42 protein-coding genes and 1 pseudogene are annotated in these 45,816 nt (G+C 56.6%); 26 read left to right on the top strand and 17 right to left on the bottom strand.

The window, feature by feature from the left end; all coding sequences use genetic code 11:
• A partial coding sequence (locus ACM62R_RS09625) for an integrase core domain-containing protein (protein WP_415183838.1) occupies nt 1–223 on the top strand: 223 nt, incomplete at its 5' end.
• Nucleotides 224–285: 62 nt separating this feature from the next.
• On the opposite strand, the pseudogene ACM62R_RS09620 reads toward ACM62R_RS09625, so the two are convergent.
• From ACM62R_RS09620 to ACM62R_RS09575, 10 genes and pseudogenes are all read right to left on the bottom strand, one after another.
• Nucleotides 286–558 (bottom strand): annotated as a pseudogene (locus tag ACM62R_RS09620) (transposase); the annotation flags it as partial.
• 89 nt (nt 559–647) lie between these two features.
• Nucleotides 648–1,007 carry a hypothetical protein gene (locus tag ACM62R_RS09615; RefSeq protein ID WP_415183837.1) on the bottom strand — a complete coding sequence of 120 codons (360 nt, stop codon included), beginning with the start codon at nt 1,005–1,007 and terminating at the stop codon, nt 648–650.
• Entirely contained in the window at nt 1,004–2,083 is a 1,080-nt protein-coding gene (locus tag ACM62R_RS09610) for a flagellar biosynthesis protein FlhB (RefSeq protein WP_415183836.1), read from the bottom strand. The genes ACM62R_RS09615 and ACM62R_RS09610 overlap by 4 nt, the downstream gene beginning before the upstream one ends.
• Complete coding sequence (locus ACM62R_RS09605; RefSeq protein ID WP_415183835.1) at nt 2,080–2,859, bottom strand: flagellar biosynthetic protein FliR; 780 nt, start codon at nt 2,857–2,859, stop codon at nt 2,080–2,082. The genes ACM62R_RS09610 and ACM62R_RS09605 overlap by 4 nt, the downstream gene beginning before the upstream one ends.
• A complete protein-coding gene (gene flhA / locus ACM62R_RS09600; protein ID WP_415183841.1) occupies nt 2,856–4,940 on the bottom strand; it encodes a flagellar biosynthesis protein FlhA in 2,085 nt (694 codons plus the stop codon). The genes ACM62R_RS09605 and flhA overlap by 4 nt, the downstream gene beginning before the upstream one ends.
• Entirely contained in the window at nt 4,940–5,737 is a 798-nt protein-coding gene (locus ACM62R_RS09595) for a transglycosylase SLT domain-containing protein (RefSeq protein ID WP_415183834.1), read from the bottom strand. The genes flhA and ACM62R_RS09595 overlap by 1 nt, the downstream gene beginning before the upstream one ends.
• Before the next feature lie 116 nt (nt 5,738–5,853).
• Complete coding sequence (locus ACM62R_RS09590; protein WP_415183833.1) at nt 5,854–6,021, bottom strand: hypothetical protein; 168 nt, start codon at nt 6,019–6,021, stop codon at nt 5,854–5,856.
• Nucleotides 6,022–6,110: 89 nt separating this feature from the next.
• Nucleotides 6,111–7,271 carry an acetylornithine deacetylase gene (argE, locus tag ACM62R_RS09585; protein WP_415183832.1) on the bottom strand — a complete coding sequence of 387 codons (1,161 nt, stop codon included), beginning with the start codon at nt 7,269–7,271 and terminating at the stop codon, nt 6,111–6,113.
• 15 nt (nt 7,272–7,286) lie between these two features.
• Complete coding sequence (locus ACM62R_RS09580) at nt 7,287–9,356, bottom strand: FAD-dependent oxidoreductase (RefSeq protein ID WP_415183840.1); 2,070 nt, start codon at nt 9,354–9,356, stop codon at nt 7,287–7,289.
• 87 nt (nt 9,357–9,443) lie between these two features.
• Entirely contained in the window at nt 9,444–10,385 is a 942-nt protein-coding gene (locus tag ACM62R_RS09575; RefSeq protein ID WP_415183831.1) for a LysR family transcriptional regulator, read from the bottom strand.
• Nucleotides 10,386–10,907: 522 nt separating this feature from the next.
• Between ACM62R_RS09575 and ACM62R_RS09570 the strand changes: the two genes are divergently transcribed.
• The 6 genes from ACM62R_RS09570 (at nt 10,908) to ACM62R_RS09545 (ending at nt 18,067) form a co-directional block, all read left to right on the top strand.
• Nucleotides 10,908–11,981 (top strand): ABC transporter ATP-binding protein, encoded by a 1,074-nt coding sequence (locus ACM62R_RS09570; RefSeq protein WP_415183830.1) that lies wholly within the window; start codon nt 10,908–10,910, stop codon nt 11,979–11,981.
• Nucleotides 11,982–12,106: 125 nt separating this feature from the next.
• On the top strand, nt 12,107–12,913 hold the full coding sequence (locus ACM62R_RS09565) for an ABC transporter permease (protein ID WP_415183829.1): 807 nt from the start codon (nt 12,107–12,109) through the stop codon (nt 12,911–12,913).
• Nucleotides 12,910–13,713, top strand: a complete 804-nt coding sequence (locus ACM62R_RS09560) for an ABC transporter permease (protein ID WP_415183828.1) — start codon at nt 12,910–12,912, stop codon at nt 13,711–13,713. The genes ACM62R_RS09565 and ACM62R_RS09560 overlap by 4 nt, the downstream gene beginning before the upstream one ends.
• Nucleotides 13,714–13,744: 31 nt before the next feature.
• A complete protein-coding gene (locus ACM62R_RS09555; protein WP_415183827.1) occupies nt 13,745–14,761 on the top strand; it encodes an extracellular solute-binding protein in 1,017 nt (338 codons plus the stop codon).
• 61 nt (nt 14,762–14,822) lie between these two features.
• On the top strand, nt 14,823–16,475 hold the full coding sequence (locus tag ACM62R_RS09550; RefSeq protein WP_415183826.1) for an amidohydrolase: 1,653 nt from the start codon (nt 14,823–14,825) through the stop codon (nt 16,473–16,475).
• Nucleotides 16,472–18,067, top strand: coding sequence for a GMC family oxidoreductase (locus ACM62R_RS09545; RefSeq protein WP_415183825.1), 1,596 nt, complete (start codon nt 16,472–16,474; stop codon nt 18,065–18,067). The genes ACM62R_RS09550 and ACM62R_RS09545 overlap by 4 nt, the downstream gene beginning before the upstream one ends.
• A 63-nt stretch (nt 18,068–18,130) precedes the next feature.
• On the opposite strand, the gene ACM62R_RS09540 is transcribed toward ACM62R_RS09545, so the two are convergent.
• The 4 genes from ACM62R_RS09540 to ACM62R_RS09525 all read right to left on the bottom strand — a co-directional run bounded on the left by ACM62R_RS09540 (nt 18,131) and on the right by ACM62R_RS09525 (nt 22,076).
• Nucleotides 18,131–19,627 carry an aldehyde dehydrogenase gene (locus tag ACM62R_RS09540; protein WP_415183824.1) on the bottom strand — a complete coding sequence of 499 codons (1,497 nt, stop codon included), beginning with the start codon at nt 19,625–19,627 and terminating at the stop codon, nt 18,131–18,133.
• A gap of 17 nt (nt 19,628–19,644) precedes the next feature.
• Nucleotides 19,645–20,319 (bottom strand): DUF1028 domain-containing protein, encoded by a 675-nt coding sequence (locus ACM62R_RS09535; protein WP_415183823.1) that lies wholly within the window; start codon nt 20,317–20,319, stop codon nt 19,645–19,647.
• A gap of 4 nt (nt 20,320–20,323) precedes the next feature.
• Nucleotides 20,324–20,740 (bottom strand): RidA family protein, encoded by a 417-nt coding sequence (locus ACM62R_RS09530; protein ID WP_415183822.1) that lies wholly within the window; start codon nt 20,738–20,740, stop codon nt 20,324–20,326.
• A 61-nt stretch (nt 20,741–20,801) separates the two neighbouring features.
• On the bottom strand, nt 20,802–22,076 hold the full coding sequence (locus ACM62R_RS09525) for a flavin-containing monooxygenase (RefSeq protein WP_415183821.1): 1,275 nt from the start codon (nt 22,074–22,076) through the stop codon (nt 20,802–20,804).
• A 455-nt stretch (nt 22,077–22,531) separates the two neighbouring features.
• Here ACM62R_RS09525 and ACM62R_RS09520 point away from each other — a divergent pair, with 455 nt between their 5' ends.
• From ACM62R_RS09520 to ACM62R_RS09485, 8 genes are all read left to right on the top strand, one after another.
• Nucleotides 22,532–23,341 carry an IclR family transcriptional regulator gene (locus tag ACM62R_RS09520; RefSeq protein ID WP_415183820.1) on the top strand — a complete coding sequence of 270 codons (810 nt, stop codon included), beginning with the start codon at nt 22,532–22,534 and terminating at the stop codon, nt 23,339–23,341.
• 531 nt (nt 23,342–23,872) lie between these two features.
• Nucleotides 23,873–25,879: a hydantoinase/oxoprolinase family protein gene (locus tag ACM62R_RS09515; protein ID WP_415183819.1), complete on the top strand. Its 2,007-nt coding sequence runs from the start codon at nt 23,873–23,875 to the stop codon at nt 25,877–25,879.
• Nucleotides 25,879–27,468, top strand: coding sequence for a hydantoinase B/oxoprolinase family protein (locus ACM62R_RS09510; protein WP_415183818.1), 1,590 nt, complete (start codon nt 25,879–25,881; stop codon nt 27,466–27,468). Before ACM62R_RS09515 ends, ACM62R_RS09510 begins: the two co-directional genes overlap by 1 nt.
• Nucleotides 27,469–27,528: 60 nt before the next feature.
• Nucleotides 27,529–28,671 (top strand): branched-chain amino acid ABC transporter substrate-binding protein, encoded by a 1,143-nt coding sequence (locus ACM62R_RS09505; protein WP_415183817.1) that lies wholly within the window; start codon nt 27,529–27,531, stop codon nt 28,669–28,671.
• 47 nt (nt 28,672–28,718) lie between these two features.
• Entirely contained in the window at nt 28,719–29,636 is a 918-nt protein-coding gene (locus ACM62R_RS09500) for a branched-chain amino acid ABC transporter permease (RefSeq protein ID WP_415183816.1), read from the top strand.
• 3 nt (nt 29,637–29,639) lie between these two features.
• On the top strand, nt 29,640–30,821 hold the full coding sequence (locus tag ACM62R_RS09495; protein ID WP_415183815.1) for a branched-chain amino acid ABC transporter permease: 1,182 nt from the start codon (nt 29,640–29,642) through the stop codon (nt 30,819–30,821).
• Entirely contained in the window at nt 30,821–31,609 is a 789-nt protein-coding gene (locus tag ACM62R_RS09490; protein ID WP_415183814.1) for an ABC transporter ATP-binding protein, read from the top strand. The genes ACM62R_RS09495 and ACM62R_RS09490 overlap by 1 nt, the downstream gene beginning before the upstream one ends.
• Nucleotides 31,602–32,300 carry an ABC transporter ATP-binding protein gene (locus tag ACM62R_RS09485; RefSeq protein WP_415183813.1) on the top strand — a complete coding sequence of 233 codons (699 nt, stop codon included), beginning with the start codon at nt 31,602–31,604 and terminating at the stop codon, nt 32,298–32,300. The genes ACM62R_RS09490 and ACM62R_RS09485 overlap by 8 nt, the downstream gene beginning before the upstream one ends.
• Nucleotides 32,301–32,352: 52 nt before the next feature.
• Here the strand turns inward: ACM62R_RS09485 and ACM62R_RS09480 are convergent, their stop codons facing one another.
• The gene (locus ACM62R_RS09480; protein ID WP_415183812.1) at nt 32,353–33,606 is read right to left on the bottom strand and encodes a class II D-tagatose-bisphosphate aldolase non-catalytic subunit; all 1,254 of its coding nucleotides are present in this window, start codon (nt 33,604–33,606) and stop codon (nt 32,353–32,355) included.
• On the bottom strand, nt 33,603–34,568 hold the full coding sequence (locus ACM62R_RS09475) for a carbohydrate kinase family protein (protein WP_415183811.1): 966 nt from the start codon (nt 34,566–34,568) through the stop codon (nt 33,603–33,605). The genes ACM62R_RS09480 and ACM62R_RS09475 overlap by 4 nt, the downstream gene beginning before the upstream one ends.
• 310 nt (nt 34,569–34,878) lie before the next feature.
• On the opposite strand from ACM62R_RS09475, the gene ACM62R_RS09470 reads away from it, so the two are divergent.
• The 7 genes from ACM62R_RS09470 to ACM62R_RS09440 all read left to right on the top strand — a co-directional run bounded on the left by ACM62R_RS09470 (nt 34,879) and on the right by ACM62R_RS09440 (nt 42,275).
• Nucleotides 34,879–35,742: a LacI family DNA-binding transcriptional regulator gene (locus ACM62R_RS09470; RefSeq protein ID WP_415183810.1), complete on the top strand. Its 864-nt coding sequence runs from the start codon at nt 34,879–34,881 to the stop codon at nt 35,740–35,742.
• 106 nt (nt 35,743–35,848) lie between these two features.
• Nucleotides 35,849–37,162 carry an ABC transporter substrate-binding protein gene (locus ACM62R_RS09465; RefSeq protein ID WP_415183809.1) on the top strand — a complete coding sequence of 438 codons (1,314 nt, stop codon included), beginning with the start codon at nt 35,849–35,851 and terminating at the stop codon, nt 37,160–37,162.
• Nucleotides 37,163–37,273: 111 nt separating this feature from the next.
• Nucleotides 37,274–38,146, top strand: coding sequence for a carbohydrate ABC transporter permease (locus tag ACM62R_RS09460; protein ID WP_415183808.1), 873 nt, complete (start codon nt 37,274–37,276; stop codon nt 38,144–38,146).
• 27 nt (nt 38,147–38,173) lie between these two features.
• Entirely contained in the window at nt 38,174–39,004 is an 831-nt protein-coding gene (locus ACM62R_RS09455) for a carbohydrate ABC transporter permease (RefSeq protein WP_415183807.1), read from the top strand.
• A gap of 12 nt (nt 39,005–39,016) precedes the next feature.
• On the top strand, nt 39,017–40,021 hold the full coding sequence (locus tag ACM62R_RS09450; protein ID WP_415183806.1) for an ABC transporter ATP-binding protein: 1,005 nt from the start codon (nt 39,017–39,019) through the stop codon (nt 40,019–40,021).
• Nucleotides 40,018–40,791 carry an L-iditol 2-dehydrogenase gene (locus tag ACM62R_RS09445; RefSeq protein ID WP_415183805.1) on the top strand — a complete coding sequence of 258 codons (774 nt, stop codon included), beginning with the start codon at nt 40,018–40,020 and terminating at the stop codon, nt 40,789–40,791. The genes ACM62R_RS09450 and ACM62R_RS09445 overlap by 4 nt, the downstream gene beginning before the upstream one ends.
• The gene (locus ACM62R_RS09440; protein ID WP_415183839.1) at nt 40,791–42,275 is read left to right on the top strand and encodes a mannitol dehydrogenase family protein; all 1,485 of its coding nucleotides are present in this window, start codon (nt 40,791–40,793) and stop codon (nt 42,273–42,275) included. Before ACM62R_RS09445 ends, ACM62R_RS09440 begins: the two co-directional genes overlap by 1 nt.
• A 166-nt stretch (nt 42,276–42,441) precedes the next feature.
• Here ACM62R_RS09440 and ACM62R_RS09435 read toward each other — a convergent pair whose 3' ends face one another.
• Nucleotides 42,442–43,227, bottom strand: coding sequence for an enoyl-CoA hydratase (locus ACM62R_RS09435; protein ID WP_415183804.1), 786 nt, complete (start codon nt 43,225–43,227; stop codon nt 42,442–42,444).
• Between the two features lie 53 nt (nt 43,228–43,280).
• Between ACM62R_RS09435 and ACM62R_RS09430 the strand changes: the two genes are divergently transcribed.
• The 4 genes from ACM62R_RS09430 (at nt 43,281) to ACM62R_RS09415 (ending at nt 45,755) form a co-directional block, all read left to right on the top strand.
• Nucleotides 43,281–43,706 (top strand): PaaI family thioesterase, encoded by a 426-nt coding sequence (locus tag ACM62R_RS09430; RefSeq protein ID WP_415183803.1) that lies wholly within the window; start codon nt 43,281–43,283, stop codon nt 43,704–43,706.
• 166 nt (nt 43,707–43,872) lie between these two features.
• Nucleotides 43,873–44,337: a 50S ribosomal protein L13 gene (gene rplM, locus ACM62R_RS09425; protein ID WP_415183802.1), complete on the top strand. Its 465-nt coding sequence runs from the start codon at nt 43,873–43,875 to the stop codon at nt 44,335–44,337.
• A gap of 2 nt (nt 44,338–44,339) precedes the next feature.
• Nucleotides 44,340–44,831 (top strand): 30S ribosomal protein S9, encoded by a 492-nt coding sequence (rpsI, locus tag ACM62R_RS09420; RefSeq protein ID WP_415183801.1) that lies wholly within the window; start codon nt 44,340–44,342, stop codon nt 44,829–44,831.
• 225 nt (nt 44,832–45,056) lie between these two features.
• A complete protein-coding gene (locus ACM62R_RS09415) occupies nt 45,057–45,755 on the top strand; it encodes a phosphatidylserine decarboxylase (RefSeq protein WP_415183800.1) in 699 nt (232 codons plus the stop codon).
• The last annotated feature ends 61 nt before the right edge of the window (nt 45,756–45,816 follow it).

Raw genomic sequence — 45,816 nt, 5'->3', positions numbered from 1 at the left:
ATTTACCATCGGATCGATCCCGAAATCAGACCGCCGCCGCCGGAGGCTTACGCTTAAGCAGGAGGCTGTCTATTTGCACGAGTTGCAGGACGGGTTCCAAGCCAAACGCGTCATCGACGAATGGCTCGAATTCTACAACGCCGAGCGGCCGCACACCGCGCTTGCTAAACGGACCCCAGACGGCGCATACTTGGACCCAGCACAGATCAACCAAGCAGCATGAAACCTAACCCCGATGTGTCTTAGCTGAGCCACAAACCTGTTCAGGAAAGCGGGGCCACTTCAAAACGACAGCCGGTCGCGTACCTGATACTCAATCTGGTCGTCCGACAGATTGTAAAGAGCACTCAGAACCAGCGTCTTGAACATCACGATCACGTCCCAAGGCTTACCCCCGGCGCCGGATTTGTGCCCTGCTTCCGGCTTGCGCCAGACCCGTTCCAGCGTCGAACGAAACTCCTCCCACAGCACGATGGCGTCAATCCCGACCAGCGGGTCCCTCTTGGTGTCCAGGCTCGCGTAGCGGTCTGAAAGATCAAAGAAACCAATCTGCGCCATCTTCACACTCCAAGCCGTCGAACTTCCCCTGCTTCATGCCACAGCCGCCCGGGCAGGGCAATTTTTCGAGGTGCCCAATAGATATTATCCTATTTGATCCCTTCCTTTTCAATGACGGTTGCGTATAATTCTTTTAATGATTGTGTGCGTCCAAATGCCTGGTTTGAAGCGGCATAAGACTGCTCATATTCTGGTCTCAGTATTGCCAAATTCGTTTCCAGGTCGTGCCTTACAGTTGCTAGCCATTCGCCGTATTTCTGCGCGCGAACGGTGTCGGTTGGGTGGGATATAACAAAAGAACAAAGCTCTTCGCGCTTCTCATCGTTGCATTTTAGTTGTTCATATATGTATCTTTGGCGCTTTTGGATGTTACTTAGTTGATCAAGCGCCATGGCTTTCTTGAGTTCCGCCAACTTGATAAGATCATGAAGCTTCGCAGAACGTTTCATCTCCCCCCCCTTTCGCGGGCATGGCGGCGCATTCTTTCAGAAAATCGAATTGCGGCAGCAACGACCCGGTAATGTTCAGGTTGGATCTCTTGCCCCACTTCTATAGTGGCAAAGAGCGCGCGAGCGGTGGGCGGGTCAGAGTGAATTGGTACGCCGGCGACATTTGCGGCCTCACGGATGCGGGCGGCAATTTCATCCACACCCTTCGCCAGGCACTTGGGGGCGCGCCCGCTGCCGCGCTCCCATTTCAGCGCTACCGCATAATGCGTTGGGTTCACTATCACTACGTCTGCCTGGGGTACATCAGCCAACATACGGTTTGTAGCAATCTCGACTCCTCGTTGGCGCCGCTGGGCTTTCATATGCGGATCACCATCAGACTGTTTCATCTCATCAATGATCTCTTGGCGCGACATTCGGTTTCGCCTCATATGCTCTGCGCGTTGCCACAGGTAATCAATGGCGCTAATGGCCACGGCAACAATAAACACGATTGAGACAAACTCGACGGTCAGCCTTAAGAGTGTGGCGGTTGCCATTTCAGGCGTCAGATACTGGGTCATCAGTATCTGATCTGTTCTGCCAAGAATAAAGTTTCCAAGAATAGTGGAAATGATTACCAGTTTTACAAAATTCTTGAAAAACTCAAATAACCCACCGCGCCCAAACTTCTGGACCGCGTTTGACATTGGATTGATGCGGCTCATTTTTGGCATTAATTTCTCAGGGGCAAACACAATGGCGCGTTGGGCGCCTAGGAATGCAAGCACAATAACGGGCGGCAAAATGAAGATAAATGAAACTGTCGCCAAGACCCCGGAAAGCATTCCGAAAATTGGCCCGCTCCCCCCCGAGAGAAATAGGTCCGAGAGCCGATCCGATTGATCCAGAAGGACCATCAGACGCGTTCCAAAGGCGGTTAAGCCAACTGTTCCAAAACCAATTACAGCAATCAAAAAGCCACCGTAGGATGCTGCCACGGAGATCTCGGCCGACCGGACCAATTCGCCGCGCTTTCGGGCCTCATCCAACTTTTGTTGAGTAGGCTCGTGTTCCTTTTCAGTGTCATCGCTCATGGAGCTGCCTGAAAGGGATTGATAAGAAAATCATTCAAAGCCCCATACCAGATAAGTAGTGCTGTGGGGATTGCGATTGCCAGCAGCACTAGGCCACCAGCGGTCAAGGCTGGTGCGCCGACAAAGGCAACCATCAATTGCGGCATGGCGCGATTGATGGCTCCAAGCGCCACATTGTAAATCAACCCTCCGATAACAAATGGGGCAGCAAGCGAAAAGGCAAGTGAGAAACAATGTACCACCCCACTTAGGCCCCACATCCTGATGTCGGCTGCGGCTGGCATGCTGCCAGGAGTGAATACCTGATAGGTTTCTACCAATGCGCGCGCAATGTCGACGTGCAAACCCGTCATTACTGCGAGTGCGAGGCCGCCCATGACAAGAAGATGTCCCACGGCTGGCTGCGGCTCACCGGCAGACCCGCCAAAAAGCTGTGCCAGCGATATTGCCTGCGCAATAATTGCGCCCGCGATTTGAAGGGCAATAACGAATAGCCGTAGAACCATACCAAGGGCCAACCCGATTGTAGGTTCCGTAGCGAGATAAGGGGCTAATACCGTGTCGTCAGAAGAAATTTGCGTTAGATCTTGTGAAACGATGGGCGCTACCACCATGGTAAATGCGATAGTTAACGCTAAACGTACCCGAACGGGGAGCGATTGTTCACCAAAATCCGGTAATAATGCCATGGCGCCGCCAACGCGCAAAAATACGATGAACCCTTCGAAAAAGGCGCGGTTCGTATAATTGAGGGCGTCAGTAAGGTGCTCGTTCATGCCGAAACCATTCCCACCATGGAAGGGCGAGACTCGATCCCGATTTCTTCAAAGCTGAGCACGATGGCCGATATGTTTTTAGCGCCAAGCACAGTGCGCAGAAAGCGCCTTCGGCGCGCTGATGTAACAAGTGCCGGGAATATGCCCGCTTCACCAGCCCGGGCAATACGATCAGCAATATTATTGGCAAGGCGATTGAATTTATCAGGAGGTAACGCGATGTCCCCCCCTTTCTCGTTGCCAATTTGAAATGTTGTGAATAATTCCTCCCATTCTGGTGAGAGTTGCAGAAGCGGGATCGTCCCATCTTCTCGCCGTATTTCTGCAACAATCTGGAAGCCCAATCGCTGGCGGACATGTTCGCAGATCGCTTCTGGATTTTGAAGCCCGCGCACCTCGGAGATCGCCTCAAGTATCAACATGAGGTTGCGGATCGATACCCGTTCATCCAGTAGCAGACGTAATACAGCCAACAACAGGTCGACTGGAACCTTCTCAGGAACGAGTTCATCCAACAATTTCTTATTGGCTTCACCCCGGATCGGATCAGAAACATTCGTAACTTCTTCAAGAAGCCGCCGCAGAGAGCGCAAGGTCATCAATCGGCTGAAGTTACGCTTGATGACCTCCAACAAATGCGTCGCAAGAACTTCTGTCGGCCCAACTACGGTCGATCCCGTCAATACCGCTTCTTCCTGCATTGCGGTGCTGACCCAACGGGCCGGGGCGCCATACACCGGCTCTCGCACATCTTCGCCACTTGGAAGAAGCTCTCGGTTATCGGCAATCAGGGCAAGAACGCGATCTGGAAAAAGCTGATCGCGGGCTTGTTCAACACCTTGAATACGAATGCGGTATGCACCGTTTTCCAGGCTGGCATCGTCGGTTAGCCTTATCTCGGGCAGAATTAACCCATAACTGGCGGCGACATGGTTGCGCATATTTGCTATTCGTGCTTCCAGCCCGGTTGCTGGATCTAGCGCCATTGCCACAAGATCGGGCGCGAATTCCACATGGATGTCGTCGATATCAAGAATATCACCCAACGGTTTTCGGCGGGTGGGTTCGGGCTGCGCAGGCATTTTCATCGCCTCGCGGCGCAAACGCTTTTGTTCTGCATTACTTAAGAGCCACGCGCCCCCCCCAAGGATCAACGCACCCGCAATAAATGGCAAAAATGGCAGCCCCGGAACCAAGGCGAACAACGCCATCAAGACCGCAACAGTCGCCAATGCAGGAGGGTATTTTCCCAATTGGCGAAATAACTCCAGGTCAGCAGATCCATGTGCACCCCCGCGCGACAAAAGCAGTGCTGACGCTATGGAAATGATTACAGCGGGAATTTGGCTGACAAGCCCGTCCCCAATTGTAAGGATCGAATAAGTTTCAAGCGCACGGCCAATGGGCATGTGGTGTACGGTAGTGCCAATGATCAGCCCCATGACAAGATTCAATAGCGTGATCAGCAGGCCTGCTACAGCATCGCCCTTTACAAACTTTGACGCCCCATCCAGAGAGCCAAAGAAAGTGGTTTCCGCCTGCTCTCGTTCGCGTCTTGCCCGCGCCTCGGTATGATTGATCGCACCGGCGTTCATGTCGCTGTCGATCGCCAACTGTTTGCCGGGCATGGCATCCAGTGCAAAACGGGCACCGACTTCTGCCATTCGCCCGGCGCCTTTGGTGATCACGATGAAGTTTACGATCAGAATTACGCCAAACACCACGAGGCCGATCAGAACTGATCCCCCCATGATGAAATTGGCAAATCCCTCAATCACATCGCCGGCGGCGTTGGTGCCGGTATGGCCTTGACCGATTATCAACTTTGTTGATGAGACGTTCAGCGAAAGGCGTAACATCAACGATGCCAAAAGGATCGTTGGGAATGCAGAAAAATCCAACGGGCGTTCAATAAAAAGTGTGACCGTGAATATCAGGATCGCGAGGGCGAACGACGTCGCCAAACCGATGTCCAAAACCCAGGATGGCATTGGAAGGATCATCATCGCGATCACGGCCATCAGTGCCAGTGCCAGCAGAATTGTAGGTCGAAATATTGTTTGCATTGTAAGTACCGGCATCATTCAACGCCCGTTTTGTGTGCGCCGGTAAGCAAGTTTGCACCACGACCCCGACTCAACGGAACCAGCGATGAAAGCCCTTTGCCGTTACCAGTTTGCAGGAATGGGTATTGGTTGATCCGGGGCACGGGCGCCGTGCCATAAGCCGCTAGAACAATATCCGGAATCTCGGGGATTTCAGGGGCTCTTTGGCCTGGTTGTTCGGTGAGGTAGGCGGCCCCCCCACGCTGGGGCAATCCGTCTTCGGCAATAAACTTGGCACGGAAGCCATCGAATCTGGCGGCATACTTTGCAGCTAGCTCCGGTGTTCGGGAATGGAAGGCCCCTGCTGCCTTGCGCCAATCGCCTGTTTCTGCATATAATTCTTTCAGGAACTTTGCGGCGTAGAGGGCATTTTCCAGAGGGTCGAACATCGCATCAATCGAGTCGAATGCGTGGCCATGCCACTTGTAGTTGATCTGAAAACATCCAACATCAAAACTGCGGGCCCCGCGCTTGAATTCTTTGAAAACGTAAGCGCGTGCGTCATCCTGGCTGTCAAACCAGTGTCCTTTCCCCTCCATGTTTACGGTCCATGGCCACGGACGAAACGCGTTGGTCAGCTTGCGACCCGTTTCATTCAACGAGATTCCCTTTAGAACCGAAAGCGGAACGCCGGTCTGGCGCGATGCTTCAACAGCTACCCCATCGCATATGACCGAGAAATCTTGTGCGCCTTGCGCTTGCGCCACCAGACTGAGCACCGAAAACAGTGCCAAGATGGTGCCGCGAATTATGTTGGCCAGTAGCCTTTTCATGGGATTTTCCCGAACAGCGCAATTCTTGCTGTGCCAACGCTATCGGGTGAAAGTTTAGATTTGGTAAGCGTATTTCCCCAAATGGGTAGCAAGGAATCGAGGTGCCCCCAGCCCCCCTAGACGCCTGCCATGGTTGATTTCCTTTGCTTGATTTCATGGTCAACAGGTGGCAGCATCCCGTTTCTGGTGGGCTTTTGCATTGCGTTTAGGCAGGTGGCGTCGATCATCGCGGTATTCGCCTCGACCTGTTTTGCGGCCAAAAAACCGAAAGGGTATGTAGCCATGCTTCGCGCGCCACTTATGACTGGACCTCTTCCTCACCAACGGAAATGCTGGTGGGCGGATGCATAGAGTAATACCTTGGGTCGCGCGGCTATGTGAGGTAGGCGAAGATCTTGTCCATCATCTGATCGCAAGCGCCCAGCTGGCTTATGTCAAGATATTCATCTGCCTTGTGCCCCTGCGCCTCCATTGATCCCGGCCCGCATACAACTGTGGGGATGCCTGCCGTGGCGAAAAATCCGGCCTCGGTGCCATAGGCGACCTTGATGGTCTGGTCGGTACCGCACCATTGCGCGACGCGTCGGACGGCGGGATGATCCGTGGCGATCTCAAGACCGGGATAGGTGTTGGTTAGCGCAATCTCGAGTCCTGCGGCAGGGTCCTGGGCGCGGAAGGGCTTTGCAATTTGCTCGGCTACCTCGTGCAGGCGCGACAGGAAAACCTCAAGAGTATCGCCTGGCAGGTGGCGCAGCTCAAACTCGATCCGAGCGTGGTCTGGAACGATATTCAGCGCGGTTCCGCCCTGCATCTTGCCGATGTGAACCGTTGAATAAGGCAGATCATATCCGCCATCCCTTATGGCTGAGGCGGCATATTCATCTTGCAGTCGGCGCAGTGCCACGATGAAGTCGCCGGCCAGATGCAGCGCGTTGACAAAACGCGGTGCAAGCGAGGAATGACCGGCCGTGCCGCGACACATGGCCACAAACGCCGCCTTGCCCTTATGGCCCGTTGCAGGGTGCATCTGGGTGGGTTCGCCCACGATGCAAAGTTCGGGCTGCCAGCCAAGTGCCAGAATCCCGGGCAACATCTGCCGGATGCCGACACAGCCGATTTCCTCATCATAGGAAATCGCCAGCATCAACGGGCGTTCTGGCGGGGTTTGCGCTGCACGCGCGGCAAGCGACAAGATCGAGGCAAGAAAGCCTTTCATATCTGTCGTGCCCCGCCCACATAGTCGGCTGCCCTCGCGCGTCATATTGAAAGGCGGGCGGGTCCAGTTTTGACCTTCGACCGGCACCACATCGCTATGGGCCGACAGCATGACCCCGCCCGGCCCCTCGCCCCCAAGCCGGGCCATCAACCCGGCCTTTTTGCCCGATGGATCGGCTAGGCGATGGGTCTGAAACCCGGCTGCGGCCAGATGCCGTTCTGCGAAGGCGATCAGATCAAGATTGCTGTCGGCACTGACTGTTGGAAAGGCAATCAGCCGTTCCAACAGATCAAGCGTGGCAGGATATGGTGCGATCATCTCAGTTGGCGCCAATCATTCCGGCGCCAGTTCGGTGATCTCGCGCCGGAACGGTAGCGCATCGCTTAGCGGCTCACTATCCAGTTCGCGGGCGTAGCGGTGACCGGCGTAGGTGGCCCAGGCGATCGGTCCGGCAGCCTCGGCATCGCCAAACAGCTTGACCGAGCGGATACCGGCATCGGCCCAATCGTCCTGCCGCGCCAGTAGTTCATGGTAAAGGTCGTCATTGCCCCTGCGCGACGCCACTATCACAACGGCGTCCGCCGGATATTCGCACGTCTTGCCGGTGTAGACGCAGTTACTGATGATATGATCCGCCGCAATCTCGGTCACGCCGCGGTTAAGTACGATTTTTACCCCAAGCGCATCCAGACGCGCATGAATCGTTGATTGTTCCAGTGTGTTGTTGGTCCAGTCAGAGACATAGGCCGACGGCGTAATCAGCGTGACATCGGCCCCCTGTTTGACCAGTAATTCTGCCAGCACACCCCCCATATAGTAGTGATCGTCATCAAAGATCACTACTTTACCGCCCGGAAGCGTGCCGTCCATCAGGTCATCGGGGGTGTAGATGCTTGCCCCTTCCGCGATCTTCATCGGAACGACATGCTGGCGTGAAACCCCGTCACGACGCCATGTTGCGCCGGTGGCAATTGCTATATTCTGGAAACCGAATTCCATGATGTCATCGGCCGATAGCTGGCTATCCAGATAGATTTCCACATCCGGGCGACGCTGTAGCTGGTATTCGCGGTAATCCTTGACCCGGCCCCAGGCGCTAAGCCCTGGCAGCTTGCTTTCACGCGCGACGCGACCGCCAATTTCCTTGCGTGCCTCGGCAATGGCCACGTCGTAGCCGCGCCGGCATAACGCCCAGGCGGCCTCTAGCCCGGCGGGGCCAGAGCCAACAACCAGCACGTTATCGCTGGCGCCCTTGGGGTTCATGTTTTCCGGATGCCAACCTTTGCGCCATTCCTCCATGAAGGTCGGGTTTTGGGTGCAGCGACTGATCGACATGGTCATATCGCCGGTAATGCAGATATTGCAGCCGATACATTCGCGGATGTCGTCGATCCGGCCTTCTTCTACCTTTTTTGGCAAGAACGGATCAGCGATGGACGGGCGCGCGCATCCTATGAAATCCAATGTGCCGGACTTGATCATCTTGACCATAACATCGGGTGACGTGAAACGCCCGACACCGACGACGGGCTTGCCAGTCAATTCGCGGATCCCGCGCACCAGTTCCTGTTGCGCACCCTCTTCCTTAAAGCGCGACGGGCCGGAACAATCCTCCCATGATCCGTGCGCCATGTCCCACAGGTCGGGCAGGTCGCGGTTCATATCGACAAACTCGCGCACCTCTGCATTGGAAAAACCCAATTCACCAATGGTTTCGTCCAGGCTGACGCGCAGGGTGATGCCCATTGTGTCGCCCACCGCATCGCGCATATCGGCAATCACCTCGTTTACAAAACGGGCGCGGTTTTCAAGGCTGCCACCATATTCATCGGTGCGCTGGTTGGTTGCGCGTGAGAGGAAGTGCTGGAATATGCCAAAACCATGTGCGCCATAGAGGCATATCAGGTCAAACCCGGCGATCTTTGACCGTTTGGCCGCATTGACGAACCATCGGCGCAGGTCGCGAATTTCGTCTTTTGATAGGGCCCGCGCCTGCACCGGATCGTTGGTAAAGGTGCGGATCGGCAGGGCCGAGGGCGCGCGCGGTACTTCTTTGGTATAAAGATTGGGGCCATTGATACCCGAATAGGCCAACTGAATCCCGGCCAATGCCCCATGCGTCTTCATTTTTTCGGACATACGGCGCAACTGGGGAATGTCCTTGTCTTCCCAAAGCCGCAATTCGATGAATGGCGTGATTTCCGATGTATGGTGCATTTCGCACTGTTCGGTGAAGATGACACCCCAGCCGCCTTCTGCCTTGACACCGCGCATTTCAGCGGCCGCCGACGGGTCGCGATAGCCACCACCATTGCAGTGCGGCACCTGATAAAAACGGTTCTTTGCTGTCACAGGCCCGATTTTCATCGGTTCGAAGAGAATATCGTAACGAGCGTCGCGCAATGCAGCCTCCATCCCAGTATCGCGTAAGCATAAGGCGCCACAGGCAAGAGGAAAGTCGGGCTTGCGAAACCGTCGCTTTGGCAAAGCCTAATCTCTGGGTGGCGTTACGCCCAGCAGGCGACTGGCCTGCGTTTTGATCCAGCTTTGCGTATGGGCCATAAATGTTTTGTGCAACTGTGTGCGGTCAGTGGCTGACCCCATCAACAAGCCCAATTTCATCGGGCGCAGATTTCCGGTCAACGGCACAAAGCGTAGTGGTTTGCCATCGGGCGCAAGATCGTTCGTCGGGCGAATATTCACAATTGAATAGCCAAAACCGTTGGCGACCAGACTGCGCATGATTGCGGTGTCCCGTGTGCGCTCGGAAATGGTTGCGCGCAATCCAGCCTTTGAAAAGAAAGACAGAAAATACTCTGTGCTTAGCGGCAGATCCAGCAAAACCATCGGATACGGGGCAAGTTGATCAATGGATACCGCCGGAAGGTGCGCCAGTGCGTGCATCTCGCCCAGCGCGACCAACGGCGGTAATTCCAGAATGGGAAAAAATCGCAGATCACTGGGCAGGTCCAGATCATAGGTCAACGCAATGTCGATCTTGCCCTGACGCAGAAGGTTGAAAAGCTCTGTCTGATCAGCCTCGACCTGTGAAATACGAACTTCGCTATATTGTTGGATGAAATTGCGACGCAGGCCGGGCAAGACGATTTGGGCGAATGTGCTTAAACACCCAACCACCAACGGACCCCGGATCGACCCCGAAAGATCGCCCGCCATATCCCGCAAGGCCGCGGCCTGACGAAGCACTATCTGCGCGTGATCCAGCAACTTTCGCCCCGGTAACGTAGGCGTCAGCCCCTGCGCATGGTGACGCACAAATAATTGCACACCCAACTCATCTTCAAGCTGTGAAATACCGGCCGAAATTGAAGGCGATGAAACATTCACCTGTTGCGACGCTGCAGCGATACTACCCGTTTCGCCAACGGCAACGAAATATTCCAACTGACGCAGAGTATAGCGAAGCGGCATTGAAGATCCTGATATGCCCATGATCGCAGCATATCTGCGCCGGCTATGCGCAGATACTGAACGAAAGCCATGGCGCAATCAAGCGAGCAACGCACATACCGATCAAATTGCCATTGGAACACCGTTGGCGGGGTCGGCGTAGGGCGGGCTGGCGCAACCCGCCAAGCGCCTGATTCCGGTCCAGTTAAATCAACCTCACCTTTCCATTCGTATGAAACGCATAAAAAGGGATTGGCATCAAGGATGCTTGGATTTTTTGATCGGTTGCAAAAGCGCCCACCAAGGCAGGCAAATTTGGCCTCCCTTTGTGGCTTTAGGCTGGGCCTAATCAACGCTTTTAGAAGTGCTCATTTACCAACCCCGTTATTTCAAGCTTCAATATGACGAAAGGACGCAGTGAAAAGACGTTACCGCATGGGCGCGTGGCAAAGAAAACGCTTTGTCGGATGCGCCCCATAGCAATACCAATGCTGCCGTTTTGATCCATTGCAGCCAAAATCGAGCCAGCATGAGGATAGCCAGTTGAATCAGAAAAATGCCGTCGAAGTAGTTGATATATCAAAGAATTTTGGTGCATATCAAGCGCTTAAATCCATCAGCTTCGAGATCCGGAACAACGAATTCTTCACGATGCTTGGGCCCTCGGGGTGCGGAAAGACAACATTGCTTCGGATGCTGGCGGGCTTTGAATATCCCGACAGAGGCACGATCCGCCTGAACGGCAAGCCCGTCAATGACATCCCGGCCCACAAGCGGCACGTCAATACCGTGTTTCAAAGCTATGCGCTGTTTCCGCATATGACAGTGGAACAGAATGTGGCGTTCGGGTTGCAAAATCTGGGCTGGGACAAGGCCCGCATTCGCACCCGCACGGGCGAGATGCTGGAGCGCGTTCACATGTCGGATTTTGCAAACCGAAAGCCTGCACAAATGTCGGGCGGGCAGCGGCAACGGGTGGCGCTGGCGCGGGCGTTGGCGCCCGAACCCGAAGTGCTGTTGCTTGATGAGCCGCTTTCCGCGCTTGATCTCAAGCTGCGACAAGCGATGCGCGAAGAGCTGCGCAATCTGCAACGTGATACCGGTATCACCTTCGTTTTCGTCACCCACGACCAGGAAGAAGCGCTGGATATGTCTGACCGTATCGCTGTTCTTGGTGGCGGCGAAGTGCAGCAGCTTGGCACGCCTGCAGAGATTTACGAAGAGCCCGCAAATCGCTTTGTCGCGGATTTTGTGGGCGAGACGAACTTTTTGGATATCGAGGTTCTTGAGACTCGCGATGGAATCGCAACCGTTCGCACGCCCTTTGCCCAGATCATCACGGTTCCGGCCCCCATCAGCATCAAGCCCGGCAAGGCAACACTGTCAATTCGCCCCGAAAAGCTGAATCTGGGCGATCAGGTGCAAGGGGTCGAGTTTCAGGCGCAGGTCGTCAACAAACACTATCTGGGCGGCTACACCCACTATTCGCTTTCCGCCAACGGTACCAGTATCCGCGCGTCACGTCGCAACGCCTCGCGCGAGGGGGACAGCATTTCTATCGGCAGCACAGTTCATGTGGGCTTTGTTGAAAGCTCGGCGCGGGTCCTGGCCTCATGACCAGCCGCGTGCACACAAAGCCCATTGTCAATAGCCCGGTGCAGTCGGCGCACTGGCGCCGGCAGCGCCGTCTGCCCTATCTTGGGCTCTTGCCAGCCTGGCTGCTTATGGGCTTTGCCCTGATCATGCCCATCATCATTGTCGCACTGGTGTCGGTTGCGACCCGTGGTGCCTACGGTGGCTTTGAATGGGATTTCAATCTGGCCGGTTACAAACAGATTCTGTTCAATGAGGGTTGGACCGGAGAGCTGGAATTTACCCCGCAGTATGTCATCATCATCCTTCGCACGGTGTTGCTTGCGACGGTCACAACCCTGGTTTGCCTGCTGCTTGCAGTGCCGGTTGCCTATTACATTGCCGGTCAACCAGCACGCACCAAGGCGTTGCTGGTTTATCTGGTCACATTACCGTTCTGGATGTCGATGATCCTGCGCATCTATGCCTGGATGATTATTCTGGGCCGCGATGGCCCGTTGCCGCGGTTCCTGGAGTTCTTTGGCGGGGCGTCGGGTTTGAGCCTGATGTATAACGACGGGGCCACCCTGGCGGCGATGGTTTATACCTACATCCCGTTGATGATTCTGCCAGTTTTTGCCTCGATCGAGAAACTTGACGGCACGCTGATAGAGGCGGCGCATGATCTGCATGGCAACCGCTGGGTTGCGCTGCGTCGGGTGATCCTTCCGCTGACTGCGCCGGGGATCTATTCCGGTGCGATTCTTGTGTTTGTTCCCTCGCTTGGCGCCGTGCTGGAGCCGATCCTGATGGGCGGCGGCAAGCAGATGATGATGGGGTCGCTGATCCAGTTGCAATTCGGCGGTGGGCGCAACTGGCCTTTCGGTTCTGCCATCTCGATCACCTTGTTGGTTTTCGTGATGGTCGTCCTGATTTTGATGGCACGCCGCGCCACCAAGCGGGAGATCGAGGCATGAAAAACCGTCACGATGTCAAACGCTATCCGGGGCTTGGAGCGTTGAGTCTGGTGTTCTTTATCTACCTTTACGCGCCGCTGGCCGTGGTGATTACCTATTCCTTCAATGCCAACCGTATCACCGGCATCTGGACGCATTTTTCGCTGAAATGGTATGGCTCAGCGTTGAACAACGTCGCGTTGATGACGGCGTTGAAGACATCGCTTATTGTTGCTGCGGTGGCGACGGTTGTCGCAACGACGATTGCGTTATTGGCAGCGCTCTCGATCATCCGGGGTAAGCGTGTACGCTTTCGCAAGCTGTCGGAAACGGTGGTGAATCTGCCCTTGCTGCTGCCCGAAATCGTTTTGGCCGTGGCTGCGCTTATCCTGTTTTCGCTGGTCGGGCTGCAAAACGGTTTCCTCAAGCTGATCATTGCCCACTCGGCGTTTTGCACGCCCTTCGCCTTTCTGCCGATCCGTGCGCGGCTACAGGGTATGTCGCTGGATTTTGAAGAAGCGGCGACCGATCTTTACGCCTCGCGCTGGACAACCTTCCGCCGGGTGACGCTGCCGTTGATCTTTCCGGGCCTGTTTTCCGGGGCGATGTTGGCTTTCCTGATCTCGATGGATGACTTCATCACCTCGAACATGCTGAGTTCTGGCGGCACGACCACGCTGCCGGTTTACATCTTTTCGCTGATCCGGGCGGGCACTTCGCCGGAGCTGAACGCAATCGCCACGTTGCTGATTCTGGCTTCGCTGGTGCTTGCCACTGTCGCGCTGACCGTCGCTTCACGCGGCAGCCGCGACCAACTTTGATCAATAAGAAATGACCAACAGGAGAAAAAACATGAAAAACTATCTTACGGCTACCGCAATCGGTCTTTGTGTGGCCTCGGCCGCACAGGCAGAAGGCAAACTCAACCTTTATTTCTGGTCTGAATCACTGTCGCCGGAACTGATCCAGAAATTCTCAAAAGAATATGATGTCGATGTCAATGTGGACGGCTACACCTCAAACGAAGATTTGTTGACCAAATTGCAGGCCGGCACCTCTGGTTATGACGTCGCGCTGCCATCGCAGCATTTTTTACGCATCATGATTGATGAGGGCCTGATCGAGAATTACGGCGCTGACAAATTGAACGCCTATAATAATATTCAGGAAAAATGGCGTCACCAGTGGTGGGATGAGACGCAAGAATACTCGATCCCCCTTTCTTATGGCACGGCATCTTTCGTGGTAAATACCAAGGAATATGACGGGCCTACGGATAGCCTGAAGTATTTTCTGGAGCCCGAAGGCGAGCTTGTCGGAAGGATCGCCATGCTATCTTATCCTGACGAAATCATCGGAACCGCACAACTTTACCTGGGAGTGCCTTTTTGCACAGAGGATCCCGCCGAAATGAAGAAGGTGTTGGATCTGCTGATGGCCCAGAAACCTGCCGTTGCGGCTTATTCTTCGGATAACATCGAAGGGCGCCTTGGATCTGGTGAAGTTGCGGCGCATTTTTGGTGGGATGGTGAAACGGTCAGGGCGCAGGCCGAAGGCGTGCCGCTGAAATACGTCATGCCGAAAGAAGGGCTGGTGGGCTGGATCGACAGTCTGGTGATCCCGAAGGGCGCGCCAAACCGCGAAAACGCTATAAAGTTCATCGAATTCATTTCTGAACCCGAGAATGCCACGATTGAGATGAACCATTATGCGCACGCCTCACCAATGACCGTTATTGAGGAAAAAAAGCGTTTCACCAAAGAGATAGCCCCTGCGCTTTATCCTGATGTGCCGGTCGAGTTTTCGCGCACATGTTCGCCCGCGGCGCAGGATCTGGTAACACGGGTCTGGACCCAGCTTTTGCAGTAAACGCTACCCGGGGGCGCAAGTCGCCCCCGCACCCCGCCCCCGCCTCCCGCCGGAGAACGCCATGCCAGCCGACCTTGTCATCCTGAACGCGCGGACACGCCCACTCTTTGCGCCAGAAGGAACCACCGCTATTGCCGTGTCTGAGGGGCTTATCGTTGCAATTGGGGATGATACGGCAATCCGCGCCCATATCACGCAGACAACACATGTCATCGACGCCGCCGGGTGCGAACTGATGCCCGGGTTCATTGAAAGCCACCTTCATCTGTTCATGGGCGGCGCGACACTGTCGATGCTGAACCTGGCCGCGACTTTCGGCTTTGAGGATGTGCGGACCGCTTTTCACGACTTTATCCGCGAAAACCCCGGCGATGAAATCCTGTTTGGCTACGCCGTGAATTATACCATCTTCGGTGACGACTGCCGGCCGGATCGCCATATTCTGGACCGTATTACCGCAGACCGGCCGTTTTGCCTGATTGCGACCGACTTGCACTGCGCGTGGGCCAATACCCGCGCGTTAGATCTGGCAGGCATCCTGCACGGCGCGGATGTTGGCCACGGTTCAGAAGTGGTGTTGGGCGCGGATGGATTGGCTACCGGCGAGTTGCGCGAATTCGAGGCGATGAACCGTGTAAAAAGGCTGTCACGGTTAAAGGGGCGGGATGGGTTGGAATACCCGGGCCTGGCGCCCGTATCCGAGGAAGACCGTGCCCATGACCGCGCACTGATCCGTCTGGCAGGTGACTATTGCGCACGCCACGGTATCACGACTGCCGTCAACATGGACGGCAACCCCCATCAGGCCGGGCTGATGCGCGATCTGGCACAAAAAGGCGAGATGGCCGTAAGGGTCAGCCTGCCCCTGTGTCTGGTCGAAAGCCATGGCCCCGAAGGTGTGGCGCGCATCGAGGCTTTCGGTGACGAGGTGCCGGGCTGGCTTGGCTTTGGCCGTATCAAGCTGTTCCTGGATGGGGTCTATGATACTTGGACCGCGCTGACTGTCAGCGACTATCCTGACAGGCCGGGCTATCGCGCAGAGGCTCTTTTTGCGCCTGATATTTACAATGCAATCTGCATTGAGGCCGATCGCCGTGGCCTGCAAATTACTACCCATGCGGTTGGGGATGGTGCGGTGCGCGCAGCTATCGACGGCTATGAGGCAGCAGCCAAAGCTAACGGTGCACGGGATGCGCGTCACCGTATCGAACATATTGACACGATCACCCCCGAAGACCTGGACCGTCTGAAGCCGCTTGGCATCATCGCCTCGATGCAACCGGTCCATCCGCCGGGGTCCGCTGGCTTGCCACTGGAGCCGACCATCACGATCATGGGACGCGACAGATGGCCCACGGCGTTCCCATGGCGCATGATCCACGACCGTGATGTGCCGCTGGCTTTTGGAACGGACTGGCCGGTTTCGCCCATATCGCCGCTCTACGCAATTCACTGCGCGCTGGTTCGTCAACCTTGGGCCGCTGACATGCCCGATCAACGTCTGACGCTGGATGAATGTCTTGCCGCATACACGACCGGTGGCGCCTATGCCGATTTTTCCGAGAACCGGCGCGGGGCGCTACGCCCTGGATACGATGCCGATCTGGTGCTGATCGACGGGGCGTTGGCGGGGTTGGCAATATCGCCAGACGCCGCACAGGTATCGGTGACCATCTGCGCCGGACGGACCACATATGAAAGACCGGGGCAGTGACCGAAACCTTCGATTATATCGTGATCGGCGCGGGCTCGGCTGGTTGTGTTCTGGCCAACCGGCTGTCTGCCGATCCGGCGAAAAAGGTATTGGTAATTGAAACCGGTGGTGGCGAACGCGATCTGCGCGTGAAAGTGCCTGCCGGGATCCTGGCCATGTATGGCCGGCCGCGTTTTGATTATGGCTATGTGGGGACCCCACAGGCGGAATTGAACAACCGCAAGATACCCGTCAACCGCGGTCGGATGCTGGGCGGATCCTCGTCGATGAACTCGATGCTCTATGTCCGGGGCGCGGCTAAGGATTACGACGAGTGGCGTGATCTGGGCTGTGCGGGCTGGGGTTGGCTGGATGTACTGCCTATCTTCAGGGATCTTGAGCAAAACCGCAACGGACAGGCCCCCGCTTATCATGGCAGTAAAGGCGAACTGATTGTCAGCCGACCCACTGATCCAAATTCAGTCTGCAACGATTTCATCGCGGCAGGCGAAACGATCGGCCTGCCCCAAAACCACGATTTCAACGGCCCCGACCAACTGGGTCTTGGCATCTATGATGTCACGCAAAAGAACGGCATCCGCTTTTCGTCCTATAACGCCTTTCTGGAACCCGTGCGCCACCGCCCGAACCTGAAGATATGGACCGGGGCCGAGGTGCGGCGCCTGTTGAGTGCCGATGGTCGCGTCACCGGGGTCGACATTGTACGCAACGGCGCATTGCAACAGGTTCAATGCCGGGGTGAGGTTGTGCTTTGCGGTGGGGCGATTGGTACGCCGGTGCTCTTGATGGCATCGGGGGTCGGGCCGGCTGCGGTGCTAAAGGATGCCGGGATCTCGGTGATCCACGATCTGCCGGGTGTCGGCCAGAACCTGCGCGACCATGTAGACGGGATGATCACCGTGCGCAGCAATTCCAGCCGCACATTGGGCATTTCTTGGCGCAACATGCGACGGTTGCTGCCCGCGCCGTTCTGGTTTGCTGCGACCCGAAAGGGGGAATTGTCCACGAATTACGTTGTTGCCGGGGGCTTTGCCCGCACACCGTTGGCCGGGGACCTGCCTGACGTGCAGTTCCATTTTGTGCCCGGCTATCGCAGCCATCGCGGTCGGCTGGTCGAATGGGGGCATGGCTATGCAGTCCATACTTGCGTGTTGCGCCCGAAATCGGTGGGCGAGATCCGGGTTGCGCGTGAGGGCGACCGGATCGTACCCCGGATTGACCATCGCTTTTTCTCAAACCCCTATGATGCGCAAGTGCTTGTCGAGGGGATCAAGCTGGCGCGCCGCATCTTTGCCGCCGAACCGATGGCCCGCCTGAAAGGGCACGAGATCTTGCCCGGCCTGGACGTGCAAAGCGATGAACAGATCCTGGCCTATCTGCGGGCCGAGGCGCTGACCGTCTATCATCCGGTCGGCACCGCCCGGATGGGGCGCGATGCGCAGGCGGTCATCGACCCGGTGTCGATGAAAGTTCATGGCATGACCAACCTGCGCGTCGCTGACGCGTCGGTCATGCCGACGCTTATTGGCGGCAATACCAACGCGCCGTCCATGATGATTGCTGAAAAATGCGCGCGGGCCATTCTGGGTTGATGCGGGCCACAACAAACGCCGCCGCTGGACCTGTCAGCGGCGGCGCTATCGTTAAAAGTGGTCTCAGACCTTGTACTTGATCCAGGTCGTTTTCAGCGCGGTGTATTTATCCAGCGAATGGATCGACAGATCACGCCCAAAGCCTGATTGCTTCATACCGCCGAACGGCGTCTGGGCCGATAGCGCATCAACGGTGTTCACGGAAACGGTGCCGACATGCAGTCTGTCGGCCACCCGGCAGGCGCGGCTGAGATTGTCGGTCCAGACCGAAGCGGCAAGGCCGTAGATGGAATCATTTGCCATCTCGATCGCCTGCGCTTCGGTATCGAAGGGGATGACTGATAGAACCGGGCCGAAAATCTCGTCCCGCGCCAACGTATTATCCTGCGTCACGTCATCAAAGATGGTCGGCTGCACGAAATAGCCCTTGCCGTCGATCTGCACCCGTTGGCCGCCGGCAACCAGATTGGCGGTGGTTTTGCCAGCCTCGATAAAGCGCATGATACCTGCGGTCTGTTTTTCATCGACAATCGCCCCCATCTTTGAGGCCGGATCCAACGGATCGCCGGGCTGCATACCCTTTGCCCGCGCAATCAGTTTTTCGACCAGCGCATCTTTGACCGACCGTTCAACATAGATCCGCGAATTGGCTGAACATACTTCGCCCTGATTGAAGAAGATGCCGAATGCAGCCATATCGGCCGCAGTATCCAGATCTTCGCAATCCGCAAAGACGATGTTGGGGCTTTTGCCGCCGGTTTCGGGCCAGATCTGTTTCAGGTTCGACTGGCCGGAATACTGCATGAACATCTTGCCGGTCGCGGTTGACCCGGTGAAAGCAAGACAATCCACATCCATATGCAGACCAAGCGCCTTGCCCGCGGTTGCACCAAATCCCGGTACGACATTGAAGACGCCCTCCGGAACGCCGGCTTCGGCCGCCAGCTCGGCCAGACGCAGCGCTGATAGTGGTGACTGCTCGGCCGGTTTCAGCACAACCGAGTTGCCGGCAGCCAACGCTGCTGCGGCTTTCCATGTTGCCATATCCAGCGGGAAATTCCACGGCACCACAGCGCCGATCACGCCTAGCGGCACGCGCCGGATCAACGCCAGATCACCGGGGCCGGTCGGTGCAACCTCGTCATAAAGCTTGTCGATGCATTCGGCGTACCATTGGAAGAAATGCGCAGACCCGGGCGCATCGACAGTTGCCGCATCGGTGATCAGTTTGCCCATGTCCAAACTGTCCAGCAGGGCCATTTCTTCAAGATTGGCGCGGATCAGGTCAGCCAGTTTGAGCATTACTGCCTTGCGATCCCCCGGCGCCATGCGCGACCAGCCGCCATGTTCGAACGCCCGACGCCCCGCCGCAACGGCAAGATCGACATCCGCCGCGTCACATTCGGCAACTGCCGTTAGAACCTGTCCCGTGGCGGGGTTGATGCTATCGAAGGTTTTCCCCGATACCGCATCCACGAATTTGCCGTCAATGAACGCCTGTCCACGAAAACGGATTTGCGCGGCCCGTGATACCCAGTCTTGGTGGGAATAGTCACGCATGGCTTATCTCCTTTGTATCATTCGTCTCCGGGGACACCGTAAGAGGGGGCGCCCCGGGGGTCGATGGCGCGCTGAACATAAGCATCCAGCTGCGGTTTGTAGATGTTCCAGGCGGTGGCGATAGCCTCGATCGGGCAGCCCTCGGTCCAGTCGCAGCGTAGATCCGCAACCGGCCAACTGACCTTGTCCACCAGTTTCATCCCGGCAGAATGGATCGGCCCGGCCTCGCCACCCGCCGCCAGACCGGCGCGCATTGCCGCAATCAACCGATCGCCCAGATGACCCGAGGCGGCTAGAAATCCGTCCACGATGGCCTGTGGCACAGTGTCATTCGCCAATAGGTTGCCGCCCGAGGCCACATTGTCAGCCTGCGCCTGCGTCCAGATGCCCAACGAATTTGGGCCGGAATGGATTGCGGTGATGCCCTTCATGTCTACCGCCAGAACCTGCCGGTATTCGATGAATTTCCCGCGCCTTTGCACTTCGGCAATGGCATCGGTGGCGCTTTTACCCTGCTGCATCAGATCCAGCGTCAAGGGGCCCAGCGTCGGATCGGTCACGTTCTGCGAGGCGACCGCGCCAACGCCCGCACGGGCATAAGAACAGCGCGCCGCCACCGCCGGTGATGAGGATGAGATGGCAACACCGAACATCCCCGTTTCGGCGCAGCGGGCAACCACTGAAAAAGTCATCGCATCACTCCGGAATAACGGCGGTGCCGTCGATTTCCACCAACCAGTCGGGCCGTGCCAATGCCTGCACGACCAACCCGGTTGAGACAGGATGCACCCCCTTGATGTATTCGCCCATCGTGCGGTAGACGGCCTCGCGGTGGCGCACATCTGTCAGATAGACCACAACCTTGACCAGATGTTCCATGCGGCCGCCGGCTTCTTCGATCAGCTGTTTGATATTTTGCATCACCTTATGGGTCTGCTCAACAGGGTCATGGCTGTTGATGTTTTTTGCATCGTCCAGGTTTTGGGGGCACTGACCGCGCAGCCAGACTATCTTGCCACCCTGAGTGACGACCGCCTGACATAGATCGTTGTCAAGGTTCTGTTCGGGATAGGTTTCTTTGGTGTTGAACTTGCGAATTCGGGTATGGGCCATTTTGGTCTCCGTGGGATCGGGCTTTCAGGGCAGTCATGCGGGTTTTCGCAAAGATCGTGGGCTAGGCGCCCACGCCTTCGCGGTCAGCTGCGTGATGATATTCCAGATACTTTTTTTGTGTGGCGATATGGTCGGCCAGATGTTTGGCGTCATGCCACACGCCCCAGATAAAGCTGGATCCGCGCCGCGATTGCCACGGCAGGCCCAGAAAATAGATACCCGGCTCGGCCGAGACACCACGGTGATGGCGGGGTTTGCCTTTGTCGTCGCACGCATCAACCTTGAGCCAGCTATAATCTGCGGCAAATCCTGTGGCCCAGATTATCGTGCTGACACCAGCCTTGGTCAGATCCAGTTCCCGGACAGGGTTGCGCACGCATTCCGGATCAGGCTGGACCCGGCGGGCCTCGGGTTCTTGTGGCAGGTTCATGCCGTTGCGTTCGATATAGGCGTCAGCTTCGTTCAGCAATGATATGTAATTCGCGTCGCCCAGATTCAGGTTTTCGACAAGATCATCGGCAAACGTAACCACGCCATCGACGCAGTTTTCAGTTCGACCGACAAGGATCATCCCCTCTCTGCCAAGGCTACGAAAATCAATTGTCTTGCCACCATTGGCGCCGCTGACCGAGATGGTGACATGTTCCGTTCCGGGTGCCGGCGCCGCGGCATCCCACTTGCCCAAAACGCCCAGCCACCAGCAAAAATCCCGGCCACGATAGGCCCGCGGTGGTCGGTCATGCGGACCAACAGACAAATAGACCTGCTTGCCTGCGCGAAGCAATTCCTCTGCGATTTGCACGCCAGAAGACCCCGCACCGACCACCAATACCGCGCCTTTGGGTAACTGACCGGGGTTACGGTAGGCGCTGGAATGGATCTGCAGAATTGCAGAATTTTGCGGTACAAGCGGTGGGATGACCGGTTTTTGGAACGGTCCAGTGGCGGCAACCACATTGTTTGCCTCTATCACACCATCCGATGTTTCCACCCGAAATCCCTGACGGCCGGCGATCCGCCTGACTTCACGCACCTCGACGCCACTACGGACCGGCGCGGCAATCTGTTTTGCGTAGGCAACGAAATAGTCGGCAACCTTGTCCTTGGGGACAAAGTCATCTTCATGGGCATCGGAAAATTTCATCCCCGGAAAACGGTCATGCCAGGCCGGCCCATTGGCGACCAGCGAATCCCACCTGCCGGTGCGCCAGCGTTCCGCAATCCGATCACGCTCCAACAGGATATGAGGAATGCCCAATTTGCTCAGGTGTTCGCTCATCGCCAATCCGGCCTGACCTGCCCCCACAATTAACGTGTCTATCTTTTCAACCGACATTTCTGCGTCCTTTACTAGGGTTTCCAATGGTCCCGTGGATCGGGCGACAGTCTTTTGAAACGGTTTACGGTAGGGGGGAGGGGTGCGAAAACTACGATTTCGTGCAGCAATGGTTAGGCTGTGCCTAAATGCCGCAGGGTGGTGCCGTAAACGCATGAATTTGGGCGATGATCGTGATGCGATTTGGTGCCGGTCAGGTTAAAGGCGGCGGTGATCATGTGTTCTGGCGATGCGCGACGATTGGCGGCTGGCCCTCAGCGGTATAATTGCTTGTACACAGACTGTTTTTCGGCGTCACAGAGGGATTGAAGAAAACCTCCCAGTCTTTTTTCTTATGACAACGCGGTGGCGGTGCATTTGGATGCAGTGTGTTGCTGTGGGGGGGGTAGACACCTGCTGGCGGGGCTTTGTGCAACCAAGAGGTGGTCTTGGTCTGTGCATTTAGTTGACCGGCTTTGCGCGTTTCATTAAAGGATTTCGAAAAACGAGATATTAATTTGGAAATTGCTATTGTGAACGACGTCGAAAACTCGCCTTTGGGGCGTTACATCAAGGTACTTGAAACGCTGATCGCCAATAATGGCGAGATGTCACTTGCACAGTTGGCCGTGGAAATGGCTTTGCCCGCAGCGTCTGTCCATCGTTTGGTGACGATGCTGGTGGCGCTGAATCTGGTCAGCAAGTCGGCGTCAGGCCGGGCGTATTCAATTGGTCCGCGGGCGCGTAATCTTGGTTTGGCCATGTTGACGCGCGAAACGATAGTCGAAATTGTCCACCCTTTCCTCAGGGAACTTGCCGATACCTTTGGCGAGGTTGCCTTCTTTACAAGAAAAATCGGGTTGACCGCAGAGACTGTAGCCATGGTCCAGCCAGAGGGCTCCAGCGGGGCAATTGTCTTTCCCGGTCGCGAATTGCCGCCACATGCTGCCGCCTCTGCCAAAGCAATCTTTGCCTTTCAGCCAGACGACACAATTGCCAAGGTGCTTGCCCGTGAGCTGGAAAAATACACTGAAGATACGAAAACGTCGCGCCAGGAAATCCTCGCGGAATATGAGAAAATACGAAAGAACCGCTTTTCCATCTGTGACAATGAGGTTGATGTTGGGGTCCTGACTTTTGCCACCCCCATTTTCATTCCACAGGTAGAGGTTCAGTATGCATTGGGTATTTGCGGCCTCAAACCCCGGTTGGAGGCGATTCCGTTCGAGGTGATCGAAGCACGTCTAAAGGCGCAAGCTGAGCGCATTGCAGAGCGGCTAGCCTGAGACAACGGATTAAGGTTGCGGCCTGGTGCTGAAACATTGCCGATAAGCCCACTGCTTTGCGCGGATCGAAAGTAAAGGAGGAGAGACCGAGCCGAAGGGCAGGGCCCTTATACCCTGCGGTCGGTCCATGTCTCTTTGTTCAGATTCAATCCATATTTCCGCGATCATCGCCAGCCGCTGCGGGCGCCCGTTACGCCAAACAAAGCAGTATGGTGTCGGGCTTCGTTTGCGGATCAGGCGCCTGTTTTGGCGTTTAGCCGCACCATAAACGGGGGAAAACCCGCATATCCTTATGATTCTGGCGCGTCAGATTCACTTTCTGATGTAGCGAGCCAGTGGCTCATCCCGAAATGCATGGTCAAGCGATTGCCAACCAATCAGAGGGCAAGAATTATAAATTTTCCTTTTTAATCAAAATACTGTGCGTGAATAATTCTTATTTTTTGGTGCGATGACATTCCCTTTGACACATGGGATTCCCTAATATAATCTCGGTATTCGATATATAATTTCGAAAAACGAGGGTTTCGCATGAAGTTCTGGCGTCTTGGGGTGGACATTGGTGGCACGTTCACTGACGTGGTCGCCTGTGATGCGAATAGCGGTGAGATACGTTCGGCAAAGGTTCCGAGCCGTTATCATGATCCGATCGAAGCATTGGTTTCTGCGATCAAGGCGGTTGGGCTTGAATGGTCAGATGTGCATGAGCTGACCCATGGCACGACCATGGTTACCAACGACATCGTTGAAAATCGGCTTGGCGGCGTGGCGTTGATTTCGACCAAAGGGTTCAAGGACACCATCGCAATTGGCCGGGTGCGCCGCACTTATATTTATCATCTCGACAAGCTGCCTAAACTGCCGCCACTGGTGCCAAACCAACTCCGGCTTGAGGTTGATGAGCGTATCGACTGGACCGGAAAGGTTGTCACGCCGCTGAGCGACGCGGAATTGGTCCGCCTGGTCGATGAGGTCAAGGCGAGTGGCGTGAATTCCGTGGCCGTCTGCCTGATGCATGGTTACCGTAATTCCATTCACGAAAAACGCATCGGTGAGGCGCTTTCGGGTGTGGTCGATTATGTTTGCCTAAGCCACGAGATCAGCCCCGAAAGCCGCGAATACGAACGGTCCAACACCACGATCCTAAGCGCGAGCGTCATCAACCGCGTCGACAGTTATCTGTCGGAAATCAGTGCGCGCAAACCCGACAAAAGTAGTTTCTACTTCTTCCACTCGTCTGGTGGAATGGTGGCGCCCAATGTGATTGGCCGCAATCCTTTGCTGCTTGCCATGTCTGGCCCGGCGGCGGGGGTTGGTGCCACGGTGGGCACGATACAAAACCTTGGCATCGACAAGGCGCTAACCTTTGATATGGGCGGCACCACCACGGACTGCTGTCTAATCCTCGACGGCAAAGCCGAAATCGCCGCCGATCACGAAATTGGCGGGCGTCGTGTCCGGCTGCCGATGGTGGCGGTGCATTCGATTGGTGCGGGTGGCGGTTCCATCGCGCGCATGGACGGGCCTGTTCTACAGGTTGGTCCGCGCAGTGCCGGTGCAACGCCCGGGCCTGCATGCTATGGCCGTGGCGGTACAGAACCGACGATATCAGACGCCAACATCGTGCTGGGGTATCTGCCCGCAGACAAGGTTCTGGGCAACACGATCCAGCTTGATCGTCAGGCAGCGGTTTCAGTGATCCAACCCATTGCCAACGCAATCGGCAAGAGCGTCGAAGAGGTTGCGATTGGCATTCTTCGGATCGCCCATTCCAACATGGTTCGGGCCCTGAATAACGTTACTGTCGAACGCGGCGTTGATGGGCGCGAATGCACGTTGATCGCCTTTGGCGGCGGCGGCCCGATGCATGCCGCCTTTGTTGCCCGGCAATTCGGTATCAAAAAGGTTCTTTGCCCTGCGTTTTCGTCAGGTTATTCGGCCTTGGGCTGTGTTACGGCAAAAATGAGCCTGTCGCAGCAGCGCACGGTCAATATCAAAAGCATCTTTTGGGATCAGGCAGAGATCGACGCGATCCGGCGCGACCTGAGGCAGGTTGTAAGCGGTCAGATGCAGATATCCGGTCACAAGGACGGCAACCTGAAAACCGCTGAGGTGGCGCTGATCCACTATAGCGGCCAAAGCTATGACGTGCCGGTGCCGAACGCCAATCTTGATGATGTTGAGGCGCTGGGCCGGCAGTTCCATGCTGCGCATAACGAATTGTTCGGGTTCTTTACCGATGAGCCATGGGAGCTGAGTGCCATCCGCACCACGGTTGAGGATGTCGCGGCAAAGGTGGCCCGAACCGACGCCAGCATCAGCGGCGGCGACCCTGAAATGGGGCTGCGCAATTGCACGTTCCGCGAAGGTGGCACGCAGCAGACGGCAATCCTTAATCGCAGCAGATTGCCCGTAGGCAAGGTAATCGCTGGCCCCGCGATCATCGAGGATGATTGGTCGACCATCATTGTTCCGCCCAAAGACACGTTCGAGGTGGACAGCTTTGGACATATTCATATCCAGGTAGGAGAAGATTGATGGCTGTCGATCCGTTCATGATTGAGGTCGTCCGCAATGGGTTATCCTCAGTTGCTGAGGAAATGTCGCTGGTGGTGATGCGTGCGGCACGCTCGCCAGTGCTGCGCGAAGCGGGGGATTTGTCGTCAAACCTGACCGATGCGGATGGCTTCCAGATCGCGCAGGGCCAGGACGTGCCGATGCACATGGGTGTCATGAGCTTTACAGTGCGGGAATTCCTGAAGGTCATTCCCAAGGCGCAGCTTTGCGAAGGCGATGTGTGGATGCTAAATCTGCCCGATGTTGGCGGAAACCATCTGCCGGATGTCAAATGTATCCGGCCGATCTTTTACGAAGGCAAGATCCGTTCGTTTTCGATCAGCCTTGCCCATTGGGGTGATACGGGTGGCGGCGCGCCGGGCAGCTATTTTGCCGATGCTTATGATTGCTGGCAGGAAGGTTTGCGCATTCCACCGCTTCGTATTGTCACAAAAGACGGTATCGACGAAGAAAAGCTGGGTTTCGTGCTGGCCAACGTGCGTGCGCCCGAAACCTGCCGCGGTGATATTCTGGCCCAGATTGCCGCAACTTCGGTCGCGGAAAGCCGGCTGCACGATATGTTTCGCAAATGGGGCGCCGATCATGTCGAGGCGATATTCGCCGCTATGCACGATCAGGCCGAGGTCCAGATGCGGCGCGCCATCCACGACCTGCCCAACGGTGTCTATGAAGGCAGCGATAGCATGGACGATGACGGCCATGGCGGTCCTGCGGCCAAGATCCGCGTGCGGATCACGGTTCGTGATGACAACGTCACGATGGATTATTCAGGTTCGGATGACAACGTCCCCGGCCCGATCAATACGACCCGGTACATCACTGCAGCGTCATCCTATTATGTGATCAAGTCGCTTTTAGGGCCTGATCTGCAGGCCTCCGGGGGCTGCTACCGGCCGATCGAGGTTATTACCCGGCCCGGGTCGATCTGTGACGCCCGCCCCGACAAGCCGGTGGTCGGGGGAAACCACGAAACAAGCCAGCGCATCGCGGACGCCGCCTTCCGGGCGCTGGCCAGGGTCGTGCCCGCGCGCGTGACAGCCGGGGGGCCGACCACTTCGGGGTTGGCCTTGTTCGGCGCCTGTCGTGAAGACGGCAAATGGGTGACGCTATACGAGACCCACGGCGGCGGCGAAGGCGCCCGTGCTGATCGCGATGGCGCGGATGTCATCCGGGCCCACATGTCCAACGTGATGAATACCCCCGCCGAGATCATCGAGACAGAGTATCCGATCAATATTGAATACCAGCGGCTTCGCGAACACTCGGGGGGGCATGGCCGACATGAGGGGGGGCGTGGTCAGGAACGCGCCTACCGGATGCGGGTCAACGATGTAACCCTGACCACCATGTTTGAGCGCCGCGACGTTGCGCCCTATGGCCTTGAGGGCGGTGAAGAGGGCGCAAAATTCGAAATGATCCTTAGAAAACAAGGCTCAAATGAAGATAGCCCCCTGCCCGGAAAGACCAATATCCGCATTCACAGCGGTGATCTGGTCATCGTGCGTTCTTGCGGTGGCGGCGGCTATGGGGCGCCCGAACAGGGGCACTGACGGGCATCAAGAACAACCAACCTAACCAACCAAAAAGAGCGATAACAAGGGAGAATAAAAATGAACCATCCTCACTTTACACGGCGCGGACTTCTTGCCGTTTTGAGCCTGACCACCGCCATTGCATTTTCACCCCTGGGGGCGTGGGCGCAGGACAAGGAAACCATCAAACTCGGTTTCATCGGCCCGATCAGCGGCGGTGCGGCACAGCAGGGTCTGGGCGCGCGCAACGGCTTTTTGCTGGCCATTGAACAGGCCAATGCGGGTGACTACCCCTATCACGTCGAGGGGGTTGTGCTTGACGATGCCTCTGATCCGCAGACCGGGGTTGGTGCTGCGCTGAAACTGATCAATGACCCTGATGTGGTGGCGGCCACGGGGCACTGGAACAGCTCTGTTGCGTTGGCGACGATACCCGTTTTCAACCGTGCCCAGATGCCTTTCATCATCTGGGGGGCGATCAGCCCAAAGATCACCGAGCAGAATTTCCCAGAGGTGACACGCGTCACGCCGACGTTGACGAATGAGAACAAGCCCCTGGCTGAATGGGCCGTTAATGACCTTGGCGCGAAGCGGATTGCGATTGTCGCAGATACCTCTGACTACGGAACCGCCAACGCGCAGGTTTTTGGCGCCTACTTAAAGGATGCGGGTGGCGAAGTCGTCTCGACCGAGCTGCTGCCAGTGGGTACCACCGATTTCAGATCCGTCCTGAACAAGATCAAGAGTTCGGGTGCCGATGCAATCTATTTTGGCGGTGTCATCACCGAAGCGGGATTGCTGCGCAAACAGCAGTTGGAAGTTGGTCTGGATGATATTCCGCTGATCGGAACGACCGGTTTTTATGACCCCGAATTCATCGCACTGGCCGGCAGCGCGGCCGAAGGAACCATGGTCAGCTATCCAACTGCCCAGTCCAACCCAAAACTGGAACAGCTAAACGCCGATTACGAGGCCCAGAACTTCAGTGAGCCGGCAAGCCCTTATACGAAATACGCCTACGAGGCAGCCAACATCCTACTTGCCGCCATCAAGGAAGTCGGGATCGACGATCGCGCAGCCCTCGTGCAGGCGGTGCGGGACATCAAATATGAGGGCGCGCTGGGCACAACGACGTTTGATGAGACCGGTCAGACCGAGGTTCCGGTGTCGATCGATATCAAGATCGTCAAGGACGGTGAATGGGTGACCAAAGGCGAGTGAAGCCAAGGCGCTGCGATTGAGGCGACATATTCTAATGGAGAAAATCTATGGATGCGATTTTGATCCAGTACCTGTTAAATTGGGTTGTACTTGGTTGTATCTACGCGCTGGTTGCGATCGGATTCAGCCTGCTCTTTGGCGTGCTGGACGTAATCCACTTCTCTCATGGTGACGTCTCGATCGTGGCGCCGTTTGTCACGCTTGCGGTATTGCAGGCGCTTTTGGGCACGTCATTGGCGGCCGGCGGTATAGCGGTGCTGATACTGGCCTGCGCGGCTGCAATTCTGGCGGTGGGGCTGCTTGGCATCTTACTGGAATGGCTGGTGATACGTCGGTTCCGGGGTGCGCCGGCAATGATGGCTTTGGTGGCGACGGTGGCGCTTGGCACGGTCATCCGTGAGTTGATCCGCAGTATCTATCCCCAGGGTAGCAACCCAAAGCCGTTTCCCTCGCTTTTGACCAGCCGTCTGACCGTGGGGGACATAACCATTCCTTACTACAGCCTGTTCGTGATTGCGGTTGCGGTTTTGTTGGTTGGTTTGCTCTTTACGATCATGCGTTACACCAAAATAGGTGTGCGCATCCGTGCCGCCGCCGAAGACCGCGACATTGCCCGGTTAATGGCCATCAACCCGGAACATGTTTTCGCCGCAACGTTCTTTATCGCGTCGGCGGTGGGGGCGGTCGGCGGTATTCTTTATGCCAGCTATGCGGGGGTGGTGCGTTTCGATTTCGGCATCCAGTTGGGGCTGATCGGCTTTTCGGCTGCGGTTATCGGGGGCCTCGGCAGCATGCCGGGCGCCATTCTGGGCAGCCTGCTGATTGCCGGGATTGAAACCCTCGTGCAGGCGACGATGGCAGAAGGTGCCTCTTACCGGATCGTCTTTGTCTTCCTGCTGGTCATTTTGGTGCTGGTGCTGAAGCCGTCTGGCGTTTTCGGCAAACCGGTCGTGGAAAAGGTCTGACAAATGAACAGTAGCCAAGACATTTTCGTAGAGCGTCACGGCCCCAAGGCGGCGGACCTTGCTATTGTCGCAAGCGTGGAAGTAATCGGTGCGCTCCTTTTGGGTGTATTTTTGTTGGCTGATGACTCTCGCATTATCATAGCCATCCTTGGATTGTTGGGCGCAGGTTTTGCATTGATGCAAGCACGCCCGGCCATAGAAGAGAGGATCATCGAAGCTTTTCATGGTGCACGCGCGCTAACCATCGGCCTTGGGATTGCTATAATCGTAGTTTATCCATTCATGCTTCAGGGCAGCAGCTATGCGTTGCACTTGCTGATCCTTGCGCAGCTTTACTCTGTGTTGGCGCTTGCGCTGAACTTTCAGCTGGGTAGCGCCAATATCCCGAACTTCGCAACCGGCGCTTCTTATGGGATCGGGGCCTATACATCGGCGCTTTTGGCCATAAACTTTGGTCTGTCGTTCTGGCTGACGCTGCCCATTGCCGCGCTCGTGGCTACGATCTTTGGCTTTGGCCTGGGGTTTCCCTCGATGCGCACGCGCGAGACTTATCTTGCGCTGGTTACCATTGCCTTTGGCGTGGTCATTCATCAGCTGCTTAACAACTTTGATTGGACCGGAGGGCCAAACGGCTTGGTCGGTATCCCTGCGCCGTCGCTGTTTGGCCACTCCTTCACCCAGCCAATCGTGATCTTTGGTTTTCGGGCGCCGGGGCAGGCCAATTTCTATTACCTGTCTGCACTATTGGTGGCGCTGTCGATTGTGTGCGCGCGTCGGCTGCATGACAGCCGTGTGGGTCTGGCGTGGAATGCGCTGCGTGCGGACGAACTGGCCGCGCGCTGTCAGGGCATCAACGTGGTCTGGTACAAGATGCTGGCGTTCGGTGTGGATGCGTTTCTGGCGGCTTTTGCCGGCACAATCTATGCTTTCTACGTCAGTTACATCTCGCCAGACAACTTTACCTTCCTTGTGTCGGTGACGATCATGACGATGGTGATTGTCGGCGGCATGGACAACACGCTGGGTGTGATCGTGGGGGCGTTCCTTCTGACGATGCTGCCTGAGAAACTCCGAATATTCGCTGATTACCGACTTTTGTTTGTTGGCGTGATCGTCATTCTTTTCTTGCTGCTGCGTCCGCAGGGCCTGTTTCCGCAGCGGCAGCGCAACTACAAGGTGAAGTGATGGAACCTGCAGTACTGGAGACGCGCGACCTGGGTGTCCGTTTCGGCGGGTTGGTCGCGGTGGCCGGCATAAGCCTGAGTGTTGGAAAAGGAGAAATCCTTTGCATCATCGGTCCGAATGGGGCCGGTAAATCAACCCTCTTCAACCTGATTTCCGGCATCTACCGACCCAGTTCAGGCAGCGTGCATCTGAATGGGCGCGACATAACCGGGCAACCCGTCCACAAGATTGCCGAAGCGGGAATTGCGCGCACATTCCAATCAAGCCGTCTGTTTGGGGATCTGACGCTGGTGGATAACGTGGTGATCGGGATGCATACGCAGACCAAAACCGGTGTGCTGGGGGCACTGCTGCGCCCCAGCCGGTCGCGCGCTGAACTTGACGGTGCAGCCAAACGCGCGGGTGAGCTGCTTCAGCTTGTCTCGCCCGATCTATACAAGCGACGCTATAGCCTGGCGGGAACCTTGCCGCAGGCCGACAGGCGCCGGCTGGAAATTGCGCGCGCGCTTGCCACTGAGCCCAAGATCATCATGCTGGACGAACCATCCTCGGGGATGGACGACCGCGATACAGATGCGCTGATCGAGGATATTCACACCACCATGTTTGAAAGGCCGGGGCTGTCTTATCTGATTATCGAACATGACATGCGCCTGGTCGGGGCCATGCCTGACCGGGTCGCGGTGATTGATTACGGTCAGAAGATTGCCGAAGATCATTTCAGCAAGATACGCCAGATGCAACGCGTACAGGAAGCATATCTAGGACAGAAGGCCGCCAATGCTTAAGCTCGAATCCGTCTCTACAAGTTACGGCGTGGTTGCCATGCTGAATGAGGTCAATTTGCATGTGGCCGAGGGCGAATTGGTTTGCCTTCTGGGGCCTAACGGCGCTGGTAAAAGCACGACTTTCAAGGCTATTGCCGGCCTTCTTGCCCTTGATAAAGGGCAGGTGCGCATTCGTGGGCGTAACCTGGCTGATATACGCAGCGAACGGCTTGCGGCGCTGGGGGTGGGGTTCGTTCCCGAGGGGCGGCGGCTTTTTCCCACGCTCACGGTGCGCGAAAATCTCATGCTTGGCTATGATGCCGCCCGGTGCAGCGTGCCATTCGAAGACCGGCTTGAGGCGATGGCCGAACTTTTCCCGCGTATTCGTGAACGTCTGCGGCAAGGTGCCGGCACCATGTCAGGCGGTGAACAGGCGATGGTGGCCCTGGCGCGGGCGCTGATTGGTGATCCGGCCTTGGTTGTGATGGATGAACCCTCGCTTGGGTTGTCCCCCAAATTGATCGACGAATATTTTTCGATCATCTCAACGATCCACAAAAAGGGGACCACGGTTCTGTTGATTGAACAGAACGTTGAAACCGCGCTTTCAATCGTGGACCGTGGGTACCTGTTGATCCGCGGACGGGTCGTGGCAAGCGGAACCAGTGCAGAGCTGCTAAGCGATGACACGGTGCGCCAACTCTATCTATGACTTTGGCCGCCCCCTTTCCGACGGGGGCAGCCGCATAGATTGCGCGCGCGGGCTAAAGCGCGCCGGTGGCGATAAAATACCGCCGTACGCAGGCCTCTATATGTCGTGAAATGAGATCTTCTGGATTTGTCGGAATATCGCCAAACTCCAAGCCTGAAAAATATTGCGAAACCACAGTTTCAGAAAGATGGGCGTCTTTCAGGTTCTGGATAAGGTGCGCCAGCGCCGCCGCCACCTCAGGATCCGACCAGTAATATCGGATACGATCACTGTAGCTGAAGGACCGTAGCATTGCTATTTCTTCGGCGGTGCCTTGATAGTAGTCACGCCAATAGCTGTCGTTTTCAACCATCCGCCGGGCGATGATCTCTTTCATGTGCGACGGCGCTGCTGGCGCGATCAGGATTTCAAGCTCGGCCAGGGCAAAGACCGCCTCGCGAAAACGGAATGTCAGTTCCGGCCCCACCTTGAGAAAGAAAAAGTGGCTTTTCACCAGTTGGGCGAGTGATGCTGTCGGCTGATAATCGGTTGAATGTGCTTCATAGCTCATTCTTGGTTCTGCCAATATTGCGTCTGCAAGTGGCTTGGCGGGTGCGGGATCAAATTTGAAAACAGAGGTGTGGCTGAAATCGACACCGGGCTGCGTTACGACCGAAACGATGCGTGCCCATGCGGCGCCCAAGCCCCGTTTGGAAAACGCCTCCCGGTGGGTTGTGATCGTATCTTCGAGGCGCGAAACAGAAGTAATGTCCAGGGCGTCCATCGCGTCGGTTTCGCCGCCCGGGATCGGAACTTCGGTGCCGATGATGTAAATCAGTTGTTCGGGGTCCGGCGCATGCGTTTCAGCAACAACGCAAAGATCCGCAGCGCGTTCGGCAACCTGTTCGAAGGTCAAGGCAGGTTCACCGCCAAGCGGCATGGACGCATCAAGGTGGATTTTGCGAAACCCGGCCGCGACATAAAGCCGGACAAGTTCGCGCGCCTTTTCCATGGCCACCGTTGCCGGTTCCTTGCGCCAGGGGTTGGGGCCGAGGTGATCGCCCCCCATGACCACCTGATCCATCGGCACACCGGCCTTTGCGGCCAAACCTTTAACCCACGCCATATAATCTGCGGGGGTCATTCCGGTGTAGCCACCATCCTGATTTACCTGATTGCAAGTTGCCTCAATCACGGTCGGCAAACCGGTCTTGGCCGCAAAGGCAAGGACCGCCTGGATGACATGTTCATTCGCGGTGCAAAAGCATGGCAGACCTTTGGCGTCGCCAGCACGGTTTGCGTCAATAAGCGCCTTGATGTCGATCATGCTGTTGTTCCTTCTGTGGTGATGCCGCGCGCTGAAAGAAAGGATTCGATCTCTTTCAGGGTCGAGTTTCCTTCCATCGGGCCGCGGCGCGTTACAGATATGGCCCCCGCAGCATTGGCCAGTTGACCCGCCCTGTCCAAGGATGCGCCCTGTGCAAGCAATGAAACGAACGTTCCGCAGAAACAGTCGCCGGCGCCGGTCGGGTCAATTTCCGTGACCTTGTGCCCGGCGAAATCATGGCGCTTACCGTTGCCGACAACAGTTGCGCCGGCCGCACCCCGTTTGATCACGATGATCTTGGCGCGCGATTGCAGCAGATGATCGATCGCTTCCTCTTCCTTGAGGTCAGGAAAGAGAAAGTTCAGATCGCTGGTGCTGGGCATCAGGCAGTAGCTGTGCGCAACCACCTCTTGTAACGCCTCGCGGGCCGATACATCGGTCATGAGTTCGGGTCTTGCGTTTGGATCACAGGTGATCTTGCCACCGGCGTTCAGGACATGACGCATTGTCGACAGGATTGAATCGCGTAGCGGTGCAATGCCCAGAGAGGCGGCTGAAATATGCAAAAAACCCGGGTCTTGGGGTAGGGTATCCGGCGCAATGTGAAATGAATCTGCCGCCGTATTGGCCAGGTGGAAAATAAAATCGCGCCTGCCGTCCTCAAAATAAGACACGAATGCTGTGCCGGTCGTGCGCCCCTTTACTATGGAAACGCCTTCGGTCCCGACACCATCGTCCTTTAGGCGCTTCAGAATGGCTCGTCCAAAACCATCATCCCCGACCCCGCCGAACATAAGCGTCCGTGCGCCCATGCGCGCGGCCTGATCCAGAAAAATCGCGGGCGCACCGCTGGGGTAGGGGCCCGAATACTGTGTGATCTGCTCCAGCGCGCACCCTTTTGTATGAGATACAAACTCAACCAGAATCTCACCGACGGTGGCGATGGCGTCAGTTTTTTGCATCTTGGGTATCCTCCGCTTCTAGTGTTGTTTAGAGTAAATATTTACGCGTGTCAAAATTTGAGTGCTATGCTAGCGTCATGTTGACAGTGCAGTCCAAACGGCGGAGAGCGAAAGAGCAAAGGGAAGGGCAATGCAATTGAAAAAGCCGAGAATCGACACGATGGAAGAGCTCTCTGCTATGATTGGCGTTTCGCGCCCGACCTTGTCACGCTACTTTCAAAGCCCGGATAGTGTTCGCAGGTCTACGTCTGAGAAAATCCGACTGGGGTTGGAGCGTGTCGAGTATGTTCCCAATTTCTTTGCAACCCGGATGAACCGCAAATCAACCAATATCATTGGCGTCATCATTCCATATCTGAACGATCTTTTCTTTACCAAGCTACTTGAATCAATTGAAATTTCGGCCATGAAGTCCGGTTTTACGGTCATTACCCAATGCTCCCATGCCGACCCGGCGATTGAGGCCCGTGCGGCAGAAACGTTCATGTCAATGAGCGTCGACGGCGCGTTGGTGGCGCCGCTGGGAAACCACAGTGATCGGGCGGTGCATCAGCGCCTGCGATCAAGGCTGCCTTTTGTGCTTGTCGACTCGCATCCGGCGACCATGCCGAATGTTGATTTTGTCGGCACGGATCACATGCAAAGCACTGGTCTTATTACGGAATATCTGTGCCGTGTTGGTGAGCCGCCAATATTCCTGGCTATGCCGAGGGTGAACTTCAACGCGCTTGAACGTGAAGGCGCCTATATAAAGAGGATGGAGAGGCTTGGGCATGCGCCGGTTGTCATCGGCACCGATCTGCTTGCCGAAGACTGGCATTTCGAATCCCATGGCGAGGCGGTGATGAGCGATTATTTTTCAAGGGGCGTTTACACTGATCGGTCGATTCTATGCGCGAATGACCGAGTTGCCATCGGGGCCTTGCGTGCTGCAGCGCGGCATGGCCTTGTGCCTGGGCGCGGCGCCAAGGGGGGGCTGCGCATCGCGGGTCACGATGATTACCCGTTGTGTCCTTTCACAGTGCCCGCCCTGACGACGGTTGCGCAGGACTTCGAAGCCATTGGGCGAACTGCGGTTTCACGGTTGGTTGAAATGATCAGCGATGAAAATGGCGGCGGCGGACCGCAAGTTCACCTGTTTGAAGGTTCGCTAAAATTGCGCGAATCCGCCTGACTTTGCATGAATGCTGCGTCGCGGCAATTTCGGGCGCAAAATAATTCATTGACGTGATGACAGATTCTCCCTTAAGTTTTACACATGTAAAAAATGGGAGGATATTATGAACATCAAGCGCATTTTGCTTGGTACGGCTGCCGGGCTCGGGTTTGTTGCTGGTCTGACTACCATTGCTTCGGCTGAAGAAATTACCATTGCCACCGTTAACAACGGTGACATGATCGTCATGCAAGAGCTTTCCTCAAAATGGGAAGAGGCGACCGGGAACAAGATCAACTGGGTCGTGTTGGAAGAAAACGTCCTGCGTCAGCGCGTAACGACCGACATCGCAACCAAGGGTGGTCAGTATGACATCATGACGATCGGCTCTTACGAGGCGCCGATCTGGGGCAAGCAGGGCTGGCTGGCTTCGGTGGATGGCATTGAAGGTTACAACTACGATGATCTGATACCAGCGGTAAAGGCAGGCCTGTCAAGCGAAGGCACGCTTTATGCCTTGCCGTTCTACGCGGAAAGCTCGTTCACGATGTACCGCAAGGACCTGTTCGATGCCGCAGGTCTGACCATGCCCGAACAGCCGACCTATGACGAGATTGCCGGGTTTGCTGAAAAGCTGACCGACAAATCGAAAGAGCAGTACGGCATCTGTTTGCGCGGCAAGCCGGGCTGGGGCGAGAACATGGCGTTTTTTGGCACGCTGGTGAATACCAATGGCGGCCGCTGGTTTGATGAAAACTGGGTTCCACAGCTGGATCAGCCAGCCTGGAGCAACGCGATGAACTACTATCTGGATGTCATGACCAAATATGGCCCTCCGGGTGCAACCTCGAACGGCTATAACGAAAACCAGGCACTGTTCCAGACCGGCCATTGCGCCATGTGGATCGACGCTACATCGGCCGCGGGTCGTGTGTTTGACCCCGCGCAATCCGAGGTTGCCGCAAATGTCAGCTTTACCGCAGCGCCGCACGCAACGGTTCCAAATGGCAACGCCTGGTTCTGGGCGTGGTCGCTGGCCATTCCGGCAAGTTCCCAAAAGACCGATACCGCAAAAAGCTTTGCCGCTTGGGCCACCAGCGAAGAATACATCAATCTGGTTGGTGCTGAAAAAGGCTGGGTTGCGCTACCCCCTGGTACGCGTAGCTCGACCTATGCCAATCAAAACTACATTGACGCGGCACCGTTTGCGGCAACGGTGTTGAAGTCGATCCAGGCGGCTGATCCAGCCAACCCCACTGCTGAGCCCGTGCCGTACACTGGCATTCAGTACGTTGCGATCCCCGAGTTCCAAGGGCTTGGCACGACGGTTGGGCAGAACCTTGCAGCAGCTCTTGCCGGCACCATGACGGGTGAAGAGGCCCTCAAGCAATCGCAGGCCGCCGCCGTGACCGAGATGCAGGACGCCGGTTACAATTAAACAACCTCTTATCGGTGGGGCTGGCCGTGCTAACTGGCTGGCCCCGCTATTTTTTAGAGCGCCCTTCTGATACTATTGGTCGTTCCAACCGCATTTGCAGGATGAAACCCCATGTCCACACAGCATTCCCGCAGCGCTGCCCGGATCATGATCGCCCCCGCAACATTCTTATTGTTGGTCTGGATGATCGTTCCGTTGCTGATGACGCTTTATTATTCGTTCCGCCGGTATCGGCTGCTTTCTCCTGACCGCCAAGGTTGGGTAGGGTTTCGGAATTATTCAAGTTTCATTGACAATCCCGCTTTCTGGCAAGCGATGCAGAATACCCTGGTTCTGGTGGTGGGGGTTTTGATCATCACCATTGTTTTGGGGGTGTTGTTTGCGCTGCTTTTGGATATGCCGATGTTCGGCCAGGGGTTTATTCGAATTCTTGTCATTGCGCCGTTTTTCGTGATGCCAACGGTTTCGGCGCTGGTATGGAAGAACATGTTTCTTCACCCCGCGAATGGCCTGTTTGCCTATGGCGCCAAAGCCTTGGGATTACAGCCTTACGATTTTCTAAGTCAGGCGCCGCTCGCGTCGATCATCGGGATCGTCAGTTGGCAATGGCTACCTTTCGCGACGCTGATCCTGCTGACCGCAATTCAAAGTCTGGATAGCGAGCAACTGGAAGCCGCCGAAATAGATGGCGCGGGGCCGATCAGCCGCTTTTTCCACATCAAACTGCCGCATCTAAGCCGTGCGATTACCGTTGTGATCCTGATCCAGACGATCTTTTTACTATCAGTTTTCGCAGAAATCCTGGTGACCACAAATGGTGGCCCCGGCACTGCCAGCACCAATCTGACCTATCTCGTTTACGCCAAGAGCCTGTTGTCGTTCGATGTTGGGGCGGGTTCGGCGGGTGGCGTGATTGCGATCATCCTGGCCAATATCGTCGCGATTTTCCTGATGCGCGCCATCGGCAAAAACCTTGATGCGTAAATCCCTGAACACACCGGAGGACCACTGATGGCCCGTGCTATTTCAACCCGGAAGAAGATTGGCGTGACGGTTTTGGCGGGGACGCTTGGGCTGATGATCTTCTTTCCGATCCTGTGGACGATCCTGACCAGCTTCAAGACCGAGGCTGAGGCGATTGCCGACCCACCGTCGCTATTCAATTTCCACTGGACGCTGGAGAATTATACGGCCGTGCAGGAACGCTCGGATTACTTTCGCCACTTCTGGAACTCGGTCATCATTTCGGTCGGCTCTACCGTTCTGGGTCTGCTGATCGCGGTGCCGGCGGCGTGGTCGATGGCCTTTGTTCCCGGCAAGCGGACCAAGGATATACTGATGTGGATGCTGTCCACCAAGATGCTGCCACCGGTGGGGGTCTTGATCCCAATCTACCTTATCTTCCGCGATACGGGGCTTTTGGATAGCCGCACGGGGTTGGTAATTGTGCTGACCTTGATGAACCTGCCGATCATCGTGTGGATGCTTTACACCTATTTCCGCGAGATCCCCGGCGAGATTTTGGAGGCGGCCCGGATGGATGGCGCCAGCCTGCGGTCTGAAATCCTGTATGTTCTGACGCCAATGGCGGTGCCGGGCATCGCATCGACCCTGCTGCTGAATGTCATTCTGGCATGGAACGAGGCGTTCTGGACCCTGAACCTGACGGCCGCCAATGCCGCACCGCTTACGGCGTTCATCGCCAGTTATTCCAGCCCCGAAGGCCTGTTCTACGCAAAGCTGAGCGCCGCCTCGACCATGGCTATCGCGCCTATCCTCATCCTTGGCTGGTTCAGCCAGAAACAACTTGTCCGCGGCCTGACCTTTGGCGCAGTAAAATAGGGATCCAAGATCATGGGACGCATTACCCTAGATAAAGTAACAAAGAAATTTGGCGATGTGGAAGTCATTCCGCCGTTGGATCTAACCATCGAAGAGGGTGAATTCGTTGTTTTCGTTGGCCCCTCTGGCTGTGGAAAATCGACGCTTTTGCGCTTGATCGCCGGGCTTGAGGATGTGTCGGGTGGGCAGATCCGCATTGATGGGCAAGACGCCACTTTGACGCCACCCGCGAAACGCGGCCTTGCCATGGTGTTTCAAAGCTACGCACTTTACCCGCATATGACCGTGCGTAAAAACATCGCCTTTCCCCTGCGGATGGCGGGCATGGACAAGGCCGAGCAAAACCGGCGCATCGACAATGCCGCAAAGATCCTGAACCTGTCCGATTATATTGACCGGCGGCCCGGTCAGCTTTCGGGTGGGCAACGTCAGAGGGTTGCCATTGGGCGTGCCATTGTGCGTGAACCGGCGGCATTTCTGTTTGACGAACCGTTGTCAAACCTTGACGCGGCCCTGCGTGTGGGAATGCGGCTTGAGATTACCGAACTGCACAAGCGGCTCAAGACCACGATGATCTATGTCACGCATGACCAAGTAGAGGCCATGACAATGGCCGACAAGATCGTCGTGCTACGCAAAGGTTATATTGAACAGGTTGGCAGCCCGCTTGAACTCTATCGTAGCCCGCGCAATGTGTTTGTGGCGGGTTTCATCGGGTCGCCCCAAATGAACCTGATCACCGGTGCCGAGGCCGAAAAACACAGCGCCACCACCATAGGTATCCGCCCCGAACATATTGTTGTTTCGCCAAGCGATGGGCAGTGGAAAGGTCGCGTTGGCATGTCTGAACACCTCGGTTCGGATACGTTCTTTTATGTTCACGATACCGGTCTGGCTGAAAGCCTGACAGTGCGTGTCAGCGGCGAGATTGAACTCAAAGCCAATGATACCGTCTTTCTTACCCCGGAAGCTGACAAGATCCATCGCTTCGATGACAAAGGACTGCGAGTGAAATGAGCCGTTTACAAGGAAAATCAGCGCTGATCACTGGCGCGGCCCGTGGTATTGGCCGGGGCTTTGCCGAAGCGTATGTCCGTGAAGGCGCTACCGTCGCGGTTGCCGACATCAATCTGCAAGCGGCCCAGGCCACGGCTGATGAAATCGGTGCGCAGGCTTATGCCGTGCAAATCGACGTTGGCGATCAAGCCAGCATTGACGCGGCTATTGCGGCCGTTGTCGCCAAAACGGGTAAACTGGATATCTTGATCAACAATGCCGCTTTGTTTGATGCCGCAGAAACCGTGGACATCACGCGCGCCAGCTATGACAAACTTTACGCCGTGAACGTTGGTGGCACCTTGTTCACGATGCAGGCGGCCGCCAAACAGATGATTGCACAGGGCCATGGTGGCAAAATCATCAACATGGCGTCACAAGCGGGCCGTCGAGGTGAAAGCCTGGTCCTGGTCTATTGCTCGACCAAGGCGGCAGTGATCTCGATGACGCAATCTGCGGGTTTGAACCTGATCAAACATGGCATCAACGTCAACGCGATCGCACCAGGCGTCGTGGAGGGGGAACATTGGGCCCATGTCGACGCGATGTTCGCAAAGCTTGAGGGCAAAAAGCCCGGTCAGAAAAAAGCCGAGGTTGCAGCAAGCGTTCCGGCTGGCCGCTTTGCCACGCCGGACGATCTGACAGGGATGGCGGTCTTTCTTGCGTCTTCTGAATCCGATTACATTGTGTCCCAGACGTATAACGTTGACGGCGGGCAGTGGATGAGCTGATGGAAAACGTGCAGGTAAAACTCTCCAATGCGACCTTGAACGCACTTCCTGAAGGTGTTCGCATCCCGCGCTATGACCGCGCGGCGCTGACCGCCGGAATCGTCCACATCGGCCTTGGCAATTTTCACCGTGCGCACCAGGCATGGTATCTGCATCGCCTGTTTGATGCGGGGCTCAACCACGATTGGGCCATCGTTGGCGCAGGCGTCCGCGCAAGTGATGCGATCATGCGCGAAAAGCTGCATGCGCAAGATTATCTGACTACCTTGATCGAGCTTGATCCATCGGGCAAATCCGCCGAAGTTACCGGGGCCATGGTCGACTATGTTCCCGTGCAAGAGGGGAATGCCTCCCTTATTCGCCAGATGGCAGATCCCGCAATCCGCATTGTTGCGCTGACTGTGACCGAGGGTGGTTATTATATGTCCCCCGTGGATGGCAGCTTTGATGCAGATCATTCTGATATCCAGCACGATGTGGCCCATCCCGCAACGCCGAAAACTGCCTTTGGGGCGATGATCGCGGCACTGAAACTGCGACGTGCGCAGGATCTGGGGCCTTTTACCTGTCAAAGCTGTGACAACCTGCAAGGCAATGGCCAGATCTTGCGGCAAACCATTGTCGGCCTTTGCCGTCTGACCGACCCCGCACTTGCCGATTGGATTGATGGGAACTGTAGTTTTCCCAATTCCATGGTCGATTGCATCGTCCCCGCGACTGGTCCGCGGGAAATCGCCTTGGTTCGCGATTTTGGCATTGTGGACGAGGCGCCTGTCACCCACGAGAATTTCCGTCAATGGGTGATTGAAGATGACTTTTGCGCGGGTCGCCCCGATTGGGACCGCGTCGGCGCCACCCTCACAGACCACGTTCACGACTATGAGGCGATGAAGATCCGCATTCTGAATGCCGGTCATCAGGTCATTGCCAACCCCGGAGAGATCCTTTCGGTTGCGACGATTGCAGGCTGCATGGATCATCCGCAAATTCGCGCCCTCTTTCGAAAAGTCGAGGAGGAGGAGATAGCGCCCCATGTAAAACCCGTCCCCGGGATGACCCCTGCGGCCTATATCGACCTTATCGAGCGAAGGTTTTCCAACCCGGCAATCGTCGATACAACCCGCCGTGTGGCCTTTGACGGGTCATCGCGCCACACCGGGTTTGTCCTGCCGATCCTGCGTGCGGGCCTCGCGTCGGGTGCGCCGATCAATGGGCTGGCCCTGGTCGAGGCACTTTGGGCGCGCATGTGCGAAGGTACGCGTGAAGATGGCTCAAGAATAGATCCGAATGACCCATTCTGGGACAGGTTGAACAGCGCCGCTACGGCTGCGAAAACCCGGCCGCAAGCCTGGCTTGAACAGGTGCATATTTATGGCGATCTGGCAGATACACCACGCTTTGCCGATGCGTTTGCATATTGGTTGGGGCTGATCTGGTCCGAGGGGTGTGAAGCCGCTCTTCGGTCTTATACGGGGCAGGCGTAACCGCCCACCAAGGCGTCCGGTTCAAGAAATGCCGGGCGCCTCTATGGGGGCATGCCGATGGTCGCGACCTGAAAGGCCAAGGCCGCAATTGCGACCTTGGCAGCGATAAGGGGACGTCTATCACAATCGCGCCGGATGAATCTGTCTGTGCCTATATATACTCGCCCTATGCCCAATCGGGCTTTCGTTTTTCTATGAAGGCTGAAATGCCCTCGTTCGTATCCCGAAAAAGCATGTTGTCGACCATGACGGCGGCCGTATGTTCATAGGCGTCGGCAAGGCTCATATCCGCCTGCTGATAAAATGCCTGCTTGCCGATTTTGACCACTGATCCCAGCTTACCTGCCAATGTGGCGGCAAGGCGCGATGTTTCGTCGGCCAGCGCCTCGGGGGCGACGACCCGATTGACAAGCCCTACCTGATGGGCGCGGTCGGCGGTGATGAACTCGCCCGTGGTCAGCATCTCGAACGCCACTTTGCGCGGCACATTGCGCGTCAGCGCCACCATCGGGGTTGAGCAAAACAGCCCGATATTCACCCCGTTCACGCCAAAGCGCGTCCCCTCGGCGGCAACGGCGAGGTCGCAGGAGGCAACAAGTTGGCAACCTGCTGCGGTGGCAATGCCGTGGACCTCGGCGATCACCGGTTGGGGCAGGACGGAAATCATCTGCATTACCGCGGCGCAACGTGTAAAAAGATCAGCGAAATAGGCACGCCCGTTATCGGCGGCAGCCCGACCGGCCTGCATTTCCTTAAGGTCATGGCCGGCACAGAACGCTTTGCCCGCGCCCCTCAGCACCACCACCTTCACCTCGTCATCGTGCGAAAGATCCGTCAGCATCGCCTTCAGCGCCGCGAGCATCGCATCCGACAGCGCATTCAGGCTACGCGGTGCGTTCAACGTGATATAGGCGACACCTGCCTGGTCTTCTCGCAACAGCAGATCACTCATGGACATTCCTCCCTTTGGGCGAAACTCTAGGCCGGGATCTGATTGGAGGGAAGATGCAACTGACGATGGATAAAGACGCGCTGCACGCCTTTCTTGCGCGGGAATTTCCTCAGGTGGCCGCTGATTTCGAGGTGGAGGCCCTGACGCCTACGGGTATTGTTGTGCGCCTGAAGGTGGCAGAGCGGCATTTGCGCCCCGGTGGCACGGTTTCGGGCCCGTCGATTTTTGCACTTGCGGATGTAGCGGTATACTTGGCCATTCTTTCGCGTCTGGGTCCCGTGGCATTGGCGGTGACGACCAGCTCCAGCATTGATTTCATGCGCAAACCCGTAGCCGGGGTTGACCTGATTGCGCGCACCCGGTTGCTGAAGCTGGGGCGGGTGCTGGCGGTTGGCGATGCGCTGATCCATTCGCAAGGGCAGGAGCATCCGGTCGCGCGGGCCGCTATGACCTATTCGATTCCTCCGGTCGCGGTATAGCGGATCGCTGGCCGAAATCGCAGCCTGGGTGGGGTATTTTAATACCTATTTTATAAAGCATTGAACTTACACAACTATAATGCGCGCATGGTGCTTGATTTTCACCGGAAAATCCCCGACAAGCCGCCATCTGAATTGCACAAGCCTACCAAAGGGCCAAAAGCTGATGAAAACCTATACCGCAAAACCGGCGGAGATCGAAAAGAAGTGGATCTTGATTGATGCCGAGGGCATCGTTCTGGGCCGCCTCGCCACGATCGTCGCCATGCGTCTGCGTGGCAAGCACAAAGCCACCTTCACCCCTCATATGGACATGGGGGACAACGTCATCATTATCAACGCCGACAAGGTGCAGATGACTGGCGCCAAGCGCACCGACAAGCGCTATTACTGGCACACCGGCCATCCGGGCGGGATCAAGTTCCGCACCGCCGAGCAGGTGCTGGAAGGCGCCCACCCCGAACGTGTGGTGATCAAGGCCGTCGAGCGCATGATCTCGCGCAACCGTCTGGGCCGTCAGCAGATGTCGAACCTGCGCGTTTACGCCGGGGCCGCCCATCCGCATGAAGCCCAAGCCCCCGAGGTTCTCGACGTAGCGTCGATGAACCCCAAGAACACCCGGAGCGCATGACGATGGCTGAAGAACTCAAATCTCTCGACGATCTGAAATCGGCCGTGGCGGGCACCCCCGCTGCCGCCGTCGAAGTTGCAGCACCCCGCACCCCGCAGCGTGACAGCCTGGGTCGCTCATATGCGACCGGCAAGCGCAAGGACGCGGTCGCCCGCGTCTGGATCAAGCCGGGTTCGGGCAAGGTCGTGGTGAACGGCAAGGAAATGGCCGTCTACTTCGCCCGCCCGGTGCTGCAAATGATCCTGCGCCAGCCGTTTACGGTTGCCGGGGTCGAAGGCCAGTTTGACGTGTTCGCCACTGTTGCCGGTGGGGGCCTGTCAGGTCAGGCCGGCGCGGTCAAGCACGGCATCTCGAAAGCGCTACAGCTTTATGAACCCAGCCTGCGTGGCGCGCTGAAAGCCGCTGGCTTCCTGACTCGCGACAGCCGCGTGGTGGAACGCAAGAAATACGGCAAGGCAAAAGCCCGCCGCTCGTTCCAGTTCTCCAAGCGCTGAGACGATTGCAAACCTGCAAAAAGAACGCGGTCCTTCGGGGCCGCGTTTTTCTTTGCGCTTTTGTTTGGCCAAAATACTCCCGCCGGAGGCTTCGCCGCATGATGTTGGCGCAAAGGTCGGGTTCGGTACGCTCTGCCGCGGATATTTGAAGCTAGTCGAACGGGCAGGCGTTTGCATGGCCTCCGCTTTGCGCTAAACACAAGGCTACGCAAGGAAAGGTTCCCGATGTCCGTCAGTATGCTGTCTACCTTTATCAAGCCGATGCACCGTGAAGGGCGCAAGTTTGTCGCCATTGCCGCGGCGATCACGGTTCTGTTGTTTCTGATCTGGGAGCCGTTGGGCTGGGTCGGCACAGGGCTGACCATCTGGGTTTATTATTTCTTTCGTGATCCGGTGCGGGTAACGCCGACACGACCGGGGCTGATCATCAGCCCCGCCGATGGCGTGATCAGCCTGCTGGAGCCCGCCGTGCCGCCCGCCGAGCTGAACATCGGCACCCGGCCGATGACCCGGATTTCGGTATTCATGAATGTGTTCAACTGCCATGTTAACCGGGTTCCGGTTGGGGGCAAAATCACCGCTGTGGCTTACCGGCCTGGCAAGTTCCTGAATGCCTCGCTGGACAAGGCCAGCGTCGACAATGAACGCAACGGCCTTGCGATCGAGATGGCGGATGGCAGGATGCTGGGCGTCGTGCAGATCGCGGGGCTGGTGGCACGCCGGATCTTGTGCGAGGTTCAGCCAGGGCAGGTGTTGCAGACTGGTGACCGTTTCGGGCTGATCCGGTTCGGATCGCGTCTTGATGTATACTTGCCGGACGGCGTGCAGCCTTTGGTGGTGATCGGGCAGACGATGATCGCCGGAGAAACTGTTCTGGCCGATTTGGCCGCAACCGAGCCCGCACGCGCGGGCGGCATCCGTTAGGGGGCCCAGATGATGGAACCGCGCGACCAGGAGCAGATGCCGTTTTTGCTGTTGCTTCCAA

The organism is Phaeovulum sp. (assembly GCF_047638075.1).
Classification (GTDB): Bacteria; Pseudomonadota; Alphaproteobacteria; order Rhodobacterales; family Rhodobacteraceae; genus UBA6197.
Note: the sequence above shows the minus strand (reverse complement) of the source record. Positions and strands in the feature narration are given on the sequence as shown.

Bases quoted from the DNA above. Each gene is read 5' to 3' on its own strand.
- ACM62R_RS09615 (WP_415183837.1), bottom strand. From the start codon at position 1,007: ATGAAACGTTCTGCGAAGCTTCATGATCTTATCAAGTTGGCGGAACTC.
- ACM62R_RS09610 (WP_415183836.1), bottom strand. From the start codon at position 2,083: ATGAGCGATGACACTGAAAAGGAACACGAGCCTACTCAACAAAAGTTG.
- ACM62R_RS09605 (WP_415183835.1), bottom strand. From the start codon at position 2,859: ATGAACGAGCACCTTACTGACGCCCTCAATTATACGAACCGCGCCTTT.
- flhA (WP_415183841.1), bottom strand. From the start codon at position 4,940: ATGCCGGTACTTACAATGCAAACAATATTTCGACCTACAATTCTGCTG.
- ACM62R_RS09595 (WP_415183834.1), bottom strand. From the start codon at position 5,737: ATGAAAAGGCTACTGGCCAACATAATTCGCGGCACCATCTTGGCACTG.
- ACM62R_RS09590 (WP_415183833.1), bottom strand. From the start codon at position 6,021: ATGGCTACATACCCTTTCGGTTTTTTGGCCGCAAAACAGGTCGAGGCG.
- argE (WP_415183832.1), bottom strand. From the start codon at position 7,271: ATGATCGCACCATATCCTGCCACGCTTGATCTGTTGGAACGGCTGATT.
- ACM62R_RS09575 (WP_415183831.1), bottom strand. From the start codon at position 10,385: ATGCCGCTTCGCTATACTCTGCGTCAGTTGGAATATTTCGTTGCCGTT.
- ACM62R_RS09565 (WP_415183829.1), top strand. From the start codon at position 12,107: ATGCCCATCATCATTGTCGCACTGGTGTCGGTTGCGACCCGTGGTGCC.
- ACM62R_RS09560 (WP_415183828.1), top strand. From the start codon at position 12,910: ATGAAAAACCGTCACGATGTCAAACGCTATCCGGGGCTTGGAGCGTTG.
- ACM62R_RS09555 (WP_415183827.1), top strand. From the start codon at position 13,745: ATGAAAAACTATCTTACGGCTACCGCAATCGGTCTTTGTGTGGCCTCG.
- ACM62R_RS09550 (WP_415183826.1), top strand. From the start codon at position 14,823: ATGCCAGCCGACCTTGTCATCCTGAACGCGCGGACACGCCCACTCTTT.
- ACM62R_RS09540 (WP_415183824.1), bottom strand. From the start codon at position 19,627: ATGCGTGACTATTCCCACCAAGACTGGGTATCACGGGCCGCGCAAATC.
- ACM62R_RS09535 (WP_415183823.1), bottom strand. From the start codon at position 20,319: ATGACTTTTTCAGTGGTTGCCCGCTGCGCCGAAACGGGGATGTTCGGT.
- ACM62R_RS09530 (WP_415183822.1), bottom strand. From the start codon at position 20,740: ATGGCCCATACCCGAATTCGCAAGTTCAACACCAAAGAAACCTATCCC.
- ACM62R_RS09525 (WP_415183821.1), bottom strand. From the start codon at position 22,076: ATGTCGGTTGAAAAGATAGACACGTTAATTGTGGGGGCAGGTCAGGCC.
- ACM62R_RS09515 (WP_415183819.1), top strand. From the start codon at position 23,873: ATGAAGTTCTGGCGTCTTGGGGTGGACATTGGTGGCACGTTCACTGAC.
- ACM62R_RS09510 (WP_415183818.1), top strand. From the start codon at position 25,879: ATGGCTGTCGATCCGTTCATGATTGAGGTCGTCCGCAATGGGTTATCC.
- ACM62R_RS09505 (WP_415183817.1), top strand. From the start codon at position 27,529: ATGAACCATCCTCACTTTACACGGCGCGGACTTCTTGCCGTTTTGAGC.
- ACM62R_RS09500 (WP_415183816.1), top strand. From the start codon at position 28,719: ATGGATGCGATTTTGATCCAGTACCTGTTAAATTGGGTTGTACTTGGT.
- ACM62R_RS09495 (WP_415183815.1), top strand. From the start codon at position 29,640: ATGAACAGTAGCCAAGACATTTTCGTAGAGCGTCACGGCCCCAAGGCG.
- ACM62R_RS09490 (WP_415183814.1), top strand. From the start codon at position 30,821: ATGGAACCTGCAGTACTGGAGACGCGCGACCTGGGTGTCCGTTTCGGC.
- ACM62R_RS09485 (WP_415183813.1), top strand. From the start codon at position 31,602: ATGCTTAAGCTCGAATCCGTCTCTACAAGTTACGGCGTGGTTGCCATG.
- ACM62R_RS09480 (WP_415183812.1), bottom strand. From the start codon at position 33,606: ATGATCGACATCAAGGCGCTTATTGACGCAAACCGTGCTGGCGACGCC.
- ACM62R_RS09475 (WP_415183811.1), bottom strand. From the start codon at position 34,568: ATGCAAAAAACTGACGCCATCGCCACCGTCGGTGAGATTCTGGTTGAG.
- ACM62R_RS09470 (WP_415183810.1), top strand. From the start codon at position 34,879: ATGAACCGCAAATCAACCAATATCATTGGCGTCATCATTCCATATCTG.
- ACM62R_RS09465 (WP_415183809.1), top strand. From the start codon at position 35,849: ATGAACATCAAGCGCATTTTGCTTGGTACGGCTGCCGGGCTCGGGTTT.
- ACM62R_RS09460 (WP_415183808.1), top strand. From the start codon at position 37,274: ATGTCCACACAGCATTCCCGCAGCGCTGCCCGGATCATGATCGCCCCC.
- ACM62R_RS09455 (WP_415183807.1), top strand. From the start codon at position 38,174: ATGGCCCGTGCTATTTCAACCCGGAAGAAGATTGGCGTGACGGTTTTG.
- ACM62R_RS09450 (WP_415183806.1), top strand. From the start codon at position 39,017: ATGGGACGCATTACCCTAGATAAAGTAACAAAGAAATTTGGCGATGTG.
- ACM62R_RS09445 (WP_415183805.1), top strand. From the start codon at position 40,018: ATGAGCCGTTTACAAGGAAAATCAGCGCTGATCACTGGCGCGGCCCGT.
- ACM62R_RS09440 (WP_415183839.1), top strand. From the start codon at position 40,791: ATGGAAAACGTGCAGGTAAAACTCTCCAATGCGACCTTGAACGCACTT.
- ACM62R_RS09435 (WP_415183804.1), bottom strand. From the start codon at position 43,227: ATGAGTGATCTGCTGTTGCGAGAAGACCAGGCAGGTGTCGCCTATATC.
- ACM62R_RS09430 (WP_415183803.1), top strand. From the start codon at position 43,281: ATGCAACTGACGATGGATAAAGACGCGCTGCACGCCTTTCTTGCGCGG.
- rplM (WP_415183802.1), top strand. From the start codon at position 43,873: ATGAAAACCTATACCGCAAAACCGGCGGAGATCGAAAAGAAGTGGATC.
- rpsI (WP_415183801.1), top strand. From the start codon at position 44,340: ATGGCTGAAGAACTCAAATCTCTCGACGATCTGAAATCGGCCGTGGCG.
- ACM62R_RS09415 (WP_415183800.1), top strand. From the start codon at position 45,057: ATGTCCGTCAGTATGCTGTCTACCTTTATCAAGCCGATGCACCGTGAA.